Genomic DNA, 55,558 nt, shown 5'->3' with positions numbered 1-55,558 from the left:
CGGCGGCGGCATGGCGGGAATACCAAGTGCGACGGTCATCGGGTCCTCTGCAACCGGTCTGGAATGCGACAAGCCCACGATACCGGCGCCACTCGAGCCCCGCGGGTGGTCCGAGCGGAGGCCGCGACGCGGGTCACTCCATGATGCGGATGGGGTTGACGATGTCGGCGGTGATCGTGAGCAGCATGAACGTGCCGCCGATCACCACCAGCACCATCGTCACCGCGGACAGCTTGGCGTAGTCCACCGGGCCGGCGGCGGCCTTGCCGCGCAGCTTCCGGATCCAGTCGCGGACCCGCTCGTACCAGGTGATCGCGATATGCCCGCCGTCGAGGGGGAGCAGCGGCAGCAGGTTGAACACGCCGACGAAGAAGTTCAGGCTGGCCAGCAGGAACAGGAACAGCTGCCACAGGCCGTGCTCCACCGCCTCGCCGCCGATCCGGCTCGCCCCGACGACGCTCACCGGGGTGTTCGGGTCGCGCTCCGCACCGAAGATCGACTTCACCACCGCGGGGAGCCGCTCGGGGAGCTCGAGCAGCCGCTGCCAGGTCGCCGCGAACATGTCGCCCGAGTAGCCGAGCGTGCCGCCGATCGCGGCGAGCGGGCCGTACTCGAACTCCCGGGGGAAGCTGACCCCGATCGAGCCGACCTCCTCGATCCGCGGCGGCCCCTCGGGGTTCCTCGGGTCCGGGACGGGCCGGGTGACCTGGGTGACGTCCACCCGGAGCGGCACGACCTCACCGTCCCGGCGGACCTCGATCGTGGTCGGGCCGGACAAGCCCTGCACCTCGCGGATCACGTCGGTGAAGGTCGGGGTGCGCTGGCCGGCGACCGCGACGATCACGTCCCCGGGCTGGACCCCCGCGGCCGCCGCGGGTGCCGGCGAGTCGGGACGGCAGTCCGGGTTGCGGTACTCCTCCAAGGTGCGGGCGTCCTGCACGCACGGTGACAGCGCCGCCACGTGCGGTGTGCCGAGGAAGTTCGGCAGGCCCATCGAGATGGCCATCAGGTACAGCACGATGAAGCCGAGGACGAAGTGAGTCACCGAGCCGGCGGCCAGCACGACCGTGCGCTTCCAGACCTTGAACCGCCACATCGCCCGCGGAGCCTCGTCCGGGGTCACCTCGTCGAGCGCGGTCATCCCGGCGATGTCACAGAACCCGCCGAGCGGGATCCACTTCAGCCCGTACTCGGTCTCGCCGCGCCGGAAGGAGAACACCTTCGGCCCGAACCCGACGAAGTAGCGGCGGACCTTCATCCCGAAGGCCTTGGCGGTGAGCATGTGGCCCGCCTCGTGCAGCGCGACGGACACGCAGATGCCCAGCGCGAACAGCACGACTCCAAGAATGTAGGCGAGCACCCGCTACTTCCCCTCCCGGCCGAGCTCGGCCGCGGCGCGGGCCCTGGCCCACTGCTCCGCGGCGAGTACGTCGTCGATGTCGCGTGGTTCGCGGCGCCACTGGTCGGCGGCGTCCACCACCCTGGCAACAGTGTCCACGATGGAGGTGAAGCGGGTGTTCTGCGCCAGGAAGGCGGCCACCAGCTCCTCGTTGGCCGCGTTGAACACCGCCGGAAGGCAGCCGCCCTCCGTGCCGGCGTGCCGGGCGAGGTTCACCGCGGGGAACGCCTCGTCGTCCACCGGCTCGAACGTCCACGCCGCCGGCGTGTCCCACCGGCAGGCCGGCGCGGCGCCCGGCACCCGGTCCGGCCAGTTCAGCGCCAGCGCGATCGGCAGCCGCATGTCCGGCGGGCTGGCCTGGGCGATGGTCGAGCCGTCGATGAAGGTCACCATCGAGTGCACGACCGACTGCGGGTGCACGACCACGTCGATGCGCTCACCCGGGATGCCGAACAGCAGGCTCGCCTCGATCAGCTCGAGGCCCTTGTTCACCAGCGTCGCCGAGTTGACGGTCACCAGGGGGCCCATCACCCAGGTGGGGTGGGCGAGCGCCTCCTCGGCGGTCACGCCGGCCAGCTCGGCCCGGCTCCGGCCGCGGAACGGTCCGCCGGAGGCGGTGAGCACCAGCCTGTCGACCTCCTCGGCGCGCCCCCCGCGCAGCGCCTGCGCCAGCGCGGAGTGCTCGGAGTCCACCGGGACGATCTGCCCGGGCTTGGCGGCGGCGAGTACCAGCGGCCCGCCGGCGATCAACGACTCCTTGTTGGCCAGCGCGAGGCTGGCGCCGGTGCCGAGCGCGCGCAGGGTCGGCGCGAGGCCACGCGCGCCGGGCAGCCCGTTGAGCACCACGTCGACCGGCACGGCGTCGATCAGCTCGAGCACCGCGTCGGCGCCGGCGAGGATGCGCGGGAGGCGGAACTCCCCGCGGGCGTAGCCGCGTCGCTGCGCCTCCGCGTAGAGGGCGAGCTGCAGGTCCTCGACCGCGGTGGGCCGGGTCAGCGCCACGGCGTCGACACCGAAGGCCACGGCCTGCGCCGCGAGGGCCGCGGGGTCCGACCCGCCGGCGGCGATGCCGGCGATCCGGAAGAGGTCGGGGTTGCGCGCGGCCACGTCCAGTGCCTGGGTGCCGATCGAGCCCGTGGAGCCGAGCACCAGCACGCTTCGTTTCGCGTCCATCGCCGACCATTGTCGCCAGATTGTCGCCATCGCCACGGCCGGGGCGGCGCGGGCACTCCCTTGCGGTGTGGAATCATCCCGGTGAGCCCTCGGGCCCGGGCACGCGTCGGCGAGGCGGCCGAGTGGGCGCGGGGGGCGGATCAGGTCGGGCGAGTCGGTGTGGAGGGAACTCGTGGCGGGCAAGGCGGTCGAGAAGCGGCGGCAGGCGGGCGTGCGCACGGTGGACCCGCGGGACGAGCCGTCGGCCGAGTGGGGCTGGCACGGCGAGTTCCCCAAGGCGTCCCGGATCGCCGGTTGGTTCACCGTCTTCGGGCTGCTGGTCATGCTGATCGGCAACCACGAGAACAACACCGAGAACGTGTGGCTCATCGGCCTCGCCGTCGGCCTGGCCGGCCTGCTGTTGATGGACATCCGCAAGCAGCGGCTGTCCTGGCGGCGCTGACCGTTCAGGGGCGCCGCGCCTCGACCAGCCAGCACGCCGAGTCGTAGCGCACTCCCCGCTCGGTCCGGTGGTCGGCCAGGGTGGCCCGCAGATCGTCGAGCGCGCGGGCCCTGCCAGCGGCGTCGAGGCCCTCGAGCATCCCGGCGTGCTGCCCCGTGACGAACCGGGCGGCGTCGTCGACGTCGCGACCGAAGTACATCGGCGCGGTCAGGCCGCGCAGCCGCACCTCGGTGAGCCCCGCCGAGGTCAGCAGCCCACGGACCTGGTCGGGGTCGCTCAGCGAGAACGGGCTGGGCGCCTCGGTCGGCGGCGGGGGCAGCTCCCGGCCGGCGGCCAGCGCCGCGCGGAAGGCGCCGATCCACGGGTTGCGCTCCGGCGGTTGCCAGGTCAGCAGGACGAGCCGCCCACCACGGCGGGTGGCCCGCGCGAGGTTGGCGAAGGCGGTGCGCGGGTCGCCGAAGAACATCACCCCGTGCCGGCTGGCGATGAGGTCGAAGTGCTCGTCGGGGAAGGGGTGGACCTGGGCGTCGGCCTGCTGGAACGTGACGTTCGCCAGCCGCTCGCGCTCCGCCAGCCCGCGGGCGAGTTCGAGCATCGGCGCGGACAGGTCCATGCCGAGTGCCGATCCCGCGGTCGCACGGGTGGCCAGGTCGCGGGTGAGCCGGCCGCTGCCGCAGCCGACGTCGAGCACCCGCGCCGTGGTGTCGACGGCCGCCGCGTCGAGCAGTGGGCCCTGGTACTCGGCGACGCCCTCGTCGAACCGCTCGGCGCGCTCCGCCCAGTACGCGCCCGTGGCGCCGTCCCAGGCCCGCAACTGGTCACTGTTGGCGGGGTCGACCCGCACCCCGATGCTCTCGGTCATCGCCTCCCCCTTCGTCCGCGGGCGGGACCCTACCGAAGGCACCGGCGCGCTCGCACACCGATTCTCCGATCGTGGCCTTCCGGCGGCGCCGGGACACGTGCCGGCGCAGTCAGGCCTCGGCGGCGAGTTGGCCGCAGGCGGCGGCGATCTCCTGGCCGCGGGTGTCCCGTACGGTGCAGGCCACCCCGCCGGCGTTGACCCTGCGCACGAACTCCCGCTCGACCGGCTTCGGGCTGGCGTCCCACTTCGAGCCCGGCGTCGGGTTCAGCGGGATCACGTTCACGTGCACCAGGTGCCCGAGGTGCTCGCGCAGCACCTTCGCCAGCAGGTCCGCCCGCCATGGATGGTCGTTCATGTCCCGGATCAGCGCGTACTCGATCGACACCCGCCGGCCGGTGGTGTCCAGGTAGTATCGCGCCGCGCGGAGCACCTCGGCGACCGGCCAGCGGTTGTTCACCGGCACCAGCTCGTCGCGCAGCTCGTCGTCCGGGGCGTGCAGCGACACCGCGAGCCGGACCTGCATCCGCTCGTCGGCCAGCCGGCGGATGGCCGGCGCGAGGCCCACCGTCGACACGGTCACCGACCGTTGCGAGATGCCGAGGCCGTCCGGCGCCGGGTCGGTGATCCGCCGCACCGCGGCGACCACCCGGTTGTAGTTGGCCAGCGGCTCGCCCATCCCCATGAACACGATGTTCGACAGCCGGCCGGGACCGGGCTCGCCCGCGGGCCCGGGCATCAGGTTGTCGCGCATCACCGCGGCGGCCGCGCGGACCTGGTCGACGATCTCGGCGGTGGAGAGGTTGCGGTCGAGCCCGCCCTGCCCCGTCGCGCAGAACGGGCAGGCCATACCGCAGCCGGCCTGGCTGGAGATGCACAGGGTGGCCCGGTCGGGGTAACGCATCAGCACGCTCTCCAGCAGCGTGCCGTCGTGCGCCCGCCACAGCGTCTTGCGGGTGCTGCCGCCGTCGCAGGCCACCGCCCGCACCTCGGTGAGCAGCGGCGGCAGCAACGTGTCGGCCAGCCGGCGCCGGGCGGAGGCCGGGATGTCGGTCATCGCGTCCGGGTCGACGGTGAGGCGGGAGAAGTAGTGGTGGGACAGCTGCTTGGCCCGGAACGGCCGCTCCCCCAGTTCGGCGACCGCCGCCGCGCGCTCGGCGGAGGTGAGGTCGGCGAGGTGCCGCGGCGGCAGGCCACGGCGCGGTGCGTCGAAGACGAGGGGGAGGGCAGTCATAGCACCTCCCAGTGTCCCACGGGCGCCGGTCCGCGCCCCCGTGTCCCGACCGGACTTGCCATCCGACTGTTTCCGATATATCGTCGACGTGTCGTGATGCTACGAGAAAGGATGAACGACATGAGAAGGGCACGATTCGACCGGTCCCTCGTGGACCGTCACCCACGCCGGCAGGGCCACGGTCCACACGTTCCGCACCGGCACGGCGGGTTCCGCCCGTTCCCACCCGAGTGGGGCCACCCCGGCCACGAGCCCGGCGGGCGGCGCGGCCGTGGTGGCCGGCGCGGCCGGCGCGGCGACGTCCGCGCCGCCATCCTCACCCTGCTGGCCGAGCAACCCCGGCACGGCTACGAGATCATCGGCGAGATCGGCGAGCGCAGCCGCGGGCTGTGGCGGCCGAGCCCCGGCTCGATCTACCCCACGCTGCAGTTGCTCGCCGACGAGGGACTGGTGCGCAGCACCGAGGACGGCGGCAAGCGCCGGTTCGAGCTCACCGAGGCGGGACACACCGCCGCCGCGGAACTGGACAGCACGCCGCCGTGGGAGCACATCGCGCACGACGTCGACCCGCGGGAGGTCGAGCTGCGCAAGGCCGCGGGCGCGCTGATGGGCGCGCTGCACCAGGTGTCGGCCGTGGGCACCGCCGGCCAGAAGGCGAAGGCGGTCACCGTGGTCAACGAGGCTCGGCGGGCGCTGTACGGGATTCTCGGCGAGATCGACGACCCCATCGACGAGCCGGCCGCGGACGAGACCTGACCGGGCACGGGGCTCAGGGGCTCAGGGGTTCAGGGGCTCAGGAGGCCGGCGGGCCGGGACCGGACGAGGATCCGGTAGCCGACCGGGAGGGTCAGCTCGCGGCGGGCGCCCCCGTTGCGCCGAACGGTCTCGGCGATCGCCCGCTCGGCCACCGGCCCGCTGAACTCGATGCGCAGCACCGACTCCAGGGTCTCCCGGTCGGGAAACCGCCACCGGGTCTCCACCCTGCGACAGCGGAACCCCTGCTCGGTGAAGAACCGGTCGACGGCCGCGGCGTCGTACCGGGGCAGGTCGGCGCGCATCCAGTCGCCGTAGGGCCCGTGCCGCACGTCGAGGTCGACGATGGCCAGGTGGCCGCCCGGTCGGAGCACTCGGTCGGCCTCTCGCAGACCGGGCTCACACCCCGGACCGAAGAAGTAGGCGGTCCTGGCGTGCACGAGGTCGACGTGCGCCGACGGCAGCGGCAGCCGCTGGGCGGCGCCGCGGAGCACCTCGACGATGTCCAGCCCGGCGGCGCGGTCCCTGGCCCGCTCGACCAGCGGGGGGTGTGGCTCCACGCCGACCACCGATCGGGCCGTCTCGGCGAACCGGGCCAGGTGGAAGCCGTCGCCGCAGCCGAGGTCCAGCACGTCGCGGCCGGCCCAGTCGCACTCCTCGCGCAGCACCCGCCAGATCACCCCGTGCACGTCCTGTGCCCGGTTCTCCCGCTCGTAGTCCCGAGGGTGGTACCAGATGTTGGGACTGGGCAGCACGTCCACCTTGCGGCCGAACCTCATCACGTGACCAGCATATTCACGCAAACGGGCCCGTGAGACCGCCCGATTCGGGCGTTTTTCCCGCGGCGCCTGTTTCAGTACGTGACATTTGGCGTTCAGGTTTCACTACTTCGACGTAAAATTCTCCTTCTTCGAAGGGGATGATCATGTCGCTCGGTATGCCCGACCGCGGCCCGGTCCTGCGGCCCGGCACGCCCTGCTGGGTGGAGCTGGCGACGCCCGACGAGGCGCGGGCCCAGCACTTCTACGCCGCCCTCCTCGGCTGGCGGTACGACACCCGGCCGGACCCGGTCACCGGGCGGTACGCGATCGCGTCGCTCGGCGGGGAGCCGGCGGCCGGCCTGTACCTGGCGGGGGCGGGCCAGCCGTCTGGCTGGACCGTGCACCTGGCGGTCGGCAACATCGACGCCGTCGCCGAGTGGGTGCCGCGCCTGGGCGGGCGGCGGGTGCTCGGCCCCGCCGACATCCCGCATCGCGGCACCATCCTGCACGCCACCGACCGGAGCGGCGCGCCCGTGGTGTTCTGGCAGTTGATGGACACGTGGCGGTTCGCGGTCGGCGTGCCGGGAGCGTTCGCCGGCGCGGACCTCAACACCCACGACGGGGCGGCCGCCGACGTCTTCTACTGCCACCTGTTCGGCTACACGAGCATGCAGATCGGCGGGGACGGACTCGACTACGCGGAATGGCGGCTGGACCACCTGCCGGTGCTCTACCGCTACGTGATGGGCAGCGAGTACGAGCCGACCGCGCAGCCGCACTGGATGGTCTACTTCCTGATCGACCCCGCCCGCGGCACCGACTCGGTCGCCGCGCACGCGACGATGCTCGGTGGGCGGGTCGTGGCGCCACCGTTCGACACCCCCTACGGCCGCACCGCGGTGCTGGCCGACCCGGGCGGGGCCACGTTCTCGGTCATCGACCACACCACGGCGGTCGACGGCTGGGGCCGGGCCGAGGTCGACGACCCGTACGACGACTGAGCTACCCGGGAACGAAGGCGGTCAACAGTAGCCAGGACACGACCGCGGAGGGCAGCAACGAGTCCAGCCGGTCCATCAGACCGCCGTGGCCGGGCAGCAGCGAGCCCATGTCCTTGATCCCGAGATCCCGCTTGATCAGCGACTCCACGAGGTCACCGAGGGTCGCGGTGAGCACGATCGCCGCGCCGAAGAGCACGCCCTGCCACGCCTGCCCTTCGAGCAACAGCGCGAGGCTGAGCGCGCCGGCCACGATTCCCGCGGTGAGCGAGCCGGCGAAGCCCTCCCAGGTCTTCTTCGGGCTGATCGACGGCGCCATCGGGTGGCGGCCGCCCAGCACCCCGGCGACGTAGCCTCCGGTGTCCGACGCCACCACGACGATCATGAAGGTGAGCACCCTGCCCACCCCGTCCGCGGGTGGCACCAACATGGCCGCGAACGCCGCGAACAGCGGCAGGTACGCCACGGCGAAGACGGACGCGCCGACGTCCCGCAGGTAGCCCTGCGCGCCGCCGGGCAACCGCCAGAGCAGGCAGGCCAGCACGGTGAGCACGAACGCGGTGAGCACGCCCTGCTGGCCGAACGGCCAGGCCAGCCAGATCATCGCCTGGCCGCCGGCCAGCACCGGCACCAGCGTGACCCGGATCTCGGCCGCCCGGCGCAGCGCGCCGGCCAGCTCGACCGTGCCGACCACGATCGCGGCGGCGATGATCCCGATGAACAGGTACCGCACGGTGAGCAGCGACACCAGGATCGCCGCGCCGAGCACCACACCCACCGCGATCGCGGCCGGCAGGTTCCGGCCGGCGCGCGAGGACTTCCCCGGCGAGTCGGCGGCGCCCGGGCTCTCCTCGCTCACTCTCGCTCCCACCCTGCCCACGTGACCGTCACACCTCGAGCAGTTCGGCTTCTTTGTGCTTGACGAGCTCGTCGACCTGGTGGACGTACTTGTCGGTCAGGTTCTGCAGCTCCTTCTCCGCGCGCACCACGTCGTCCTCGCCGGCCTCGCCGTCCCTGGCGATCCGGTCGAGCTCCTCCTTCGCCTTGCGGCGCACGCTGCGGATGGAGACCCTGGCGTCCTCGCCCTTGCTCTTGGCGATCTTCACCATCTCCTTGCGCCGCTCCTCGGTGAGCTGCGGGATGACCACCCGGATGACCTGGCCGTCGTTGCCCGGGTTCACGCCGAGGTCGGAGTCCCGGATGGCCTTCTCGATCTCGCCGAGCTGGCTGACGTCGTAGGGCTTGATCACGGCCATCCGCGCCTCGGGGATGTTCACGCTCGCCAGCTGGTTCAGCGGGGTGGGCGCGCCGTAGTACTCGACGACGATGCGGGAGAACATCGCGGGCGTCGCCCTGCCGGTGCGCACCGTCGCCAGGTCCTCCTTGGCGACGGACACCGCCTTTTCCATCTTCTCCTCGGCGTCGAGAAGGGTCTCGTCGATCACGGCTACTCCTTGCTCTGTGGCGGCTGTGGCGACCGGCGCCGCAGCGGGTCTATACCGGCTCCGGGCACGGGGGTGTGCTGACCAGTGTGCCGATCCTCTCACCACGCACCGCGCGGGCGATGTTCCCCTCGGTGAGAAGGTTGAACACGATGATCGGCATCCGGTTGTCCATGCAGAGGCTGAACGCGGTGGCGTCGGCGACCTTGAGCCCGCGTTCCAGCACCTCGCGATGGGTGACCTCGTGGAACATCCTCGCGGTCGGGTCGCTCCTCGGGTCGGCGGTGTAGACACCGTCGACCGCCTTGGCCATCAGCACCGCCTCGCACCCAATTTCCAGCGCGCGCTGGGCGGCGGCGGTGTCGGTGGAGAAGTACGGCATCCCGGTGCCGGCGCCGAAGATCACGACGCGGCCCTTCTCGAGGTGGCGCTCGGCGCGGCGGGGGATGTAGGGCTCGGCGACCTGGCCCATGGTGATGGCCGTCTGCACGCGGGTGGGCACGCCCTCCTTCTCCAGGAAGTCCTGTAGCGCGAGCGAGTTCATCACGGTACCGAGCATCGCCATGTAGTCGGCCCTGTCGCGGTCCATGCCGCGCTGGGACAGCTCGGCACCGCGGAAATAGTTGCCGCCGCCGATGACCACCGCCATCTGCACTCCGGTGCGAACCACGTTCGCGATCTGCACGGCCACCGAGTGCACGACGTCGGGGTCGACCCCGACCGCGCCGCCGCCGAACATCTCGCCACCCAGCTTGATCAACACCCGCCGGTAGCCCCCGTCGGGCCGCTCTGCACTCATCTCGCCTCCTGTGTCCGGCGGGGTGGGGCGGTGCGTCCCTCGGCCCCGGCGTCCGCCTGCCTCGATCCGAACAGTGCTGGTAGATACCAATCCGACCGAAAGCGAGCTGTCGGCCAGGTCACGACGCTGCGGCGGTCTGCTTGCTTTCGGTCTCCTTGGTACCCCGTGGTCCCCCACAACCGTGCCCCGTCCCCGACGTGGCCGGAGACGGGGCACAGTTGGTCGTGCGGATGGTGCTACTGCTGGCCCACCTCGAACCGGACGAACCGGGTGACCGTGACGCCGGCCGCGTCGAGCAGGGCCTTGACCGTCTTCTTGTTGTCGGTCACCGACGGCTGCTCGAGCAGCACGGTGTCCTTGAAGAAGGCGTTGACCTTGCCCTCGACGATCTTGGGAAGGGCCTGCTCGGGCTTGCCCTCCTCGCGGGCGGTGCGCTCGGCGATGCTCCGCTCGTTCTCGACGATCTCGGCCGGAACCTCGTCGCGGTTGAGGTACTTCGGCTTGAGCGCCGCGACCTGCAGGGCGGCGCCCCGCGCGGCGTCGGCGTCGTCACCGGTGTACTCGACGAGCACCCCGACGGCCGGCGGCAGGCCGGCGCCGCGGCGGTGCAGGTAGGTGGCGACGGTGCCGTCAAAGGCCACGGCGCGGCGCAGCTCAATCTTCTCGCCGATCTTGGCGGAGAGCTCCTGGATCGCGTCGTTGACGGTCTTGCCGTCCAGCTCGGCGGACTTGAGCTGCTCGACGTCGTCGGTGCGGACCTCCTTCTGCACGCCGACGATCCGGTCGGCGAGCTGCTGGAACTCCTCGTTCTTGGCGACGAAGTCGGTCTCCGAGTTGAGCTCGATCAGCACGCCGCCGTCGCCGGCGACCAGGCCCTCGGCGGTGGCCCGCTCGGCCCGCTTGCCGACGTCCTTGGCGCCCTTGATGCGCAGGTACTCGACGGCCTTGTCGAAGTCTCCTTCGCTGTCCTCCAGCGCCTTCTTGCAGTTCATCATGCCGGCGCCGGTCAGCTCGCGGAGGCGCTTGACGTCCGCCGCGGTGTAGTTCGCCATCGTTTTCCTTCTCCCCTGGGGGCGTGTGGGTGGGTAGCTGGGCCGTGGATCAGGAGGTGGTCTGCCGGGAGCCGGCCTCGACGTTCTCGCCGGCCTGCTCCGCGCCGGCCGCGGCCGGCTCGCCGCCGGCGAGCAGCTCCTTCTCCCACTCGGCGAGCGGCTCGTCGGAGGCCACACCGGGCTCCGGCTTGTCCTGGCCTTCCGCGGCGGCACCGTTGCGGCCCGAGCGCGCCATCAGCCCGGCGGCCGCCGCCTCGGCGACCACCTTGGTGAGCAGCGCGGCGGAGCGGATGGCGTCGTCGTTGCCGGGGATCGGGTAGTCGACCTCGTCCGGGTCGCAGTTGGTGTCCAGGATCGCCACGACCGGGATGTTGAGCTTGCGCGCCTCGCCGACGGCGATGTGCTCCTTCTTGGTGTCGACGATCCACACCGCGCTCGGCACCTTCGACATGTCGCGAATGCCGCCGAGGGTCTTCTCCAGCTTGTCCTTCTCGCGGGTGAGCGTGAGGATCTCGCGCTTGGTCAGGCCCTGGAAGCCGCCGGTCTGCTCCTGCGCCTCGAGCTCCTTGAGGCGCTGCAGCCGCTTGTGCACGGTCTGGAAGTTGGTGAGCATGCCGCCGAGCCAGCGCTGGTTGACGTAGGGCATGCCCACGCGCTGCGCCTCCTTGGCGATGGCTTCCTGCGCCTGCTTCTTGGTGCCGACGAACAGGATGGTGCCGCCATGGGCGACCGTCTCCTTGATGAACTCGAAGGCGCGGTCGATGTAGCTCAGCGTCTGCTGCAGATCGATGATGTAGATGCCGTTGCGCTCGGTGAAGATGTAGCGCTTCATCTTCGGGTTCCAGCGGCGGGTCTGGTGCCCGAAGTGCACGCCGGAGTCGAGCAGCTGCTTCATGGTGACGACGGCCATGGCCGGGTTCGCACCTCTTCGTGTCTGGCGCGCCGGGGCGTAGGCTCCGGCACGCGTGGTCGGTTTTGTCGCGGCTGGCCGGGTGGACAGCCGCCCTGGTGCCCGTGCCGGTGCCCGGACCCTTCGGTCGCCTGGTCGTCCCTGTCGTGCCGGCCTGGTGGTGGGGCTTCCGCCCGCTGTCACCCGTGCCGGTCACCGATCGTGGACGTCCGGCAGCCGCTGGGACCGCCGGGCGCCGTGCTCCACTGGATTGCTCCCATTGGTGTGGAGCGCGCACGTGCACGCGGAGTCAGCCCGTGTGAACACAGACTGCGGAGGACAGTGTACGCCGCCCCACCGACCTCCTCCGCACCGGCAACCCCCTCCGACGCCGGTTATCCACATCGACCCCCGTTGTCCACAGATTCCTACGACGGCCCCCACACCGCGCCCCGCCCCCCGACCCTGGAGCCATGAGCTCGATCCCCCGCCCGCTGCTGGCGCTGGTCCTGGTCCTGGTCCTGCCATTGGTGTCCGTCCCGCCATGGCCGCCGGAGGGCGCGGCACACGCCCAACCCCCGCCGGAGACCCACACCCCGGCGCTCCCCCGGCCGGCGGCGACCGTGCTGCCGCCGCTCCCCACGCCGGGCACGCACGAGTCGGGCACCCTTGCGGTGACGTCCCGGTACGAGCCGGTGCGAGCTCACTCGGCGGCGCTGGATCCCCGCTTCGGCTGGCCGCTGTCGCCGGACCCGCCGGTGACCCGGAACTTCGACCCGCCGGCCACTTCCTACGGCTCGGGGCACCGCGGGGTCGACCTCGGGGCCGCGCCCGGGCAACCGGTGCTCGCCGCCGGGGAGGGCGTGGTCGTGTTCTCGGGGACGCTCGCCGGGCGCGGTGTGGTGTCCATCGACCACGACGGGGGTCTGCGCACCACGTACGAGCCACTGGTCCCCGGGGTGGTGGTGGGTGACCAGGTGTTTCGCGGCCAGGTGATCGGCGAGGTCGTCACCGGCCACCCGGGATGCCCGGCGGCGGCCTGCCTGCACTGGGGTGTCCGGCGGGGTGCCGAGTACCTGAACCCGCTGCGCCTGGTGGGACCGGAAACCCGCTTCCGGCTGAAACCGTGGTCGGGATGAGCCCGAGCCCCGACCCGGGGTTCGGCTGGCGAGCGCGTGGGCGGCGTGCCTCGACCAGGCGACCCACCGCCAGCCGTACCCGACAGCCCGGCCGGCCACCGCTTTACCTGGTCGACCGATGCCTGGCCGGCCACCGCTGCCTCACCGGCCGCGCTGCCTGGCCGCGCGCCGCCGCCGGCCGGCCGACGTCGCCTGCTTCCGTGCCGCCGGCCAGTTGACCGTTGCCTGCTCCAGCACCGCCGGCCGGCCGTTGCCTGGCCCAGTTCCGCCGGCTGGCCGACCACCACTAACCGAGCCGAGCGGGAGGAGGGAGGGGCCGGGGGTGAAGAAGGCAGGGCGGCCCGAGGCGGGACGGGAGGAGGTGCCGTCAGACGGTGGCCTGTTCCATCAGCTTCGCCCGCAGCCGCAGCACCGCGCGGGTGTGCAGCTGGCTGACCCGGGACTCGGTCACCCCGAGCACCTTCCCGATCTCGGCGAGCGTGAGGTTCTCGAAGTAGTAGAGGCTCACCACGACCCGGTCCCGCTCGGTGAGGTGGGCGATCGCCTCGGCCAGCTGCCGGCGGTTGTCCTGGTCCACCAGGATGGCGACGGGATCCACCGCGTCGTCGTCGGCCAGGGTGTCGACCAGCGAGCCGCAGTCCTTCCCGGCCGTGACCAGGTCCTCGAGGGCGACCACGCTGGTGAGCTGCAGTTGGCCGTAGAGGTCGCGCAGCTCGTCGAGCGAGATACCGAGCTCGTCGGCGAGCTCGGCGTCCGTCGGGGTGCGGTGCAGGCGGGCACCGAGACGCTCCAGGGCACGCTCGGCCTCCCGGGCGCGGCTGCGCACCACGCGGGGCACCCAGTCCTGCGAGCGAAGGTCGTCAAGGATGGCGCCGCGGATGCGCTGCATGGCATAGGTCTCGAAGCGCAGGCCGCGTTCCGGGTCGAACTTCTCGATGGCGTCGACGAGACCGAAGATGCCCGACTGCACGAGATCACCCACGTCGATGTGGGTGGGCAGGCCGGTACCCACCCTGCCGGCGACGTACTTCACCAGCGGGGCGTAGTGGAGCACCAGGCGGTCGCGGATGCGTTGCTGGGGTGACCGGATGAACTGTTCCCACAGGGCCTGGATGCCCGCCTCGACATCGTTGACATGACCGTCGCCCTGTCCCGCCGCCTGCCCGCACGTCCGGTCGGCGGACCGGCCGCCGTCGCGCTGCGCGGTGCCCGCCCCCGTGCTCGCCGCCCGCCGGAGGAGGCCGCCGGGACGGTCGGCCTGCTCGGTGGTCACTCGCATGTAGGACGCCAACGCGGGGTCTGCCAAATCTCCCCCGAAATCATCGGGCACGGGGGTGGGTTCGGTCATGAATCGCCTTCAGCCGCTCGACGGTCACGTGAGTGTAGAGCTGCGTCGTGGCAAGCGTAGCGTGACCGAGCAGTTCCTGAACGCTTCGAAGGTCGGCTCCGCCCTCCAGGAGATGGGTCGCCGCGGAGTGCCGCAGCCCGTGTGGGCCCATCTCGGCGGCCCCGGGCACCGCCTCGACCGCGTCGTGCACGGTGCGGCGGACCGCGCGCGGATCGAGCCGACCACCGCGAACGCCCAGGAACAGCGCCGGTCCCACGGACCGGGTCACGGCGGCGGCGAGGTGGGGTCGGCCCTGGTCGAGCCAGTCGCGCAGCGCGTCGGCCGCGGGCACCCCGAACGGCACCGTGCGCTCCTTCGCGCCCTTGCCCAGCACCCGGACCACCCTGCGGGTGAAGTCCACGTCGTCGACGTCGAGGCCGCACAGCTCGGAGACGCGAATCCCGCTCGCGTACAGCAGCTCCAGCACGGCCCGATCACGCAGGGCGACCGGATCCCCTTCGGCGGCGCCGGACGCGGCGGCCTTCATCAGCTCACCGGCCTGATCGGGACGCAGGACACCGGGCAGCTTCCGGCGCGCGCGGGGAGCGACCAGGCGAGCCCCCGGGTCGGCGGGGAGCATGCCCGCGCGGTGGGCCCAGGCCGTGAAGGTGCGGATGGCCGCGGCCCGCCGGGAGAGCGTCGTGCGGCTGAGCCCCGTGGTCCGTTGGCCGGCCAACCAAGCCCGGAGCACGTCGATGCCGAGCCCGTCCAGGATGACCGCATGCTCCCGCCCGGGTCGGCCATCGGCCTCGCCCCGCTCGCTGCCGCCGCGCACTGGGGCACCAGGTTCCGCGCCGACGCCTCCTGGTTCCGTGCCGCTGCCCTCGGTGTTCGCACCGCTCGGGCTGTCGCCGGTCGCCGCGCCGCCAGGGCCGCCGGAATCGTCGCCGGCCTGGTTCGCGGCGCGACCGCGGGAGGGGTCGGTCACGCCGTGCAGGAAGCCCAGGAGGGACAGCACGTCACCCACGTAGGCACGCACCGTGTGCGGCGAGAGGTTGCGCTCCAGCCGTAGGTGCCTGGCGAAGTCGTCCACCAGCTCGGTGGCGGCGGGTGGCAGGCGGGCGCGCACCTCCGCGAGGTCCGGCCGGCGGCCGGAGGTGCCCGAACCCGACCGGTGTTCTCCGGGGGACGCCATGACACAGGACGCTGCGCGAAGCCGCATCGCTGGTCAAGCATCGCCACGCCGTTTCGATCCGAGTACCGGTTCGGGAGGAGCGAGATGGGGCGGGCGAGAGCATCGGTCGGGCGGGATGGCCCGCGGATCGGCGGGCCCGGCACCGGGTCGACGTGCCGGGATCGCCCGATTCGCCGAAGCCGTCTCCGGCCGCTCCGGGCAACGCTTCCCCGGCCATCGGGCGGAGGCCATCGGGCGGAGGCCATCGGGCTCGGGCATCGGACTCGGGCATCGGACTCGGGCATCGGGCTCGGGCATCGGGCAACGGGCCCGGCAAGCCGGCCGATGGCACCGCCACAGCTCGGATGCGCGCAGACGAGCACACCTCGCACCCAGCAGGAAGAACCTCCCGTCAGCGGTGGATCGGCTGCCGCGGCCCGGAGCCGATCCTCACTCACGGGTCGGCCCACTCCAGCACGGTGGCCGTCTGGCCGGAGGCATGCCACCAGCCGCTGGAACATCGCTCGGCGAAGCCGTCCAACTCCAGAGCGGGCAGGAGCCCACCCACCTCGACCAACGGCACACCGAACTCGGCCACCACCTCCCGGTCCGAACCACCCATCCGGCGGGAGCGTGCCTCGTGCACGTGAACAGCCCGCGAGCACAGCCGGCCGCTGGGCACGCACCGCTCGGAGGTGGGCGGTCGCTTCGGAATCAGCAGCGGGACATCCCCCCAGCATCGAGTCGGCTGGCGCCACCGCGAGCCGGCCGCCACTCATGGGCCCGCCCCCTGCGGGACTGGCCGCCCGACGGGCGGCGCGCCCGGCCAACCACCGGAGCCCGCTCCGCGAACACCCGCTGGAGCACCGCTCGGCGAAACCGTCCAACCCCAGAGCGGGCAGGAGCCCACCCACCTCGACCAACGGCACACCGAACTCGGCCACCACCTCCTCCCCGAACCACCCGCCCGATGGGTGGGGCCCACGGTGGCCTCGATACGTACGCGGTACCCGAGGCCACCGTCGGCTCGTGTCCTGCCGAGGCCCGCCCCGATATGAGCACGAGGCTGCTCCAGGAAACGCACCACCGGCGGGGCGCGCCTCATCACTGGTGCGCCTCGTGCACGCGGACAGCATGCGGGCCCAGGCGACCGACGGGTGCGCGCCGGTCGGAGGTGGGCGGTCAGTTCGGGCCCAGCAGCGGGATATCCCGTCAGCGGTGGGTCGGCTGGCGGGGCCGGGAGCCGTTCGTCACGCATGCCCGGTTCGCTCCGGTGGTGTGGCCGTCTGGCCGGAGGCACGCCGCCAGCCGCTGGAACACCGCTCGGCGAAGCCGTCCAACTCGAGAGCGGGCAGGACCGCGCGCACCTTGGCCAACGGCACGCCTGACTCGGCGGCGAGTTCCTCGGCGGAGCTGCCTCGCCTGCTGCGGAGTGCCTCGTGTACGCGGAGGGCCTGCGGGCCCAGCCGGTCGGTGGGCCGTCGCTGCTCGACGGACTCCGGCACCTCCCGACCCAGCCGCCCGACCGTGTCCAGGACGTCGGCAACCGAGGCGACCAGCGTCGCCGCGCAGGAACGGATCAACTGGTGGCAGCCGACCGACATGGCGGAGCTGACCGGCCCGGGCACCGCCATCACGACCTTGCCGAGCGCACCGGCCGTGGCCGCCGTGTTGCGGGCCCCGCTGCGGGCACCCGCCTCCACCACGACCGTGCCCGCACTGAGCGCGGCGATCAGCCGGTTGCGGACGAGGAACCGGTGCCGGGCCGGCGGGGTGCCCACCGGATACTCGCTGACCACCAGGCCGCGCTCGCTGATGCGGTTGAGCAGGCCCACGTGGCCGGCCGGGTAGCCCACGTCCAGGCCGCACCCGAGGACCGCCACGGTGGTGCCGCCGGCGGCCAGCGCGCCGCGGTGCGCGCAGCCGTCGATCCCGTAGGCCGCCCCGGAGAACACCACCACCGCGGACTCGGCGATTCCGTGGCCGAGCTCCGCCGCGGTGTGCTCCCCGTAGGCCGTGGCCGCCCGGGATCCAACCACCGCCACCGCCTCCTCGCTGACCCCGTCCAGCCGTCCGCCGCCCTGCACCCACAGGCCGAGTGGTGGCGCCACGCCCCTGACACCCCGACCGGTGGCCACGTCGAGGGACAGCAGCGGCCACGCCGGCCACTCGTCGTCCTCCGGGATGACCAGGCGGGCACCGATCTCGTCGGCCGCTCGCAGGTCGTGTTCCTCGAGGGCCAGGGCGCGGCGAGCCATGGTCTCCTGAGCCACGGCGTCGGGCACGTGCCCCGAGCGCACGCGCTCGGCGGCGCGAACCGGACCGTGCTCGGCGACGAAGGCCACGAGTGCCGGCGCGGGCGGCTCGGCGGCGCGCAGGAGGTAGGCCCGGGCCAGTCGGGTTTCGTCCCACGACCGCGCCCCGCCGGCGACGGCACGGGCCTCGTTGCCGCGTTCCGTCGGCACGGCACGGTCGGTCGACGCCGGGGCCGGATGGCGGCACCCTCCCTCGTCGGCGGGGATCGGATCGGACGGCTGCGCGACCGCCCGATCCGGGGTGGTGTGATCCGGCGGGGTGTGGAATGTCCGATGGTCGCTCATACCGCCCGCCGATCGCGGAACTCGAGTGCGGCGGCCACGTGCTCGTCCTCGGGACGGTCGACACCGGCGAGGTCGGACAGCGTCCACGCGATCCGCAGGCACCGGTCCGCGCCACGGGCGGTGACCGCACCGCACCGCAGACCACGGTCGAGCAACGCGGTGACACCGGGCGAGAGCCGGTACTCCCGCCGCAGCGCCGGTCCGGGAACCTCGGCGTTGCTCCGCCAGCCATGGCCGGCCCATCGCCGCTCCGCCCGCTCACGGGCCCGCAGCACCCGCGTCCGCACGACCTCGGTCGGCTCGGGAGTGCCGCCGCCGGCCACGTTCATCGCCGTGACCGGACGCATGCGCACGCGAAGGTCGACCCGGTCCAGCAGTGGGCCGGACAGGCGACCGAGGTAGCGCCGGCGGGCGGCCGGCGGGCAGGAGCAGTCGGCCTCCCGTGCCGGCGCGCACGGACACGGGTTGGTCGCGAGGACGAGCTGGAACCGCGCCGGGTAGCAGACGGTGCCGCGTTGCCGGGCGATGCGGATCTCGCCCTCCTCGAGCGCCGTCCGCAGCGACTCCAGCCGCTCCGGTCCGAACTCGCAGGCCTCGTCGAGGAACAGCACCCCGCGATGGGCCTGGGTGACCGCGCCGGGCACGGCGAGGCCCGTGCCGCCGCCGACGAGCGCGGCAACGGAGACCGAGTGGTGGGGTGCCACGAACGGCGGGGTCCGGATCAGCGGCTCCGACGGCGACAGCAGACCCCGCACCGAGTGGACCGCGGTGACCTCCAGCGACTCCTCCGGGGACAGCGGGGGCAGCAGCCCGGGCAGCCTTCTGGCCAGCATCGTCTTGCCGACCCCAGGCGGGCCGATGAACAGCAGGTGGTGGCCGCCGGCCGCGGCGACCTCCAACGCCCACCGCGCCTCGGGCTGCCCGACCACGTCGGCGAGGTCGGGCACCACGGGGTCGGCCGCCGGAGACCGCGGCTCCGGCCGGCTCAGTGCCAGCTCGTCGCGCAGCCAGCCGACGACGTCACCGAGTTGGGCGGCGCCGCCGATCTCCAACCCGTCCACGAGTCCCGCCTCGACCAGCGACTCGACCGGCACCACGGCGTGGGTCATGCCGGCCTTGCGTGCCGCGAGCAGCGCCGGGAGCACGCCGCGCACCGGCCGCACCCGACCGTCCAACGCGAGCTCGCCGAGCAACACCGCACCGCGGAGCTTCGTCGCGGGGACCGCGCCGACGGCCGCGAGGACCGCGACGGCGATCCCGAGGTCGTAGCCGGAGCCCATCTTGGGCAGGTTGGCCGGGGAGAGGCCGATGGTGATCTGCCGGTCGGGCCAGGGCTGCCGGCTGTTCCGCACCGCGGCGCGTACCCGGTCCTTGGCCTCGCGAAGGCCCGCGTCGGGGAGGCCGAGCAGCTTGGTCCCGGGCAGTCCCGCTCCCAGATCGGCTTCGATCTCCACGAGCCGACCCTCGATGCCGAGCAGCGCCACCGACCAGGCACGCGCGAGCCCGCTCACCGTTCCGCCCCCACGGCCGGGAAGTGCCGCAGTGTCCAGGGGGCGCCGGGTGGTGCCGAGACGGCGATGACGTCGAAGCGAAGGGGACACCAGCAACGGAGGTTGTGGTGGCGTTTCCACTCGTGCGCCAGCCGCCAGAGCCGGTGGACCTTCTCCTGGGTGACGGCCTCCTCCGGGGCGCCGAACCCGTCGCCGGAGCGGGTCTTGACCTCGCAGACGATCAGCCCCCGGTAGTCGGTGGCGACCAGGTCGAGCTCGCCGGCGCGGCACCGCCAGTTCCGGGAGAGGACCCGCATCCCCTGCCCGGCGAGGTACCTCGCCGCCAACTCCTCGCCCGCACGGCCGAGGGCCAGCGGTCCTCGCCGTTCCGTTCCGCGTGCTCGACACGCTGCGCCACCCATGTCCGCCACCCCCGTGGTTCGTCGCTGGCCGGTCGGTTCGTCCTCGACGGTGGCAGGGGTCGGGCGGGTGGGGCGAGGGGAAGTTGGCGGGCCTGTGGACAAGATGGGTGTTGTGGACAACTCCACTGGTCCGGGACCGGGAGACGCTCCGACTGTCAGTGGAGGGTGCTAACGGATCAGCGGTCCCAGGGGTAGCGAGCCGGACCTCACGACGGAACGGGCGACCGCGGCGTGCTCGACGGTCGCTACGGGAGTCCGGGCGAGTGCGGACGGGCGGGCCCGGGGACGCGGCCCGACCAGGGCGGGCCCCGTGTCGGCGGCGAGCGTCAGCCGGAGAAGGGGCCGTCCTCCGGCAGGCGCAGGTCGGGCTTGTCCAACTCCTCGACGTTGACGTCCTTGAACGTGATCACCCGGACGTGTTTCACGAACCGGGCCGGCCGGTACATGTCCCACACCCAGGCGTCGGACATCCGCACCTCGAAGTACACGTCGCCGCCGTTGTCCCGCACCTGGACGTCCACCGCGTTGGCCAGGTAGAACCGCCGCTCGGTCTCCACGACGTACGAGAACTGGCTCACGATGTCGCGGTACTCGCGGTACAGCGACAACTCCATCTCGGTCTCGTACTTCTCGAGATCCTCTGCGCTCATGAAACGCGCGCCCCTCCTCGCGAACTGGTCTGCCGGTCCTCGGCGGAAAGTCCATTCTCTCCCACGGACCCGCCGTCGGCACCCACCGCCGCGCCCGGCATCTGCAGCAGTGCCGCCGCACTCAGCATCACCCGCCGCGGCGGTCGCCGACCGTGCACGGCCGCGGCCTGGGCCACGTTGACGAACGACCACCGGTGTACCTCGCTGGGCCCGTGCTCGGTGAGTGCCGCGCCGTGCTCGGCCGTGCAGTAACCCTTGTGGATGTCGAAGCCGTACACCGGATGATCCCGGTGCAGCCCGGCCATGATCCGGTCCCTGGTCACCTTCGCCAGCACCGACGCCGCGGCCACACACGCCACCGCCCGGTCGCCCTTCACCACCGCCACGCTCGGCGCCGGCAACCCCGGCACCCGGAACCCGTCGGTGAGCACGTACCCGGGCCGCTGTCGCAGCCGGGCGACGGCCCTGCGCATCCCCTCCACGTTCGTCACGTGGACACCGAGCGCATCCACCTCGTCCGGTGGGATGACCACGATCGAGTAATCGAGCGCCCGGACGGTCACTCGCTCGTACACCCGTTCCCGGGTCTGCGGCGTGAGCAGCTTCGAGTCGGTCAACTCGGCCAACCGCGTGCCGTCGCCCGGCCGCAGCACGCACGCGGCCACCACCAGCGGCCCCGCGCAGGCGCCCCGGCCGGCCTCGTCGACCCCAGCCACCGGGCCGAGGCCACGCCGATCCAGCGCCGCCTGCAGGCCCCACACGGTGTCCCCCCGTACCACCGCCCGGGGTGGGCGGATCGCGGTCGCGAGCGGTCGTGCGACGGCCACGCGCCTACCGCCTCCGGTCGTCCGTTCCGCGTCCCGACCCGAGCGGCCCGGCCCCCAGGAAACGCCGCCCGATCCGGACCGCCGGCCACGCCAGCACCGCGCCGACCCCGAGCGGGACGCCCTGCTGCCAGGCGGGAGCGCCCAGCGCGTTCGCCTGGCTCGCCTGCGGGTTGTGGTCGCTGATCGTGCCCCAGCGGCTCGGCGGGAGCACGATGAACCGGGCCTTGCCGATGATGTTGTCCACCGGAACCGCGCCGTTCTCGCCGCCACCGCCCTGCAGGCGGGAGTCCGTCGAGTTGTTCCGGTTGTCCCCCATCACCCACACGGTGCCCTGTGGCACGGTGATCGGGCCGAACTCCATCTGGCGGGGCTCCTGACCGGGCGCCCAGTGGATGTACGGCTCGTCCAGCGGCCTGCCGTCGACCACGACCCGGTTCCGCGCGTCGCAGCACTCCACGGTCTGCCCGCCGGTGGCGATGATCCGCTTGACGAAGTCCCGCTCGTCGGGCGGCGCCAGGCCGAACATCGAGCCGATGTCCCGGAAGAACCCGGCCACCGGGTTGCTCGACCCCTCCTGCGGCAGGTCCTCGACCCAGGGCTCGGGCCCCTTGAAGACCACGACCTCGCCCGGTTCCGGCTCGGTGAAGTCGTAGACGAGCTTGTCCACGAGGATGCGGTCCGGCGTGCAGCCGGGACAGCCGTGCAGCGTCGTCTCCATGGACCCCGACGGGATCATGTAGACGCGCGCGATGAAGAACTGGATGAGGAAGGCGAACACCAGCGCCACGGCGATCAGAATCGGCAGTTCTTTCCAGAACGACCGTTGCTTCTTCTCCTTGCGGCGCCGGCCCGCCCCGTTCGGCTCGTCGGGGCGCTCCGGCTCGTCCTCGGCGGCGTTCGAAGGCACAGGCTCGACCACGTGGCCAGGCTACGGTAAGCGACCGGTGGCTCAGGAACCCGAGGGGGTCTTCTCGCGGCGCTCCTTGATCTTGGCGGCCTTGCCCCGCAGCTCGCGGAGGTAGTAGAGCTTGGCCCGCCGCACGTCGCCGCGCTTGTGCACCTCGATCTTGGCGATGTTCGGCGAGTGCACCGGGAAGGTCCGCTCGACGCCGACGCCGAACGACACCTTGCGCACGGTGAACGTCTCGCGGATGCCACCGCCCTGCCGGCGGATCACGACACCCTGGAACACCTGCAGGCGCTCCCGGTTGCCCTCGATAACGCGGACGTGCACCTTCAGCGTGTCGCCCGGGCGGAAGGCCGGGATGTCGGAACGCAGCGACTGAGCGTCCAGGGCGTCCAGGGTGTTCATCGAGAGTCCGTCCTCGTCCGTTGTGGCTTACCTACGTCAGGGCGCGCGCCGGTCCCGGCGGCCGGCCCAGGGGGTTTGGCAGGCGCATGACCTCGTGCGCCAACCGGTCAAGTATGGCAGACGGCCTAGCCGTCGCTGTGTCCGGCCCGCTCCTGGTCGGCGCGCAGCCGGTCGAGCAGGCGGCGGTCGTGCTCGTCCAGGCTACCGTCCGGCAGGGCGGCCAGCAGGTCGGGGCGGCGACGGAAGGTCCGCATCAGCGCCTGGTCCCGGCGCCAGCGGTCGATCGCCGCGTGGTGGCCGGACCGCAGCACCTCCGGGACGGCCAGGCCGCGCCACACCTCGGGCCGGGTGTAGCTGGGTCCCTCCAACAGACCGTCGGAGAACGAGTCCTGCTCGGCGGACACCGGGTTGCCGAGCACGCCGGGCAGCAGCCGGACCACGGCCTCGGCCATCACCAGCACGGCGGCCTCCCCGCCGACCAGCACGTAGTCGCCGATCGACACCTCATCCACCGGCATCCGCCGGGCGGCGTCGTCGATCACCCGCTGGTCGATGCCCTCGTACCGGCCGCAGGCGAACACCAGGTGCTCCGCCGCGGCGTAGCGGCGGGCGGTGGCCTGGGTGAACGGCCGGCCGGCGGGGGTCGGCACGACCAGCCGGGACCGCGGCCCGCAGACGTCGTCCAGCGCGTCACCCCACACCTGGGGCTTCATCACCATGCCCGGCCCACCGCCGTAGGGCGCGTCGTCCACCGCGCGATGGACGTCGTGCGTCCACTCGCGCAGGTCGTGCACGCCGACCTCGATCAGGCCGCGGTCGATCGCCCTGCCGAGCAGCGCGGCCCGCAGCGGGGCCAGATACTCGGGGAAGATCGTGACGACGTCGATCCGCACGGTCAGCAGCTCCAAAAGGGCCTGGTTCGACCAGCTCTAGTCCAGCAGGCCCTCGGGTGGGTCGAGCACCACGCGGCCGCCGGGGAGGTCCACCACCGGGACGATCGCCCGGACGAAGGGCACCAGCGCCTCCCCGCCGTCGCGGTCGAGGGCGAGCAGCTCACCGCCGGGTGTGTGGACCACCTCGCGCACGCGGCCGACCACGGTGCCGTCGGCCAGCTCGGCGCGCAGGCCCTCCAGCTCGTGGTCGTAGAACTCGTCGGGGTCGTCGGTCGGTGGGAGGTCGGCGGTGTCGGCCAGCAGCAGCACCCCGCGCAGCGACTCCGCGCCTGCGCGGTCGGTCACCTCGGCGAACCGCACCAGCAGCCGCCCGCCGTGCGGGCGGGCGGCCGCCACGGTGAGCCGGCAGGTGTCGCCGTCCCGCGCCCGGCCGGTCAGGACCGCGCCGGCGGCGAACCGCTCCTCCGGCACGTCGGTGCGCACGTCGACGGCGAGCTCACCGCCGATCCCGTGCGCCTTCGCCACCCGGCCGACCGCGACCTCCACGACCCCGCCGGTCCTCCTCAGCGGTCGGTGTCGACGACGTCGACCCGCACGCCACGACCACCGATGCCACCCATGACGGTGCGCAGCGCGGTGGCGGTGCGCCCGCCCCGGCCGATCACCTTGCCCAGGTCGTCCGGGTGGACGTGCACCTCGAGCGTGCGGCCACGACGCGTGGTGAGCAGCTCGACGCGGACGTCGTCGGGGTGGTCGACGATGCCGCGCACCAGGTGTTCGAGCGAGTCGGCCAGGAAGCTCACGCCCCCTCCTCGCTGACGCTCGTGCGTGGCGTTCGCCGGGCTGCTGTGTTCAACGGTTCGCTCGCACGCTCGCTCACGCCTCGTCGGCCTTCTTCTCGGCCTTCTCGGGCTTCTCGGCCTTCTCGGGCTTCTCGGCCTCGCCGGCCTTGGCCTCGGCCTTCTCGGCGTCGGCCTTCTTGCCGCCCTTCTTCCTGGGCGTGGTGGCCTCGGTGGCCGGCTGCTCACCGGCCTCCTCGAGCGCCTTGTTGAACAGCTCCTGCTTCGACGGCTTCGGCTCGGCGACCTTCAGCCGCCCCTCCGCGCCCGGCAGACCCTTGAACTTCTGCCAGTCGCCGGTGATCTCCAGGATGCGCTGCACCGGCTCGGTGGGCTGCGCGCCGACCTTCAGCCAGTGCTGCGCCCGCTCGGAGTCGACCTCGATGAAGCTCGGCTCCTGCTTCGGGTGGTACTTGCCGATCGTCTCGATGGCCTTGCCATCCCGGCGGGTCCGCGCGTCGGCGACGATGATCCGGTAGTAGGGCGCACGGATCTTGCCGAGGCGCTGCAGCTTGATCTTGACGGCCACGGGTGTGGGTACTCCTTGCGTTCTCTTCGTGCTCGAGTCGGGACACGATCCGCGTGGGGAGTCGGATGCGAGCGCCCGCAGGTCGGTGGCCCCGGGCACGGTGAGAGGGACCGCGGCCGGAGCAGACAGTCCGATATTCTGCCAGATCGCCGGCGGGGGCCGGCCGCCGGGCGGGCCGAACATCCGTGAACCGGCTACAGGTGCACCACACCGAGCGCGGTGAGCAGGATCGCCAGCGCCGGCAGGAAGTTGTTCATCTGGTGCGCCACGATGCTGCCCAGCAGCCGCCCGGTGACCAGCCGGGCCAGCCCGATCGGGATCGCGATGACCAGCAGCAGGCTGGTCCGCAGCGGCTCGAGGTGGCTGACCGCGAACACGGCCGTCGACAGCAGGAAGGCCGCCAGCCGCCCCCACTTCTCCTTGCCCCAGTGCATCCGCTCCACCGCGCCCCACAGCAGGCCGCGGTAGATGACCTCCTCGCAGATCGGTCCGAGCAGCCACAGGTAGAGGAACATCGCGACCGCGGCGGAGACCGCCATCGGCTGGTCCTCCACCAGCGCGCCGATCGCCGAGCTGGCGTTCTCCTCGCCCACCACCCGGGTCCACACGAACGCCCCGATCGTCGTGCAGACCAGCCCGAGCAGGCCGAACCGCAGCCCCATCCGCACGTCGTCCCAGCGCCACGACAGCCGCAGGTCGGCCAGTGGCCCGTTCCCGCGGACCACGGTGATCAGCACGGCCACCAGCGCGGCGGTGACCGTCGGCGCCATGGTGCCGATCAACACGTCGCGCATCGGAATCGAGCCCTCCCGGGGTGCCCGCCGGAGCAGTGCCGAGACGAACGCGGCCGAGGCCAGCAGCACGGCCTCCACGAGCAGGAACGCGCCGAAGCCCCAGCGGTGCGGAGGGGCGGGGCGCGGTGCCGCGAGCTCCTGGCCCTGGTACGCCGGCGTGAGGTTCTCGACCGGCTCCCTGGACTGGTGTGCGGTCACGCCGTTCCTCCTGGTCAGCGGCAGGGACTCTGTCGAGCCTAGTCGTTGCCGCGCTCAGGGCGCGGCGAACAACAGCAGGGCGGGTGGCAGGTTGTTGGCGGCGTGCGCGACGACGCTCGCGCCGGTGCGCCCGGTGATCAGCCGCGCGGCACCGATGGCCACCCCCTGGCCGAGCAACGCGATCGTGCGGGCCGGCTGGTCGTGCAGGTGCGCGAAGACCAGCGCGGTGAACAGCAGGATCGCCCACGGCGGCACCCGGTGGTGGTCGAGCGCGTTCCACAGCGCGCCGCGGAACAGCAGTTCCTCGGTGACCGGCGCGACCAGCACGACGATCACCGCGGCGACGACCAGCCAGCCGAGCGAGTCGCCGAGGCCGGAGGAGAGGTCCGCCAGCGGTCCCTCGAACATCCGCTCGGGGCCGTAGGTGCCGAGCAGCAGCAGGTTGAGCAGGTAACCGGCGAGCAGGGCGAAGCCGCCGCAGGCGAGCCCGACCTTGACGTCGCGGGCGGTCGGCACGAGGCCGAAGTCGGCGCGCGGGCCGCGTCCGCGCAGCCGGGAGCCGACCACCGGGCCGAGCCCGAGCAGCAGGTTCGGCAGGAACGCCAGCAGGATCACCGGGCCGAGCTCGCGCGGTTGCAGTGGGTCGCCCACGTCGACGTGCCCGGCCAGCACGACGGCCATGACCAGGGTGAGCAGGTAGTAGCCGCCGATCCCGGCGAAGAACGCCAGGAGGCCCCAGTGCGCGCCGAGGACCGTCGCGGCGCGGACCGAGGGTGGTGGGTCCTCCCGGTCGTCGACCACCGAACCTCCCTCCACCATGCCGTCGCCATCACCGTATGTGGCAGCGTGCGATCGGCCGACATGGGGCCGTGAGCACCCGGAGGGACGGCGGCGATCAGCGCACGACGGTGCCGCGCAGGATGATGTGCCGCGGGTGGCGCAGCACGCCGAGATCCTCGCGCGGGTCGGTGTCCAAGACCAGCAGGTCGGCCGGGGCGCCGGTGGTGATCCCGGGGTGGCCGAGCCAGGCACGGGCGGCCCACGACGCGGCGCCGAGCGCCTGCTCGACGGTCATCCCGGCGCGGTGCAGGGCCTCGACCTCGTCCACCAGCCGCCCGTGCTCGACCATGCCGCCGGCGTCGCTGCCCGCGTACACCGGCACCCCGGCCGCGATCGCCGCCCCGACGGTCTCGTCCACCCTGTCGTGCAGGGCCCGCATGTGCGCGGCGTAGGTGGGGTACCTGCCCGCACGGTCGGCGATGCCCGGGAAGTTCGCGATGTTGATCAGAGTGGGCACCAGCGCGGTGCCCCGGCGAGCCAGCTCGGCGATCTGCGACTCGTCCAGGCCGGTACCGTGCTCGAGGCAGTCGATGCCGGCGGCGAGCAGGCCGGGCAGCGCGTCCTCACCGAACACGTGCGCGGTGACCCTGGCCCCGGCGGCGTGCGCCACCGCCACCGCCTCGGCCAGCACGTCCTCCGGCCACAGCGGCGCCAGGTCGCCCACCGACCGGTCGATCCAGTCGCCGACCAGCTTGACCCAGCCGTCGCCGGCCGCGGCCTGCTCGGCCACCGCGGCCGGCAGCTGGTCGGGAGAGTCGAGCTCGATCCCGAGGCCGGGGATGTACCGCTTGGGCAGGGCGAGGTGCCGCCCGGCCGAGATGATCCTGGGCAAGTCGGGCCTGGCGTGCAGCGGCCGGATGTCGATCGGCACGCCGCAGTCGCGGATCAGCAGCGTGCCGGCGTCCCGGTCGGTCCGGGCCTGCTCGGCCGCCTCGTCCAGGGACACCGGTCCGCCGGGGCCGATACCGGGGTGGCAGTGCGCGTCGACCAGTCCCGGCACGAGGAACCCGTCCTCGACCAGCGTCGGCGCGTCCGGCACCGGCTCGACACCGATCCGCCCATCCGTGATCCACAGCTCCCGGTGCTCGCCCTCGGGCAGCACCACACCGCGCAGCCGCACGGCGGGCTACTTGTTCTTCGGCAGCTTGAGCTTGCTCGGGTCGAAGCCGGGTGGCAGGTCGTTCAGCCCGCCACCGCCGAGTTGCGGCAGGCCGGGCGCGCCGCCGGCGGGCGGGAAGCCGCCGGGCAGGCCCCCGGGGAAGCCGCCGCGCACCTTCGGCTGGGTGGGGCCGCGCCCCTTGCCCTTCTTCCCCTTCTTGCCCTTGCGGTTCTTCTTGCCGCCACCGACCCCGCCGCCGAGACCGAACCGGCCGGCCATCTGCTGCATCATCTTCTTGGCCTCGAAGAACCGGTTGACCAGGTCGTTCACCTCGCGCACCGCGACGCCGGAGCCCCTGGCGATGCGCTGCCGGCGGGAGGCGTTGATCATCTTCGGGTCGGCCCGCTCCGCCGGGGTCATCCCGCGGATGATCGCCTGCACCCGGTCGAGCTGCTTGTCGTCGACCTGCGCGAGTTGGTCCTTCATCTGCCCCGCGCCGGGCAGCATGCCGAGCAGGTTGCCGATCGGGCCCATCTTGCGCACCGCGAGCATCTGCTCGAGGAAGTCCTCCAGGGTCAGCTCGCCGGCGCCCAGCTTGGCGGCGGCCTTCTCCGCCTTCTCCTGGTCGAACGCCCGCTCGGCCTGCTCGATCAGGGTCAGCACGTCGCCCATCCCGAGGATCCGGCTGGCCATCCGGTCGGGGTGGAAGGTGTCGAAGTCCTCGAGCTTCTCACCGTTGGAGGCGAACAGGATCGGCCGCCCGGTGACGTGCCGCACCGACAGCGCCGCACCGCCGCGGGCGTCGCCGTCCAACTTGGTGAGCACCACGCCGGAGAAGCCCACGCCGTCGCGGAACGCCTCCGCCGTGGTCACCGCGTCCTGACCGATCATCGCGTCGACCACGAACAGCGTCTCGTCCGGCTGGACGGCGTCGCGGATGTCGGCGGCCTGCCGCATCAACTCCTCGTCGACGCCCAACCGGCCGGCGGTGTCGACGATCACCACGTCGTGCTGGGCCCGCCTGGCCTCCTCGACGCCGCGACGGGCCACGTCCACCGGGTCGCCGACGCCGTTGCCCGGCTCCGGGGCGAACGTCGGCACCCCGGCGCGCTCGCCGACCACCTGGAGCTGGGTCACCGCGTTGGGCCGCTGCAGGTCGCAGGCCACCAGCAGCGGCGCGTGGCCCTGCTCCTTGAGCCAGCGGGCCAGCTTGCCGGCCAGCGTGGTCTTACCGGAGCCCTGCAGACCGGCCAGCATGATGACGGTCGGCGGGGTCTTGGCGAGGGTCAGCCGGCGGGTCTCGCCGCCGAGAATGGCGACGAGCTCCTCGTTGACGATCTTCACGACCTGCTGGGCCGGGTTGAGCGCGCCGGAGACCTCCGCGCCCTTCGCCCGCTGCTTGACCTGCGCGATGAACTCCCGCACCACGGGCAGCGCCACGTCGGCCTCCAGCAGCGCGATGCGGATCTCGCGCGCGGTGGCGTCGATGTCGGCCTCGGTCAGCTTCCCCTTGCCGCGCAGGTTCTGCAGTACGGAGGTGAGCCGGTCGGAAAGGGTGTCGAACACGGGTGGGCACTCCAGCGAGCTCGTGGTCAGGTGCCGGCACGCACGGCCGGCTCCCCCGAGGGTAGTCGTCCCCGGCGACCCGGGTGGCACGGCACGTCCCCGGTGGCGCGTCCGGCCGGCCCGCTCCCTCCTCGGGCCGGCCGGACGGCCGGTCCCGCGCGGGTGGTGCCGATCATCGGCCCCGCGCCGCCAGACCCCCAGTACCTGGCGGGGCGTTTCCTTCCGGCATCGCCGTCCGCGCGATGCCTTCAGCCTGCCGGTTGGCGGGGGAATGTCGGCAGCGTGAAGCTCCCCAAGTAGGGGTGGGTAGGACTACGCAATCCGGGCGTGGGGCGACCTACTCGGTGACCCTGCCCCAAACGCCATGAAGGCCACCTTCATGGCATGGGTCCACTAGCGGCGAGCGTCGGCGGCGTCCCGGGTGCGGCGGGCGGCCCTGGTCGCGGCCGCCTTGGCCTCGGCGGCCTCGCGGGCCGCGGCCCGCGCCCTGCGCACGGCAGCCCCGCTGTCCCCCAACGCGGAGAGCAGTTCGGTGACCGCCTCCTGTTGGGCGGGGCCGGCGGGGTGCGCCACCTCGCCGCCCTCGGCCTTGGCCTCGACGAGCGCGGTGAGCGCCTCCTGGTACCGGTCGGTGTAGCGGCCCGGCTCGAAGTCGCCGGCCAGCCGGTCGATCATTTCGGCGGCCCTGCGCACGTCCGGCAGCCGCACGTCGACGTCCTCGTGCAGGAACGGGAAGTCGGGGGTGCGGACCTCCTCCGGCCAGTGCATGGTCGCCAGCACGATCACCTGGTCCCGCACCCGCAGCACGCCCAGCGTCTCGCGCTGCCGCAGCGCGACCTTGACCACCGCGACCTTGCCGGTCTGCTGCAGCGCCTCGCTGAGCAGGACGTAGGCGCGGGTCCCGGAGACCTCGGGCTCGAGGTGATAGCTGCGGGCGAAGTAGATCGGGTCGATCTGCTCCATCGGGGCGAATCCGCAGATCTCGATACCGCTGGCGGTGGGTAACGGCAGTCGATCGACATCGTCGTCGGTGAGCACCACCACCGAGCCGCCGGGCAGCACCGCGCCCTTGCCGACCTCCGCGGCGGGCACCTCGGCACCGTCGATTTCGCAGACCCGCCGGTGCCGGATCCGCCCGCCGTCCGCGGTGTGCACCAGGTTCAGCCCGGTGCCCTGCTCGGAGACCGCGCCGTAGGCGCGCACCGGAACCGCGAAGTCGCCGTAGCCGATCGTGCCCTTCCACACCGCGCGCATCAATTTCCTCCCCGCCGCAGCTCACGAATACCACGAGCCTAATTAACGGAACGGGTGCGGCGAAAGCTACAAATGGGTGTTCTCGTCGTCCGTTCGCACTAGTGTTCGTAACACGGGCGCGCTTTCGGCGAGGGCGTCGGCGGCGCAGCCGGACGCGGTGGCCGCGGCATGCAGGACCTCGGTGAGTGCCTCCAGGTCCGGCGCCGGCGCGGTGGCCAGCCCCTCGGCGTCGCCGTCGCGCACCAGGCCGGCCAGGTGCGTCAGCGCCGCGGCGAGGTGCCGCTGGCTCGCGGTGAGCCGGCGGAGCACCTCGGCCAGGTCGGCGACCGTGCCCACCCCGGTCACGGCCAGCTCGGCGGCGCAGGCCTCCAGGTGGGTGGCGGCCACGGTGGCCGACACTCCCGCGCCGATCTCGGGACCTGTCTCGGGCATGCGGACATCCTGCCACCCCGTGCGCGATCCACCCGCCCGACACCCCGAGCCCGGCGGTTACTCGGTGGCGGCGAGCACGGCCTTCTCCACGCGGTCCCGCCACGCCTGGTCGAGCCCGCCCGAGGAGGGTGAGACGGCGAAGGAGTCGACCACGGCGCCGCCCAGCGTGGCCACCCTGGCCCAGCGCACCTCGGCGCCGCACCCGCGCAGCGCGCCGGCCACCCGGTACAGCAGGCCGATCCGGTCGGGGGCGCGTAACTCGAGGACGACGGTATCGTGGCCGGCCGCCTCGTCGTCGAACCACAGCACCTTCGGCCGCGCCGGCGCGGCCGGCGCCGGGTAGTCGCGCTCCTTGCCGGCCAACCGCCCGGCCAGCGCGAGCCCGCCGGCGACCGCCCTGGTGAGCTGCTCGCGCAGCAGGGTGCCGTCCGGGAGCGAGCCGAACTTCGGCGACGCGGTGAACACGCCGACCCTGCCGCCGTCGTGGGCGCGCAGCGCGGCCGAGTGCACCTCCAGCGAGTGCAGCGCGAGCACCCCGGCGGCGGGCGCGAGCAGCTCGGCCGGGGCCGGCACGGCGAGGGTGATGGTGGCGACGTTGCCGGCGGTGTCGATGCGCACCTGGCCCTGGCCGGTGCGCACCGCGGCGGCGACCAGCGCGCGCCGGTCCGGGTCTGCCGGCTCTGGCGCGACCGGCCCGGTGCCGTGCATCGCCTCGCGGCACCGGGCGACCAGCTCGCCGACCAGCCCGGCCTTCCAGTCCGTCCACACGCCGGGTCCGGTGGCCCGCGAGTCGGCCGTGGTGAGCGCGTGCAGCAGCTCGAGCAGCACGGGGTCGTCGCCGAGCGCGGCGGCCACCCGGTGCACGGTCTCCGGCTCGCCGATGTCCCTGCGGGTGGCGGTGTGCACCAGCAGCAGGTGGTGGCGCACCATCGCGGCGACCAGCGCGACGTCCGGTTCGGGCAGTCCTGTCCGGCCGGCGACCTGGCCGGCGATCTTCGCGCCCAACTCGGAGTGGTCGGTGTCCCTGCCCTTGCCGATGTCGTGCAGCAGCGCGCCGAGCAGGAGCAGGTCGGGGCGGGACACCGTGGTAGCGAGGCTGGCCGCCTCGACGCAGGTCTGCACCAGGTGGCGATCGACGGTCCAGGAGTGCACCGGCTCGCGCGGCGGCAGGTCGCGCACCGCGCCCCACTCCGGGAACAGCCGAGCCCACAACCCGGTGCGGTCCAACGCCTCCACCGCGCCGACCAGCCCCTCCCCCGCGCCGAGCAGCTCGGTCAGCGCCTGCCGCGCGGCCGCTGGCCACGGGGCGCGCAGCTCGGGCGCGGTGTCGGCCAGGGTGCGCAGTGTGCCGTGCGCGATCGGCCGGCCGGACCGGGCCGACGCGGCCGCCACCCGCAGCAGCAAACCGGGGTCTCGGGCCGGGACGGCGTCGCGGGCCAGTGCCACCTCGGCGCCGTGCAGCACCACGCCGTCGTCCAGCGGGGTGCGCACCGGGCGCCGGCCGAACCGGGTGCGCGGCGCGGGCTCGGCGGCGCGCAACGCGACGTCCACCGCGTAGGCCACCGCCCTTCCCGCCCCGGACAGCTCGCGGGCCAGCGCGAACCGGTCGCCGAAGCCCAGCTCGGCGGCCACCTGGTCGGCGTCGGCGGCGCCGAGCACGTCCCTGGCCCTGCGCAGCTCGCGGCGCAGCTCGGTGCGCACGTCGAGCAGCAGCCGACGGGCGTCGCGCAGCTCCTCACCCGGCCGGTCGGCCAGCTGTGCGGCGGCGAACGCGTCGAGCAGCCCGAGGTCGCGCAGCCCGCCCCTGCCGTGCTTGAGGTCGGGCTCGGCGACCTGCGCGATCTCGCCGCTGCGGTGCCAGCGCTGCCGCGCGGCCGCCGCCAGCTCCGGCAGCCGGGTGCGCGCCGTGCGCCGCCACTGGTCCCGAGCGGCGGTCGCCAGCCGCTCGGTGAGCCCGGCGTCGCCGGCGAGGTGCCGCAGGTCGAGCAGGCCCATCGCGGTGCGCAGGTCCTCGGCGGCCACCTGCAACGCCTGGCCCGGGGTGCGGACCGCGTGGTCGAGCCCGACCTTCGCGTCCCACAGCGGATACCACAGCGCGTCGGCGATCTCCCCGACCGCGTTGTTTCCATTGTGGAGCAACACGAGGTCGAGGTCGGCGAACGGCACCAGCTCCCGCCGGCCGAGGCCGCCGACGGCGGCCAGCGCGACACCGGGATCGGCGGTGTCGACGCCGGCCGCCGCGGCGGCCCTGCGCAACCAGAACTCGTAGAGGTCGACCAGCGCCACTCGCAGCGCACCGGCCCCGAGCCGGCCGTGCCGGCCGGCGAGCAGCCGCTCGGCCGCCTCGGCGAGTCCCCCCGCGATGGTCCCGGGGCTGTCCTGGGCACCCTCCCCCATGGCCACCGGTCCCGGCTAGAGCGCGTCCGTGCCGCGCTCGCCGGTGCGCACCCGGACCACGGTCTCCACGGGGGTCACCCACACCTTGCCGTCACCGATCTTGCCGGTGTGCGCGGCACCGGTGATCGCGTCGATGACCTTCTCCACGTTGGCGTCGTCGGTGATGACCTCGACCCGCAGCTTGGCCACGAAGTCCACGGCGTACTCGGCGCCCCGGTAGACCTCGGTGTGGCCCTTCTGCCGCCCGTAGCCCTGCACCTCGCTGACGGTCATCCCGAGCACGCCGAGTTGCTCGAGCGCGGACCGGATGTCGTCCAGGGTGAACGGTTTGACGATCGCGGTGATGAGCTTCATGCCTTGCTCCCCTCGAGCTTCTTGGCCGCGCCGGCCACGCCGGCCCCCGTGGCGACCCCGCGACCGCGGGCACCGCCGAACTCGTACGCGGTCTCGGCGTGCTCGGCCTCGTCGATGCCGGTGACCTCGTCCTCGTTCTGCACCCGCAGACCCAGCGTCACCTTGATGAGCAGGCCCAGGATCACCGCGACGACCAGCGAGTAGGCCAGCACCGCGAACGCGCCGACCGCCTGCTTGCCGAGCTGGCCGAGGCCACCGCCGTAGAGCAGGCCGTCCGCGCCGGCGTCGTTGACCGCGCTGGTGCCGAGGAACCCGATGAGCAGGGTCCCGATCAGGCCGCCGACGAGGTGCACGCCCACCACGTCGAGCGAGTCGTCGTAGCCGAGCCGGTACTTCAGGCCCACCGCCAGCGCACAGACGATGCCGGCGACCGCGCCGATGGCCAGCGCGCCCCAGGTGTCGACGAACGCGCACGCCGGGGTGATCGCGACCAGGCCGGCCACCACGCCGGACGCGGCGCCGAGACTGGTGGCGTGTCCGTCGCGGATCCGCTCCAGCAGCAGCCAACCGAGCATCGCCGCGCAGGTCGCGGTGAGGGTGTTGATGAAGGCCAGCCCGGCGATGTTGTCCGCGGCCAGCGCCGAGCCGGCGTTGAAGCCGAACCAGCCGAACCACAGCAGGCCCGCGCCGAGCATCACGAACGGCAGGTTGTGCGGCTTCATCGGCTCCTTCGGCCAGCCGGACCGCTTGCCGAGCACCAGCACCAGGCCGAGCGCCGCCGCGCCGGCGTTGATGTGCACGGCGGTGCCGCCGGCGAAGTCCTGCGCTCCCATCTCGAAGATCCAGCCGCCCTCGGCCCACACCCAGTGCGCGACCGGGAAGTACACCACGGTCGCCCACAGGCCGCCGAACAGCAGCCACGCGCTGAACTTCATCCGGTCGGCCACCGCGCCGGCGATCAGCGCGACCGTGATGATCGCGAACATTCCCTGGAAGGCGACGAACCCGGTGCCCTCCAGCGCGTCACCACCCATCAGCCCGCTCAGCCCGAGCGCGTCGAGCGGGTTGCCGAACAGCCCGCCGATGTCGCTGCCGAAGGCCGTGGAGTAGCCGTAGACCACCCAGAGCACGCCGATGAGGCCGATGGCGCCGAAGCACATCATGAGCATGTTGAGCACGCTCTTGGAGCGCACCATCCCACCGTAGAAAAACGCCAGCCCCGGAGTCATCAACAGCACCAGCGCGGCGCTGGTGAGCAACCAGGCCGTGTTCCCTTCCACGCTTCCTCCTTCGAGCCGATCACGGGTTCGAGTTGCCGGACAGCATGGGAAAGCCGTGTTGCGCGGGATGACGCCGCACGTTTCGGCACGGTGAACCAAGCGGCCGGGGATGTTACGGGTACGTTTCCGGCCACCCGTGGCGTTTCGTCCGATCCCGAAACGTCGCCGCCGCACGACGACCGGCGAGCATCGACCGAGCGCCAGCGAGGGAGGAGCGCAGCCGGAAGGAGCGCGGCCCACAGACACCGCCGCACGACGACCGGCGAGCATCGACCGAGCGCCAGCGAGGGAGGAGCGCAGCCGGGAGGAGCGCGGCCCACAGACACCGCCGCACGACGACCGGCGAGCATCGACCGAGCGCCAGCGAGGGAGGAGCGCAGCCGGCCGGGACCCATGGTCGAATAGGCCCCATGGGTTCGGCGAGGGCTGGGGCGGCGCGGTTACCCGCCGTCGTCGTCCCCGCGTTGCGATGCTCGGTCTGCGCGGACGGGCTGGCGGTCTCCGGTGGCGCGCTGCGCTGCCCGCGGCGGCACACGTTCGACATCGCCCGGCAGGGCTACGTGAACCTGCTGCACGCGAAGGTGCCCGCCGGCACCGCGGACACCGCGGAGATGGTGGCCGCGCGGGCGGCGTTCCTGGCGGCGGGGCACTACGCGCCGCTGGCCGAGCTGCTCGCCGCCCGCGCGGCGGAGCTCGCCGACTCCGGTCTCGTGGTGGACGCCGGGGCGGGCACCGGCTACCACCTCGCCCGGGTGCTGGACGCGCTGCCGGCGGCGGCCGGGATCGCACTGGACGTGTCGGCGGTCGCGCTGCGCCGCGCGGCCGGGGCGCACCCGCGGATCGGGGCCGCGGTGTGGAACCTCTGGCGGGAGTGGCCGATCGGCACCGGCGTCGCCGATCTCGTGCTCAACGTCTTCGCGCCGCGCAACGCCACCGAGTTCCACCGAGTGCTGCGGCCGGGCGGGGCGCTGCTGGTGGTGTCGCCCGGCCCGGGGCACCTGGCCGAGCTGGCCGGGACGCTGGGGCTGCTGGCCGTGGAGCGGGACAAGGAGGAGCGGCTGGACGCCGGCCTCGCCGGGTCCTTCACCCTGGTCGACCGCGCGAACAGGGAGCTGGCGCTGACGCTGACCGTCGACGAGGCCCGCGCACTGGTACGGATGGGACCGAACGCGCACCACCTGGACCGCGACGGCCTCGCCGACCGGTTGGCCGCGCTGGCCGGACCGGTCGCGGTGACCGCCTCGTTCGTGCTGTCCACGTACCGACCCCGGAAGGCTCGCGCATGACCCTGTCGGTGGAGCAGGCGTACCGGGCGATCGCGGCGCGGATGCCGCAGCACACCGGCGCCGCGGCCGCACCGCGGGCGGTGCCGGCGACCGTGCTGGCCGACCCCGAGTGGCTGCGCGCGGACCTCGACACGGCGGCCCGGCTGTACGGCGGGGCCGACGGCAGGGTGCTCGGCACGATCCGCTGGTACTCGGCGTCGTCGGTGCTGGTGGCGCCGGCGATCGAGGGGTTGGTGCTGGCCGGCCACGCGCTCGACCCGGCGCTGGCGGCCACGACGTTCGCCATGCACCCCGACGGCCGGTTCGCCGGCGCCAGGTCGGCCCGCGTGCTCGGTCCCGACCCGGCCGAGCTCGGCGCCGCGCTGGCGGAGAGCCTCGGCGCGGCGGTGGCGGCGATCGCCGGGGTGAGCGGCGCGGCCGAGCGGGCGCTGTGGGCCATCGCCGGGGACTCGATCGGCAACCGGTTGCTGTGGGCGGGCACCGCGCGGGGCGACGTGGAGCGGGTGCTCGCGTTGGCCGAGCCGCTGGCCGCGCGGATCGACCCGCGGCTGCCGCGGCCCCGGTTCCTCCGGGTCGGCGACACCCCGGTGCTGCGCCGGTCGTCCTGCTGCCTGATCTACCTCGCGCCGGGCGGCGGGGACAAGTGCGTGAGCTGCCCGCGGCAACGCCCCGACGAGCGGGACCGCCGGCTGCGCGAGCTCATGGGGTGAGGTGCCCAGGTCAACGCTGGGTGCTTACCGTGACGCGGGGCAGGTCCTTGACGTACCGGTGGCACGGCACCGGGATGTCGCCGTGCGCACCGGCCGCGAGGTAGGTGAAGGGGCCGGCGTCGCGCCACCCCCGGCGCTCGTAGAACCGCCGCGCCCGCGTGTTGCCCGGCGCGACCGCCAGCCACGCCACCGCGTGGCCGCCGTCCCCGACCTGTCGCTCGGCTTCGTCGAGGAGCACGCCGGCCACACCCACACCGCGGTGCCGGCGCGTGACATAGACCTGCTCCACCTCGTCGCCGACCACCATGACGAAACCCGCGACCGCACCCCGGGTGACCGCGACCGTGGTGTCGCCGACGCGTTGGGCGGCCCGGGTGCCCGGGTGTGGAACGACCCCTCGGACCGGGCGGCGACCAGCTCCGCGGGCACGTGCCCGAAGTGGCCGTCGTGCCAACCCGAGTGCCAGATCTGCGCGATCGCCGGCGCGTCGGCAGGCCGTGCTCGGCGCAGCTGGATCCGCTGGTCGGCCATGATCGCTCCCGGAACCTCGACAGGTGGCCAGCGTACCGTGGTGAAGGCCGGGGAACTGCTCACCGAGAGCTTCCGCGTGGGGCGGCCGGACCGGCTGGCCGAGCGCCCGAGCGGGAGCTCGCGGGATCAGCCGAGGCTGCGGAGGACGGCGGCGAAGTTGGCCGCGTACTGGTCGTGGATCGGGTTGGAGTAGATCCGCACCATGGCCTCGTCGTTGCGGTGCAGCGCGGCGTTGCTGTAGTTGTGGCTACCGGTGAAGACGACCTTGCGGTTGGCCACCTCCGCGTAGGTGCCCTCGATGAGCATGTACTTCGAGTGGATGATGTAGCCGTCCCTGTCCACCCTGCGCAACGTCACGTTCGGCACGCCGCGCAGCTCGGCGGCCGGCCCGTCGAGCATCTCGGTGTAGGCGATGTCGATCCGGCAACCGGCGCGGCCCAGCGCGGCGAGCCGGTCGGCGATCGCGTCGCGGCCGAAGTACCACATGCCGATCCGGATGATCGTCCGCCCGTCCGAGGTGCCGACCTGGGTGTTGCCGGTGCACCTCACGTTGCCGAGGGTGTTGTACACGGTGTCGGAGGAGGCGCCGCTGCCGCCGCGGGGGAAGAAGTACGCCTTGACGTTGCCGGCGCCGACCGTGCGGTAGTAGTCGTCGTCGCGGCGGTCGCGGGCCAGGTCGCCGAAGTAGCCCAGGTAGCCCTGGTACAGCTCGGGGTTCTCGACGAAGGTGACGGCGTTGTTCCAGTACTTCCGCGCGTTGGAGATCGTCAGGTTCGCCGACGACTGCACCACGACGTTCCTCTTCCCGCCGACCTCCGAGAACAGGTAGAACTTGTTGTGGTTGATCTTGGTGCCGTGGCAGCCGCTGGCGCAGACCACCGCCCAGGACGGCTTGCTCCGGTCCCTGCCCAACCCGCTCACGATGGCCTGCGCGCTGCCGGTGCCCGCCTTCTCCGACTCCAGCACCACCCGCACCCTGACGCCGCGCCGGGCCGCCGCCACCAGCGCGTCGGCGACACCCCGCTCGTGGTCGGTGATGTTGTAGATCGACGTGCTGATCGTGGCGCCGGGCTCGGTGGCCCGCACCAGGTTCACCACGTGGTCGCGGATGGCGTACTGCTCGGCCGCCGAGCCGTACGGGTTGTTGAACACCGCGCCGGTGGTCGGCGTGACCGCGGTGGCCGTCGCCGGCGCGGCCACGCCGAGCAGGCCCGCGGCCAACGCCACGACCACCGCCGCGCCGAAGCCACGTCGAGTTCGTATCGCCATGTCACCATCGCCTTCGGGGAGAGTGCCGGAAAGGGAACCGACGGCGACGCTAGCGGCGGGAACGGGCAACCAGAAAGAACTTCAACAATGCCAACAAAAAGCCGGTGAACCGCGCCGAACGGGGTAGGCGGTCACGCCCATCCGGCATGCGCACCCGCGGCACGAAAACCTGTCCATCCACAACCCAACGATCCCGCTCCCGCCCGGAGAGCGAGCAGCTCACTCATGGGCGGAAGCGGGACCGTGCCCGGGTAGGGGTTCGTCACGCCCCGCGGCCGCGCGGCCAGATCTTCGCCCCGATCAGGCCGCCGAGCGTGGCCGCGACGAACGACAGGCCGAGGCTGAGCACACCCCAGCCGGCCGCCTCGCGTGCGGTCTGCATGGCCTGGGCGGGGTCGACGTCCATCGCCCGGGTCTCCTGCGCCACGTTGGCGACCTGCGTCGCCACGCTCGCCACGCTGCCGAGGAGCGCACCGCCGCCCAGCACCGTGAGGGTGAGGATCGCGACCACGCTCAGCGCCCACACGAGGGCGCCGTGCACCAGCCCGTCGTTCGCGGCGCGCCAGAACGCGGTCGCCGCCGCCGCGAGTCCACCGAGGAAGAACGCGACGAGTGCCAGGACGCCGCTGACGACACTGGCCACGGTGGTGCTGACGTCGCCTTCGAAGCCCAGATCGAGGATGCCCAGCGCGAAGAAGAGCAACTGGAGCACGACGTAGGTGGAGAGAACGACGAGGACGCCGGCCCAGATCGGACCCCACCGGGTGCGGTCCCGCCGATCGTCCTCGCCCAGCGCAACGGGAGCCGCGGCGGTGGGGCCCCCTGGAACACCGGCTGCGTCGTTCGTGGTCATATGCTTCTTCTCCCTTTCTCCGTGAATGCCAGCGGTGGTGACCAGCGACGCGCGGGGCGCTCGCCCGTCGGGCACCGGCTGCCCACCGAGCCGGTGCCGAACCCTCGAGCCGAAGAACGTGACCGGGCTGTAACACACCACCGGAGAAAGGGCTGTGACCTGCGGGAACGGATCGCGCGGACTATCACCCGAGAGAGTGACACCCGCCGCCGCTACCCCGTCGGGCCCGCGGAGGACTCGCGGAACCGCCGGGTGAGCTCCGCGCGGCCACGCTCGGTCAGCCCACCGAACAGCCGCAGCCGGGCCATCCCGCCGTCCGGGAAGATGTCCAGCCGAACGTGGGTGACCTCGCGCCGCTCCGGCAGCACGAACCGGTGCCGGGTGTCCGGCTGCAACCGGGTCCGCGGCAGCAGGTCGAACCACGAGCCCGGCTCGGCCGGGTCGGCCGAGCCGGTGTCACACCCGCGCAGGGCGGCCCAGCCGGGGGCGTTGCCGCGCAGGTTGCTGGTGTCGAGGTCGGCGAACCGGACGACGCCGGCGCCGGCGAGGCGCACCACCGCCCAGTCGTTGCCGTCGTCCCGCCGCCGCGCGGTCTCCCACCCCTCCGCCTGGTGGGCGGCCAGACCGGGGGCGAGCATGTTGTCCGGAGCGGAGTAGAACATGTCGCTGCACCCGACGATTCGCCCGCCGTTCTCCAGCGCGGCCAGGTCGAGCGCGTCCGTGTCGAGCAGCCGCGGGTCGGGCACCGGGCTGCCGTGCACGTGCAGCCGGGCCACCCCGCCGTCGGGGTGCATGGTCAGCCGCACGTGGGTGAACCGGCGGTCGGCGGCCGCGCCCTCGATGGGGAAGAGGGCGCGGGTGTGCCCGGCAACCGGTGCGCGGGTGACCAGCGGCACCCAGTCGGCCGCGGCCACCTCCTCCGGCCCGGGGTAGCCGTCGAGCGCGCAGGCGTCGACCGAGACGGCCGGCGGATAGTTGCCCTTGAAGAACGCGGTGTCCACCACCACGCCGGACACGATCCCCGGCAGGCCGAGCCGGACGACGGCGGCGTCGTCGCCGGGCTCGCGGCGTCGCCGGGTCTCCCAGCCGTCGTAGACCTGGCCCTTCGGCCCGAACGTCTCCGGCTGGTGCCGCGGCGGCCAAGGATTGACGAGGTTCTCCTTCTCGGCGAACAGCTCGTCGGTCGCCCACATCACCGTCCCGCCGAACCGGCGGGAGGCCAGGTCGGGGTCGTTCGTCCACTCCGGACCGTTACTACCGTCAGGCGGATTCTCCGGCACTGTCACCTCTCTCGCTCGTCACCTCAGCACTCCCCGCGCCGCAGCAGCTCCCCGCGGGGCCGCTCGCCGTCGACCTCCCGGCCGCGCAACCAGGTCGACCGCACCACCCCGGCCAGCGGCCGGCCGTGGTAGGCGCTCACCGGGTTGCGGTGCCGCAACGTCGTCACGTCCACCACGAACGCCTCGTCCGGGGCGAACACACAGAAGTCGGCGTCGCACCCCGGCGCGATCCGCCCCTTGCGCCGCATCCCCGTCTGCTCGGCCGGCCCACGCGCCATCCATCGCGCGACGTCGACCAGCCCGAACCCGCGCTGCCGGGCCTGCGTCCACACCGCGGGCAGGCCGAGCTGCAGGCCGGCGATCCCGCCCCACGCGGCACCGAAGTCGCCGGTGTCGAACCGCTTGAGCTCGACGGTGCACGGCGAGTGGTCGGTCACCACGCAGTCGATCAGCCCGTCGGCCAGGCCCCGCCAGAGCCCCTCCCGGTGGGCCGCCTCGCGGATCGGCGGGCAGCACTTGAACTGCGTCGCGCCGGCGGGAACCTCCTCGGCGGCGAAGCTCAGGTAGTGCGGGCAGGTCTCCACGGTCACCGGGAGGCCGTCCCGCCGGGCCGCGGCGATCTCCGCCAGCGCGCCGGCGCTGGCCAGGTGCAGCACGTGCACCCTGGCGCCGGTGCGCCGGGCCAGCTCCAGCACCCGTGCGATCGCGCGGTGCTCGGCCTCGGCGGGCCGGGACCGCAGGAACCCCGCGTAGTCCGGTCCGGACGGCGCCGGCGCGCAGCCGATCGTGCCGGCGTCCTCGGCGTGCACGATCAGCAGCGCGTCGAGCTCCCGCACCACACCGGCCACCTCGGCGAGCTCGGCATCGCCCAGCGGAGGGAACTCGTCCACCCCGGAGTGCAGCAGGAAGCACTTGAACCCGAACACCCCGGCCTCGTGCAGGCCGGGCAGCTCACCGCTGTTGCCGGGCACCGCGCCGCCCCAGAACCCGACGTCGACGTGCACCCGGCCGGCCGCCGCCGCGCGCTTGACCTCCAGCGCGGCCACGTCGACGGTCGGCGGCAGGCTGTTGAGCGGCATGTCGACGATCGTGGTGACCCCGCCGGCCGCGGCGGCCAGTGTCGCGGTGTCGAACCCCTCCCACTCGGCCCGGCCCGGGTCATTGACGTGCACGTGGCTGTCCACCAGGCCGGGCAGCAGCACCTCGTCGTCGGCGAGCTCGACCGTCCGCGCGGCGGGCAGGTCCGCGTCGTGGGGCGCCACGGTGGCGATCCGGCCGCCGGCGACGCCGACGCTGCGCGGCAGCTCGGCGTCGTCGGCGACCACCCTGCGACCCCTGACCACCAGGTCCAGTTCCTCGGTCATAGGGTCAACTCAATCACGGCACCGGCTCGGCTTCCCGCACGCTGTCCAGCGCGGTGCCCATCGCGGCGTCGGCCTCGCGCTCGATCATGATCTCCACCAGCACCGGTCGGTTGATCCGCTCGGCCTCCTTGCGCGCCCACTCCAGCGCCGGCGCGATCTCCGCCGGCTCGACCACGCGGGTGCCCGCGCAGCCGTAGGCCTCCATGATCTTGACGTTGTCAGTGCCGTACCGGTCGTAGTGGATGTCCACCTCGTAGTTCATCCCGTACCCGGTCTCGGCCTGCCGGATCAGGCCCAGGTACTCGTTGTTCAACATGACCAGCACGAACGGGATGTCGTACTGCGCGGCCACCGCCAGCTCCTCGACCAGGAACTGGAACGAGTAGTCGCCCACCACGCCGACCACCTCGGCGCCGGGCCGGGCCTTCTTCACCCCGATCGCGGCGGGGATCTCCCAGCCGAGTGGGCCGGCCTGGCCGCACACCTGGTAGTGCCGGGGCCGGTGCGCGCGCTGGAACTGGCCCGACCAGATCTGGTAGAGCCCGATCGCGGTGACGAAGTACGTCTCCGGCCCGAAGCACCGGTTGATCTCGGCGAACACCCGCGGCGGCTTGATCGGCGTGTCCGCGAAGTCCTCCCTGCGGGTCAGTGTCCGCCGCAGCTCGCCGAGGTGGCGCACCCACTCCCGCCGGTCCGGTGGCGCGTCCCTGCGCTCGAGGGCCGCCAGCAGCGCGGTGAGGAACTCCCGGGTGTCGGACACGACGCCGAGGTCCGGCCCGAACACGCGGCCGAGTTGGGTCGGCTCGATGTCGACGTGGATGAACGTGCGCTCGCCGCGGTAGACGTCGAGCGCCCCGGTGTGCCGGTCGCCGAACCGGGCGCCCAGCGCCAGCACGAGGTCGGCGTCGAGGAAGGCCGCGTTGGCCCAGCGCTGGGACGTCTGGATGCCGGCCATCCCGGCGTACAGCTCGTGGTCCTCCGGGAAGCTGCCCTTGCCCATCAGCGTGACGCCGACCGGGACGCCGAGCCGCTCGGCGACCGCGCGCAGTTGCTCGCCGGCCTCGCCCAGCACCACGCCGCCCCCGGCGAGGATGAGCGGCCGCTCGGCGGCGAGCAGCAGGTCCAGCGCGCGCTCCACCCTGGCCGGCTGCGGCAGCACGGTCGGCACCGGCAGCGGCGCGTCGATGGCGGAGTCCCACTCGATCTCCTGCCGCTGCACGTCCAGCGGCAGGTCGATCAGCACCGGGCCGGGACGGCCGGAGCGGGCCAGCCGGAACGCCTCGCGGAAGATCCACGGCGCCTGGGCGGCCTCCTTGACCTGCACCGCCCACTTGGTGACCGGCTTGGCGATCTCGACGATGTCCACCGCCTGGAAGGCCTCCTGATGGAGCTTGCGGGAGTCGGCCTGCCCGGTAATGCACAGGATCGGGATCGAGTCGGCCTGCGCGGTGTAGAGGCCGGTGATCATGTTCGTGCCGGCGGGCCCGGACGTGCCGATCGCGACGCCGACGTTGCCGGTGGTGCGCGCCCAGCCGTCGGCCATGTGGGTGGCGCCCTCCTCGTGGCGGACCACGAGGTGCTCGATGTCGCTGTCGCGCATGGCGGCGTACAGCGGCAGGATGGCCGCGCCGGGGCAGCCGAACACGGTGGTGACGCCCTCGCTGGTGAGCACGTCGACGACCGCCTGCATGACGGGGATCTTCGGCATGGTCAGCCCTCTCTCGATGAACCCTGCGATCGGCCGGACAGCTGCTCGGTGACCTTGAGCAGCGCCGAGTGGTCGAGCGAGCCGTAGCCCATCGCCCTGCCCGCGGCGACGAGCTGGGCGACCAGCCCGGTCAGCGGGAGGGCCACGTCGGCCTGCCGGGCGGCGGCCAGCGCGATGCCCATGTCCTTGTGGTGCAGGTCGATGCGGAAGCCGGGCTGGAACTGCCTGGCCACCATCGACTCCCGCTTCAGGTCCAGGATCCGGTTGGCGGCCAGCCCGCCGGCCAGGACGTCGAGCCCGGTCTTGGCGTCCACGCCGGAGGCCTCCATCAGCACGATGGCCTCGCCGACCAGCCCGTAGATGCCGCCGACCAGCAGCTGGTTCGCGGCCTTGACCACCTGCCCGGCGCCGTGCGGTCCGACGTGGACGATCGTCTTGCCCAGCGCGTCGAGCAGCGGCCTCGCGTCGGCGAAGTCGCGCTCCTCGCCACCAACCATGACGGACAGCGTGGCCTGCTTGGCGCCGGCCTCGCCGCCGGAGACCGGCGCGTCGAGCACCCGGACCTCCTTCGCCGTGGCGGCCTCGGCGACCGCGATCGAGGTCTCCGGCCGAATGGTGCTCATGTCGATCAGCAGCGTGCCCGGCCGCGCGCTGTCCAGCACCCCGCCGGGGCCCAGCACCACCTCCTCGACCTGGGGGTGGTTGGGCAGCATGGTGATCACCACGTCGGCCCCGGCGACGGCGCCGGCCACGTCCCGCGCGGCCGTCCCGCCGGCGTCGACCAGCCGCGCCACGGCGTCGGCGTGCACGTCGTAGCCGCGCACGTCGTGCCCCGCGGCGACCAGGTGGGCCGACATCGGCCCGCCCATGATCCCCAGTCCGATGAAACCGACAGTCGTCATCAACTTCCCCTTTCCTCCCGCGGCAGCCAGCCGAACGCGGCGTGACTGTCGCCGTCCGGTCGATACTCGAGTCCGATGTGGCCGGTGTAGCCCGCGGCCCGGAGCTTGCCCAGGTATCCCGCGATGTCCAGCTCGCCGGTACCCGGCGCCCCGCGCCCCGGCGCGTCCGCGATCTGCACGTGCCCGATCCGCGGGGTGTGCTCGGCGACCACCGCGTCCAGGTCGTCGCCGTTGACCGCGAGGTGGTAGAGGTCGCAGAGCAGCCGCACGTCGTCCCGGCCCAGCTCGTCGAGCACGGCGAGCGCGTCGGCCGCGGTGCGCAGCGGGTAGTCGGGCGCGCCGGACAGCGGTTCGAGGACGAGCTGGGCCCCGATTCTCGCGGCCCTGCCGGCGGCGAAGTCCAGGTTGGTCAGTGCGATCTCGTCCTGCGCCGCGGGCTCGGCGCCGGCGATCCGGTTGCCGTACAGCGCGTTGAAGCTGCGGCAGCCGAGCCGCTCGGCGGCGCCGACCGCGACGTCGACGTTGTCGGCGAACTCCGCCTCCCGGCCCACCCAGGACACCAGGCCGCGGTCGCCGCCGGCCATGTCGCCCGCGTAGAAGTTCAGGCCCACCAGCGCGACTCCCGCGTCCGTGACGGCCCGCACGAAGGCGTCGACCTCGCGGTCGCCGGGCACGGCGGTGTCGAACGGCCACCAGAACTCGACCGCGGCGAACCCGGCCGCGGCGGCCGCGGCCGGCCGGTCGAGCACGGGCAACTCGGTGAACAGGATCGACAGGTTGACGGCGTAGCGCGGGGGGCGCTCCGGCGCCGGCCCGGCGTTCGTCGACTCACTCATCGGCCACCTGATTTCGTATGACGGAAGTTCGATTTCGTATACCGACACTAGCTCCGTGACGTGGGGCACGTCAACGGGATGCCGGGTGGAGGCGGCGGCGGGTACGGTGCGCGCGTGGAACTGGAGGCCGAGTTCACCAGCGAGCCCTTCCGTGGCGAGGGAACCCCGCCCGAACACGCCGTGCGGGCGAAGGACGCGGCGGAGCGAGCCGGGCTGGCCGTCGACTTCGGACCGCTGGGCACGACCGTCCAGGGCGAGGCCGACGCGGTGCTCGACGCGCTTCCGGCCATCGCCCGCGCCGCGCTCGCCGGCGGCGCCACCCGGTTCACCCTCCGGCTCGGCGCGCCGGACGGCGAGCCGCCGGTGACACCCGTCGGCGCCAGGCGGGGCAGCGTGCTCGACCGGCTGATCCGCCAGGTCGAGGCCGAACTGGGCGCGCCACTGGCCGAGCTGGACCGGCCGGGCAAGCAGCGAGCGGTGCGGCTGCTGGACGAGCGCGGCGCGTTCCAGCTCCGGAAGTCGGTCGCCGCGGTGGCCGAGGCGCTCGGCGTCACCCGGTTCACCGTCTACAACTACCTGAACCGCGGCGCGGCCGGCTGAACCGGCCCATGATCGACTTCAACAAAGTGTTGACGGTCGGATGTGACGGCCGTAACGTCTTTAGATCAGAATTTCTTTTCCACCATGCAGAAGCCATGCGGAAGAGTCAGTGACTGCCGACGACTGACCGACAGCCTGGAGCGTCCATGTCGCCGCCCACCTCGAACGCGCAGGCCGAGCTGAGCCTCGCCGAGTTCAACAGCGCCGCCACGGACCGGGTCCGTGGCCTGCTCACCGAGTGCCTCGCCGTCCCGCGCTGGGTGGACACGGTGCTCGCCGGGCGCCCCTACCCCGACCTGGACGCGCTGCTGGCCGCCGCCGAGGCGGCCGGGCCGCTGCGGCCGGCCGAGGTCCGCGGCGCCCTGGACTCCCACCCGCGGATCGGCGAGCGCGTCACCGGCGGGTGGTCCAGGACGGAGCAGTCCGGAGTGGACGACGCGGCGGCCGAGTCGTTCCGGGCCGCCAACGCGGAGTACGAGCGGCGGTTCGGGCACATCTACCTGGTCTGCGCCAGCGGCCGGGACGGCGCCGAGCTGCTCGCCGACCTGCGCCGGCGGCTGGCCAACGACCCAGACGCCGAGCTCGCCGTCGCCGGAAGGGAACTGATGCGAATCGCGAGCCTGCGACTGCGGAAGGCGGTACGGCCATGAGCCTGGTGACCACGCACGTCCTCGACACCGCGGCAGGGCGACCGGCGCGCGGGGTGCCGGTGCGGCTGGAGGAGCCGGTCGATCACGGCTGGCGCCTCGTCGCCAGGGCCCGCACCGACGACGACGGCCGGATCCGCGAGCTCGGTCCGGACACCCTCCAGCCGGGTGTCTACCGGCTGGTCTTCGACATCGAGACCTACCAGGGGCCGGACGCGTTCTTCCCGGAGGCCGTCGTCTGCTTCCGGATCGCCGACGGCACCGCGCACCACCACGTCCCCCTGCTACTCAGCCCGTTCGCCTACTCCACCTATCGAGGGAGCTGATCCACCGTGGCCATCACCCTGGGTGCCAACCAGTACGGAAAGGCCGAGGTCCGCCTGGTCACCGTGCGCCGGGAGGGACCGGTGCACCACCTGAAGGACCTCACCGTGTCCACCTCGCTGCGCGGCCGGCTGACCGCCACCCATCTGACCGGCGACAATGCCGACGTGGTGGCCACCGACACGCAGAAGAACACCGTGTACGCGTTCGCCAAGGAGCACCCGGTCGGCGAGATCGAGGACTTCGCGCTGCGGCTGGGCCGGCACTTCGTCGACGGGTTCGACGCCATCACCGGCGCGCGGGTCCTGGTCGACGAGCACGCCTGGGACCGGATCGCCGTCGACGGCGCGCCGCACGAGCACTCGTTCTCCCGGGCCGGCGACGAGCGGCGCACCACCGCGGTCACCGTGTACGGCGACCGCGCGTGGGTGGTGTCCGGGCTGACCGGGCTGACCGTGCTCAAGTCCACCGGCTCGGAGTTCCACGGCTTCCCCCGCGACCGGTACACCACCCTCGCCGAGACCACCGACCGGATCCTCGCCACCGCGGTGACCGCGCGCTGGCGGTACGTCTCGGGGCGGCACGACTGGCACAAGTGCTTCACCGAGGTGCGCAGGGTGCTGCTGGAGACCTTCGCCACCAAACACAGCCTGTCGCTGCAGCAGACGCTGTACGCCATGGGCGAGGCGGTGCTGCGGGCGCGCGAGGAGATCGCCGAGATTCGGCTCTCGCTGCCGAACAAGCACCACTTCCTGGTGGACCTGAGCCCGTTCGGGCTGACCAACGACAACGAGGTGTTCTACGCCGCCGACCGGCCCTACGGGCTCATCGAGGGCACGGTCCTGCGCGACGACGCCGAGGACGCCGGGCAGGCCTGGCACACCCTGCCCGCGTTCTAGACCACGCCGCTTCCTGCTCCTTCCAACGCCCTCCGTTGCGACCCGCCGGCGCTCCGGCCGGCTCGCCGTCCCGCGTCACCGGTGTCCCCGATCCCTGGAGTTGGCATGCCGTCCCTCCCCCTGCCATCGGAGTCCAGCGCCTCGTCCAGCACCACGGCCCGCCACCCGGTCGACCAGCGGCCACCCGCCCTGCAGCTGATCGCCGGCGGTGTCCAGCACGTCGCCGCCATGTACGCCGGGGTGGTCGCCCCACCGCTGATCATCGGCGCGGCCGTCGGGCTGGGTCCCGGGCAGCTCAGCCTGCTGATCAGTGCGAGCCTGTTCACCGCGGGTCTGGCCACGCTGCTGCAGACGCTCGGCTGCTGGCGCTTCGGCGCCCGGCTGCCGCTGGTGAACGGGGTGACGTTCGCGACCGTCGCGCCCGTGCTGGCGATCGTCAGCCAGCACGGGCCGCAGGACGCGCTCGGGGTGGTGTACGGCGCGACGCTGCTCGGCGGGGCACTGGTCGTGCTGGCGGCGCCGTTCTTCGCCCGGTTGACCCGGTTCTTCCCGCCGCTGGTCACCGGCACGGTGATCACGCTGATCGGGGTGTCGCTGCTGCCGGTGGCGGTGCGGTGGATCTCCGAGCAGCGGGACGGCGTGTCCCCGCGGGGCCTGCTGCTGGCGTCGGTGACGTTGCTGGCGGTGCTGGCGTTCAACCGGTTCCTCTCCGGGTTCTGGAGCCGGATCGCGCTGCTGCTCGGCCTGGTGGTCGGGACGCTGGTGGCGTGGCCGCTGGGCGCGGTCGACACCTCGACGCTGGCCGAGGCGCCGGCGTTCGGCATCGCGACACCGTTCCACTTCGGTGTGCCGACGTTCGAGGTCGCGGCGGTGGTGTCGATGGCGATCGTGATGCTCGTGGTGATGGCCGAGAGCACGGCCGACATGCTCGCCCTCGGCGAGATCGTCGGGCGGCCGACCACGGGCCGCGTCCTCGGGGACGGGTTGCGCGCGGACGGGCTGGCGACCGCGGTGAGCACGGTGTTCGGCGGGTTCGCGTGCACGGCGTTCGCCCAGAACGTCGGGCTGGTGGCGCTGACCAGGATGGTGAGCCGGTACGTGGTGGCCGCATCCGGCGCGATCATGGTGCTGCTCGGGATGTTCCCGGTGACCGGTGGGATCGTGGCGCTGGTGCCGCAGCCGGTGCTCGGCGGCGCGGGGCTGGTGCTGTTCGGCAGCGTGGCGGTGAGCGGGGTGCGGACGCTGGCGAGGGCGTCGTTCGCCCGGCCGGCGAACACCGCGATCGTCGCGGCGGCGCTGGGCATCGGCCTCGTCCCGATCGCCGCACCCGAGTTCTACGAGCACTTCCCGTCCGCGGTGCAGACCGTGATGGACTCCGGCATCAGCGCCGGCTGCATCGCGGCGGTGCTGCTCAACCTGATCTTCGGCGAGCGCACCCGAAAGGGCGTCACCGGCCCGGAGGAGGTCGCCAAGGAGCCGGCCGTCGCCGGCTGAGCGGCCATTCCGTACCGGCCAGTCACGGGACTCCGTCGCCGGCCGGTACCGGTGGCCGGTCCAACCGGGCGCGGACGTCGTTCGCGGCGGGGTCGCCGAGCTCGGTAAGGATGGCGAGGGCCTGACCCGAACAGTCGTGGGCCGCCCGGTGGCGGCCGGCGGCCTCGTGCGGCGCGGCGATCCGGAGCAGCAGCCGCGCGACCCGCTGACGGTCGCCGACCTCCCGGCTGAGGGACCAGCGCGCTCTCGTAGCGCGAGATGGGCCTGCTCGTCCGCCCCCGATGTCCCGGTGCGGATCGCCCAGCATCCGTGCGGGGTGTAGCCGCGGGGTGTTCACGGTCCCCGGCACCGGCCTGGACGCGCAGGGCCTGGCGCAGGCAGGACGTGGCCTCCGCGAAGGCCCCCAGCTGCCGGTGCGCGTCGCCCAGGTTGTTCAGGCTGAGCCCCTCGCCCCGCACGTCACCGATCTCGAGGAGACGTGGCGCGTCACACTGTGCTTGGTCGACCGCCGCGTCCCCGGCGGGCGGCTCGTCGGTGCCCACGCGGTCCCTGGCGTGCCGACCCCACCCGCCCATCCCGTGCACGGACGCAGATCCTCGGCGCCATGCCGGACGGCCGGCGGACCAGGGGATGAGGATCGACGGGATTAACCTGGCCAGGTCGAACTCGCCGGGGTGGACGTCGAAGGCCCGCCCGAAGGGCGAGAAGGAGGAACGCACCAAGACCGGCCCGGGCACCAGCGCCGAGGTCTACCCGCGGGTCTTCTGAGCACGTGCGTCGGCCGGCGGGGCCAGGATGTTCCCGGCCCCGCCGGCCTTCCACGCCGATCGTGGTCGGCGCGGTCGGGTCACCGGCCGCGCAGGCCGCGGCTCTCGCAGTAGGTTCGCCAGTCGCCGTACTCGGTGATGTCCACCAGGTCGGGACCGTCCACGGCGGACCTTCGCAGCACGGTGGCCAGGCAGGCCGCGCCGTCGGCGAGCTCGACCACGCCGAGCTCCAGCTCCGGCGGCTCGGCCGGCACGAGATGGTCGCGCAGCACGGCCAGCGGCACGTCGTAGACCTCCCCGACCACGCTGCCCCCACCGCGCTCCACCCCGTGCATCGCCGGGAAGCGGTCGCCGACCGAGAAGTAGCGGTACCTCGGCGCGGTCCGCGCCACCGCCACCAGTGGCGCACCGCGCAGCTCGTCGTGCAGCGGCCCGCCGCGCATCGCGCCCCCGTTGAGGAACATCAGTGCCATCCCGTCTCCTCCGCTCGCCGATCCCGACTATTCGACAGCCCCCGAGAGCTCAGCCCAGCGCGCCGGTCACCCCCTCCACCGCGAAGTACGCGAAGAACACCACCGCCAGCGACCCGAGCAGCCAGCCCACCTCGCCCAGCTTCCGCTTGCCCAGCTTGATCACCACGTACGACACCAGCCCGGCGCCGATGCCGTTGGTGATCGAGTAGGTGAACGGGATCAGGGCGACGGTCAGGAACACCGGGATGGCGAAGTCGAGGTCGTTCCACGGCACCCGCGCGCACTGCGCCATCATCATCCCGCCGATCACCACCAGCGCGGGCGCCGCGGCCTGCGCCGGCACCACCGCGGCGATCGGGGTGAGGAACAACGTCGCGGTGAACAGCCCGCCGGTCACGACGCTGGCCAGCCCGGTCCGCGCCCCCTCGCCGACCCCTGCCGCCGACTCCAGGAACACCGTGTTCGGCGCCGACCCGGTCACCCCGCCAGCCAGCGCTCCCACGCCGTCGACGAACAGGATCCGGCCCATGCCGACCACCTTGCCGTCGCGCACGAGACCGGCCTCCTGGGAGACGCTGGTGATCGTGCCCATGGCGTCGAAGAACCCGGACAGCACCAGGGTGAACAGGAACACCGTCGCCGCGATCACCCCGGCCGAGCCGAACCCGCCGAACAGGTCCACCCTGCCGAGCAGGCCGAAGTCGGGATGGGCGACGAGGTTCTCCGGCACGGTCGGCTCGACCAGTCCCCAGCCGCGCACGTCGAACACCTCGTTGACCACGACCGCGAGCACGGTGGCCACCGCGATGCTGATCAGCACCGCGCCGGGGACCCGCCGGCTGACCAGCACGACCATCAACAGCAGCCCGACACAGAAGACCACGATGGGCCAGCCCATGAGGTGCCCGTCGAGCCCCATCCGCACCGGCACGGTGGAGTTCGCCGCGTCCGGTGTCCTGGTCACGAACCCGGCGCTGACCAGCCCGACCAGCGCGATGTACAGCCCGATCCCCACGGTGATCGCGGTCTTCAGCGGCATCGGGATGGCGTTGATGATCCGCTCCCGGATCCCGGACACCGCCATCAGCACGATGCACACGCCTTCCAGCACCACCAACCCGAACGCCTGCGCCCAGGTCATCTCCGGTGCCATCTGAAAGGCCACGATGCCGTTGACACCGAGCCCGGCGGCCAGCGCCAGCGGCGCGTTGCCGACCACGCCCATCAGGATCGTCACGACGCCGGCCGCCAGCGCGGTCGCCGTGGTGACCTGCTCCGTCGTGAGGCGCGCGCCGGTGATGTCCGCCGACGCGCCGAGGATCAGCGGGTTGAGCAGCACGATGTAGCACATCGCGACGAACGTGGTGATGCCGCCGCGGACCTCGCGGCCGATGGTGCTCCCCCTGGCGGTGACCTTGAAGAACCGGTCGAGCGGGCGCGGGCCCGGCGCCGGTTGTGCGGGTTGGGTACGGAGCTGGGTCATGCCGACCTCCACGTCATCGTGGGCAGGGTGATCCGCCCCTGGCACCCTGGCCAGGGCGGGAACAGGTCGTCGGAGTCGGTCCGGGAGTGGCCGGAGGTCAGCCCGGCATCAGTACCGGGCCGGCGCGGGGATCAGTACGCGAGCCGGTCCGGCTTGGCCCGCCACGCGTCGAACGGCGCGACGTGGTCCACACCGGACAGTTGGCCGACCGCCATCGGCCAGGTCTCCCGTGGCGTGCCGAACAGCGTGTAGAACTCACGGTCGTCGAAGCCGGCCGCCGCGGCGTCGTCCCGGTCGGCGGCGTAGCACACCCGGTCCACCCGCGCCCACAGCGCGGCGGACAGGCACAGCGGGCACGGCTCGCACGACGAGACCAGCACGCAGCCGGTCAGCCGGAAGTCGCCAACCGCCTGGCAGGCGGCCCGGATGGCGACCACCTCGGCGTGCGCGGTCGGGTCGAGCGTCGGGGTCACCTGGTTGGTGCCGGTGGCGATCACCGCGCCGTCCCGAACCACCACCGCACCGAACGGCCCGCCGCCGGCGGTGACGTTGGCGGTGGCCAGCCGGACGGCCTCCCCCAGCCACTTCCGGTCCTCTTCCTCCACTGTGGACAGAATGGTGTCCATGCCTCTCCTAGGTCGCTCGGTCCGGCTCAGCAGCCGGTGATGTGCTCGGGGCGGACGGGGACCCGCTCCAGCGCCTTGCCGGTGGCGGCGCGGATCGCCGCGACGATCGCCGGGGTCGAGGAGATCGTCGGGGGTTCGCCGACCCCGCGCAGCCCGTACGGCGCGTGCGGGTCGGCCAGCTCGAGCACGTCGATGTCCATCGGCGGCATGTCGAGCACGGTCGGGATGAGATAGTCGGTGAACGAGGGGTTGCCGATCCGGCCGTCGCGGGTCTGGATCTCCTCCATCACCGCGAGGCCGAGGCCCTGCGCGGAACCGCCGTGGATCTGGCCCAGCACCGCCTGCGGGTTGATCGCCTTGCCGACGTCCTGGGCGCAGTCCAGCGCCACGACCTTCACCAGGCCCAGCTCGACGTCGACGTCGACCACCGCGCGGTGCGCGGCCAAGCCGTACTGCACGTGCGCGTTGCCGGCGCCGGTCTCCGGGTCCAGCGCCTCGGTCGGCCGGTGCCGCCACTCGACCGTCTCGTCCAGCGGCTCCGCGCCGAGCACGTCGACCAGGTCGGCCAGCACCGCGCCACCGGCGGACAGCTTGCCCCCCGCGACCGACAGCGTGCCCTCCACCGGGCCGAGCGCCTCCCTGGCCCTGGCGAACAGCGCGGACCGCACGGCGAGGCACGCGGCCCGCACCGCACCGCCGGTCACGTAGGTCTGCCGGGAGGCGGAGGTGGAGCCGGCGTTGCCGATCGAGGTGTCCATCGGCTCGAGGGTCACCCGCTCCACGCCCAGCTCGGTGCGCACGATCTGCTGGATCACCGTCACCAGCCCCTGGCCGACCTCGCAGGCCGCGGTCTGCACGGTCGCCGCCGGCTCGCCGCCCACGGCCTCCAGCCGCACCCTCGCGGTGGAGTAGTCGTCGAAGCCCTCGGAGAAGCAGATGTTCTTGATCCCCACGCCGTAGCCGACCCCGCGCACGACCCCCTCGCCGTGGGTGGTGTTGGACACCCCGCCGGGCAGCCGCCGCAGGTCCACCGCACCGGACTCGCCGAAGAGCGCGGGCGGCATCGGCTTGCGTCGCACCCGGCGCAGCAGCTCGGCCACCGGCGCCGGCGAGTCGACCACCTGCCCGGTGGGCATCACCGTGCCCTCGCGCATCGCGTTGCGCACCCGCACCTCGACCGGGTCCAGCCCGCACGCCTCGGCCAGCCGGTCCATCTGCGACTCGTAGGCGAACGCCGCCTGCACCGCGCCGAACCCGCGCATCGCCCCGCACGGTGGGTTGTTGGTGTAGACGCCCCAGCAGTCGATGGACACGTCGTCGACCTCGTAGGGGCCGACGCCGAGGGTCGCGGCGTTGGCCACCACGGCCGGGGTGGACGAGGCGTAGGCGCCGCCGTCGAGGTAGATCCGGGCCCGGACGTAGACGAGCCGGCCGTCGGCGTCGGCGCCGTGCTCGTAGTACAGCGTCGCCGGGTGCCGGTGCACGTGCCCGTAGAACGACTCCTCGCGGTTGTACACCATCTTCACCGGTCGCCCGGTGTGCAGCGCGAGCAGGCAGGCGTGCACCTGGATGGACAGGTCCTCCCGGCCGCCGAACGCGCCGCCGACCCCGCCGAGGCTGAGACGCACCTTGTCCTCGGGAAGGCCCAGTGCCGCCACCACCTGCCGCTGGTCGACGTGCAGCCACTGGGTCGCCACGTACAGGTCGATGCCGCCGTCCTCGGCGGGCACCGCCAGCCCGGACTCCGGGCCGAGGAACGCCTGGTCCTGCATGCCGACCTCGTAGCGGCCGGTCACCACCACGTCGGCCTCCGGTGGCTCGACCGGGTCGGCACCGGACGAGACGAACACGCCGCGGCGAATCGGGACGTGCCGCACGACGTTGCCGCCGGGATGCAGCTCCGGCTCCTCGCCGGCCGCGGCGCGCTCGGCGTCGACGACCGGGGAGAGCACGGTGTAGTCCACCCGGATCCGCTCCATCGCGCGGCGCGCGGTCTCCGGGTGGTCGGCGGCGACCAGCGCGACCGGCTCGCCCTGGTAGCGCACCACGTCCTCGGCGAGCACCGGCTGGTCCGGCCGCTCGAGGCCGTAGCGGTTCACCCCGGGCACGTCCTCGGAGGTCAGCACCGCGTACACCCCGGGCACGGCCAGCGCCTCGGCGATGTCGATGCGGTCGATCCGGGCGTGCGGGTGCGGGCTGCGCAGCGTGGCGCCCCACAGCATGTCCTCGTGCCAGAGGTCGGAGGAGTAGGCGAACTCGCCGCGGACCTTGATCACGCCGTCCGGGCGC

The 55,558-nt window shown here is 73.0% G+C and carries 58 protein-coding genes (2 of these 58 cut by a window edge); 12 read left to right on the top strand and 46 right to left on the bottom strand.

The window, feature by feature from the left end; genetic code table 11:
* The 3 genes from ispG to dxr form a co-directional block, all read right to left on the bottom strand.
* On the bottom strand, positions 1-39 hold the 5' portion of the coding sequence (gene ispG / locus BM051_RS00865) for a flavodoxin-dependent (E)-4-hydroxy-3-methylbut-2-enyl-diphosphate synthase (RefSeq protein WP_092526422.1). It extends 1,113 nt beyond the left edge of the window; only the first 39 of its 1,152 coding nucleotides appear in the window; it begins with the start codon at positions 37-39; its stop codon lies off the left edge, out of view.
* 94 nt (positions 40-133) lie between these two features.
* The gene (locus tag BM051_RS00860; protein WP_092526419.1) at positions 134-1,360 is read right to left on the bottom strand and encodes a M50 family metallopeptidase; all 1,227 of its coding nucleotides are present in this window, start codon (positions 1,358-1,360) and stop codon (positions 134-136) included.
* A gap of 3 nt (positions 1,361-1,363) precedes the next feature.
* A complete protein-coding gene (dxr, locus tag BM051_RS00855; protein WP_092526416.1) occupies positions 1,364-2,572 on the bottom strand; it encodes a 1-deoxy-D-xylulose-5-phosphate reductoisomerase in 1,209 nt (402 codons plus the stop codon).
* 172 nt (positions 2,573-2,744) lie between these two features.
* On the opposite strand from dxr, the gene BM051_RS00850 reads away from it, so the two are divergent.
* The gene (locus BM051_RS00850) at positions 2,745-3,014 is read left to right on the top strand and encodes a DUF2631 domain-containing protein (protein ID WP_092526413.1); all 270 of its coding nucleotides are present in this window, start codon (positions 2,745-2,747) and stop codon (positions 3,012-3,014) included.
* Positions 3,015-3,018: 4 nt separating this feature from the next.
* On the opposite strand, the gene BM051_RS00845 is transcribed toward BM051_RS00850, so the two are convergent.
* Positions 3,019-3,876, bottom strand: coding sequence for a class I SAM-dependent methyltransferase (locus BM051_RS00845; RefSeq protein ID WP_092526410.1), 858 nt, complete (start codon positions 3,874-3,876; stop codon positions 3,019-3,021).
* Positions 3,877-3,985: 109 nt separating this feature from the next.
* Positions 3,986-5,107 (bottom strand): dual-specificity RNA methyltransferase RlmN, encoded by a 1,122-nt coding sequence (gene rlmN, locus BM051_RS00840; RefSeq protein ID WP_092526407.1) that lies wholly within the window; start codon positions 5,105-5,107, stop codon positions 3,986-3,988.
* 120 nt (positions 5,108-5,227) lie between these two features.
* Between rlmN and BM051_RS00835 the strand changes: the two genes are divergently transcribed.
* A complete protein-coding gene (locus BM051_RS00835; protein WP_092526404.1) occupies positions 5,228-5,863 on the top strand; it encodes a PadR family transcriptional regulator in 636 nt (211 codons plus the stop codon).
* A gap of 29 nt (positions 5,864-5,892) precedes the next feature.
* On the opposite strand, the gene BM051_RS00830 is transcribed toward BM051_RS00835, so the two are convergent.
* The gene (locus tag BM051_RS00830; protein WP_092526401.1) at positions 5,893-6,639 is read right to left on the bottom strand and encodes a class I SAM-dependent methyltransferase; all 747 of its coding nucleotides are present in this window, start codon (positions 6,637-6,639) and stop codon (positions 5,893-5,895) included.
* A gap of 146 nt (positions 6,640-6,785) precedes the next feature.
* Between BM051_RS00830 and BM051_RS00825 the strand changes: the two genes are divergently transcribed.
* Positions 6,786-7,622, top strand: a complete 837-nt coding sequence (locus tag BM051_RS00825) for a VOC family protein (protein ID WP_092528329.1) — start codon at positions 6,786-6,788, stop codon at positions 7,620-7,622.
* A gap of 1 nt (position 7,623) precedes the next feature.
* Here the strand turns inward: BM051_RS00825 and BM051_RS00820 are convergent, their stop codons facing one another.
* The 5 genes from BM051_RS00820 to rpsB all read right to left on the bottom strand — a co-directional run bounded on the left by BM051_RS00820 (position 7,624) and on the right by rpsB (position 11,822).
* Positions 7,624-8,478 carry a phosphatidate cytidylyltransferase gene (locus BM051_RS00820; RefSeq protein ID WP_243859276.1) on the bottom strand — a complete coding sequence of 285 codons (855 nt, stop codon included), beginning with the start codon at positions 8,476-8,478 and terminating at the stop codon, positions 7,624-7,626.
* 28 nt (positions 8,479-8,506) lie between these two features.
* Positions 8,507-9,064 carry a ribosome recycling factor gene (frr, locus tag BM051_RS00815; protein ID WP_092526395.1) on the bottom strand — a complete coding sequence of 186 codons (558 nt, stop codon included), beginning with the start codon at positions 9,062-9,064 and terminating at the stop codon, positions 8,507-8,509.
* A 49-nt stretch (positions 9,065-9,113) separates the two neighbouring features.
* A complete protein-coding gene (gene pyrH / locus BM051_RS00810) occupies positions 9,114-9,860 on the bottom strand; it encodes a UMP kinase (protein ID WP_092526392.1) in 747 nt (248 codons plus the stop codon).
* 236 nt (positions 9,861-10,096) lie between these two features.
* Positions 10,097-10,912, bottom strand: a complete 816-nt coding sequence (gene tsf / locus BM051_RS00805; protein ID WP_092526387.1) for a translation elongation factor Ts — start codon at positions 10,910-10,912, stop codon at positions 10,097-10,099.
* A 49-nt stretch (positions 10,913-10,961) separates the two neighbouring features.
* Positions 10,962-11,822, bottom strand: coding sequence for a 30S ribosomal protein S2 (gene rpsB / locus BM051_RS00800; protein ID WP_092526385.1), 861 nt, complete (start codon positions 11,820-11,822; stop codon positions 10,962-10,964).
* 452 nt (positions 11,823-12,274) lie between these two features.
* Here rpsB and BM051_RS00795 point away from each other — a divergent pair, with 452 nt between their 5' ends.
* Entirely contained in the window at positions 12,275-12,940 is a 666-nt protein-coding gene (locus BM051_RS00795) for a M23 family metallopeptidase (protein WP_092526382.1), read from the top strand.
* A 367-nt stretch (positions 12,941-13,307) separates the two neighbouring features.
* Here the strand turns inward: BM051_RS00795 and BM051_RS00790 are convergent, their stop codons facing one another.
* From BM051_RS00790 to BM051_RS00685, 23 genes are all read right to left on the bottom strand, one after another.
* Positions 13,308-14,288: a FliA/WhiG family RNA polymerase sigma factor gene (locus BM051_RS00790; protein ID WP_092526379.1), complete on the bottom strand. Its 981-nt coding sequence runs from the start codon at positions 14,286-14,288 to the stop codon at positions 13,308-13,310.
* Positions 14,260-15,462 carry a tyrosine recombinase XerC gene (locus BM051_RS00785; protein ID WP_092526376.1) on the bottom strand — a complete coding sequence of 401 codons (1,203 nt, stop codon included), beginning with the start codon at positions 15,460-15,462 and terminating at the stop codon, positions 14,260-14,262. Before BM051_RS00785 ends, BM051_RS00790 begins: the two co-directional genes overlap by 29 nt.
* Positions 15,463-15,895: 433 nt before the next feature.
* Positions 15,896-16,063, bottom strand: a complete 168-nt coding sequence (locus BM051_RS28870) for a hypothetical protein (RefSeq protein ID WP_166677603.1) — start codon at positions 16,061-16,063, stop codon at positions 15,896-15,898.
* A 628-nt stretch (positions 16,064-16,691) separates the two neighbouring features.
* Positions 16,692-17,906 carry a DNA-processing protein DprA gene (dprA, locus tag BM051_RS00780; protein WP_424923247.1) on the bottom strand — a complete coding sequence of 405 codons (1,215 nt, stop codon included), beginning with the start codon at positions 17,904-17,906 and terminating at the stop codon, positions 16,692-16,694.
* A gap of 131 nt (positions 17,907-18,037) precedes the next feature.
* Positions 18,038-19,552, bottom strand: a complete 1,515-nt coding sequence (locus BM051_RS00775) for a YifB family Mg chelatase-like AAA ATPase (RefSeq protein ID WP_092526370.1) — start codon at positions 19,550-19,552, stop codon at positions 18,038-18,040.
* Positions 19,549-19,953 (bottom strand): YraN family protein, encoded by a 405-nt coding sequence (locus BM051_RS00770; protein ID WP_092528327.1) that lies wholly within the window; start codon positions 19,951-19,953, stop codon positions 19,549-19,551. Before BM051_RS00770 ends, BM051_RS00775 begins: the two co-directional genes overlap by 4 nt.
* 326 nt (positions 19,954-20,279) lie before the next feature.
* Positions 20,280-20,603 carry a DUF2469 domain-containing protein gene (locus BM051_RS00765; protein ID WP_092526367.1) on the bottom strand — a complete coding sequence of 108 codons (324 nt, stop codon included), beginning with the start codon at positions 20,601-20,603 and terminating at the stop codon, positions 20,280-20,282.
* Positions 20,600-21,382, bottom strand: a complete 783-nt coding sequence (locus tag BM051_RS00760; RefSeq protein ID WP_092528325.1) for a ribonuclease HII — start codon at positions 21,380-21,382, stop codon at positions 20,600-20,602. The genes BM051_RS00765 and BM051_RS00760 overlap by 4 nt, the downstream gene beginning before the upstream one ends.
* A 52-nt stretch (positions 21,383-21,434) precedes the next feature.
* Positions 21,435-22,337 (bottom strand): signal peptidase I, encoded by a 903-nt coding sequence (lepB, locus tag BM051_RS00755; protein WP_092526364.1) that lies wholly within the window; start codon positions 22,335-22,337, stop codon positions 21,435-21,437.
* Positions 22,338-22,379: 42 nt separating this feature from the next.
* Positions 22,380-22,742 (bottom strand): 50S ribosomal protein L19, encoded by a 363-nt coding sequence (gene rplS, locus BM051_RS00750; protein ID WP_092526361.1) that lies wholly within the window; start codon positions 22,740-22,742, stop codon positions 22,380-22,382.
* 125 nt (positions 22,743-22,867) lie between these two features.
* Positions 22,868-23,635, bottom strand: a complete 768-nt coding sequence (gene trmD, locus BM051_RS00745) for a tRNA (guanosine(37)-N1)-methyltransferase TrmD (RefSeq protein WP_092528323.1) — start codon at positions 23,633-23,635, stop codon at positions 22,868-22,870.
* A 36-nt stretch (positions 23,636-23,671) separates the two neighbouring features.
* Positions 23,672-24,181 carry a ribosome maturation factor RimM gene (gene rimM / locus BM051_RS00740; protein WP_092526358.1) on the bottom strand — a complete coding sequence of 170 codons (510 nt, stop codon included), beginning with the start codon at positions 24,179-24,181 and terminating at the stop codon, positions 23,672-23,674.
* 17 nt (positions 24,182-24,198) lie between these two features.
* Positions 24,199-24,438 (bottom strand): RNA-binding protein, encoded by a 240-nt coding sequence (locus BM051_RS00735; protein WP_092526355.1) that lies wholly within the window; start codon positions 24,436-24,438, stop codon positions 24,199-24,201.
* Between the two features lie 73 nt (positions 24,439-24,511).
* Positions 24,512-25,003 carry a 30S ribosomal protein S16 gene (rpsP, locus tag BM051_RS00730; RefSeq protein ID WP_092526352.1) on the bottom strand — a complete coding sequence of 164 codons (492 nt, stop codon included), beginning with the start codon at positions 25,001-25,003 and terminating at the stop codon, positions 24,512-24,514.
* Between the two features lie 194 nt (positions 25,004-25,197).
* On the bottom strand, positions 25,198-25,995 hold the full coding sequence (locus tag BM051_RS00725; RefSeq protein ID WP_092526349.1) for a CPBP family intramembrane glutamic endopeptidase: 798 nt from the start codon (positions 25,993-25,995) through the stop codon (positions 25,198-25,200).
* Positions 25,996-26,049: 54 nt separating this feature from the next.
* Complete coding sequence (locus tag BM051_RS00720; RefSeq protein WP_243859275.1) at positions 26,050-26,796, bottom strand: CPBP family intramembrane glutamic endopeptidase; 747 nt, start codon at positions 26,794-26,796, stop codon at positions 26,050-26,052.
* Positions 26,797-26,890: 94 nt separating this feature from the next.
* On the bottom strand, positions 26,891-27,955 hold the full coding sequence (locus BM051_RS00715; protein WP_092526343.1) for an amidohydrolase family protein: 1,065 nt from the start codon (positions 27,953-27,955) through the stop codon (positions 26,891-26,893).
* A 6-nt stretch (positions 27,956-27,961) separates the two neighbouring features.
* The gene (gene ffh / locus BM051_RS00710; protein WP_092526340.1) at positions 27,962-29,500 is read right to left on the bottom strand and encodes a signal recognition particle protein; all 1,539 of its coding nucleotides are present in this window, start codon (positions 29,498-29,500) and stop codon (positions 27,962-27,964) included.
* A 393-nt stretch (positions 29,501-29,893) separates the two neighbouring features.
* Positions 29,894-30,754 (bottom strand): non-homologous end joining protein Ku, encoded by an 861-nt coding sequence (ku, locus tag BM051_RS00705; protein ID WP_092526337.1) that lies wholly within the window; start codon positions 30,752-30,754, stop codon positions 29,894-29,896.
* 66 nt (positions 30,755-30,820) lie between these two features.
* Positions 30,821-31,186, bottom strand: coding sequence for a hypothetical protein (locus BM051_RS00700; RefSeq protein ID WP_092526334.1), 366 nt, complete (start codon positions 31,184-31,186; stop codon positions 30,821-30,823).
* A 57-nt stretch (positions 31,187-31,243) separates the two neighbouring features.
* The gene (locus BM051_RS00695) at positions 31,244-33,583 is read right to left on the bottom strand and encodes a [protein-PII] uridylyltransferase (protein ID WP_092526331.1); all 2,340 of its coding nucleotides are present in this window, start codon (positions 33,581-33,583) and stop codon (positions 31,244-31,246) included.
* Positions 33,584-33,598: 15 nt separating this feature from the next.
* A complete protein-coding gene (locus BM051_RS00690; RefSeq protein WP_092526328.1) occupies positions 33,599-33,937 on the bottom strand; it encodes a P-II family nitrogen regulator in 339 nt (112 codons plus the stop codon).
* On the bottom strand, positions 33,934-35,217 hold the full coding sequence (locus BM051_RS00685; RefSeq protein ID WP_092526325.1) for an ammonium transporter: 1,284 nt from the start codon (positions 35,215-35,217) through the stop codon (positions 33,934-33,936). Before BM051_RS00685 ends, BM051_RS00690 begins: the two co-directional genes overlap by 4 nt.
* A 410-nt stretch (positions 35,218-35,627) precedes the next feature.
* On the opposite strand from BM051_RS00685, the gene BM051_RS00680 reads away from it, so the two are divergent.
* Both BM051_RS00680 and BM051_RS00675 read left to right on the top strand, forming a co-directional pair.
* Complete coding sequence (locus tag BM051_RS00680) at positions 35,628-36,503, top strand: putative RNA methyltransferase (protein ID WP_092526322.1); 876 nt, start codon at positions 35,628-35,630, stop codon at positions 36,501-36,503.
* Between the two features lie 41 nt (positions 36,504-36,544).
* Positions 36,545-37,213: a (2Fe-2S)-binding protein gene (locus BM051_RS00675; RefSeq protein ID WP_092528321.1), complete on the top strand. Its 669-nt coding sequence runs from the start codon at positions 36,545-36,547 to the stop codon at positions 37,211-37,213.
* A gap of 10 nt (positions 37,214-37,223) precedes the next feature.
* Here the strand turns inward: BM051_RS00675 and BM051_RS29530 are convergent, their stop codons facing one another.
* From BM051_RS29530 to BM051_RS00635, 8 genes are all read right to left on the bottom strand, one after another.
* Positions 37,224-37,520, bottom strand: a complete 297-nt coding sequence (locus BM051_RS29530) for a GNAT family N-acetyltransferase (protein WP_243859274.1) — start codon at positions 37,518-37,520, stop codon at positions 37,224-37,226.
* Positions 37,521-37,870: 350 nt separating this feature from the next.
* Complete coding sequence (locus BM051_RS00665; RefSeq protein WP_092526319.1) at positions 37,871-39,013, bottom strand: phospholipase D-like domain-containing protein; 1,143 nt, start codon at positions 39,011-39,013, stop codon at positions 37,871-37,873.
* A gap of 262 nt (positions 39,014-39,275) precedes the next feature.
* Positions 39,276-39,866, bottom strand: a complete 591-nt coding sequence (locus BM051_RS00660; RefSeq protein ID WP_092526316.1) for a hypothetical protein — start codon at positions 39,864-39,866, stop codon at positions 39,276-39,278.
* A gap of 212 nt (positions 39,867-40,078) precedes the next feature.
* Positions 40,079-41,146, bottom strand: coding sequence for an allantoicase (gene alc / locus BM051_RS00655; RefSeq protein WP_092526313.1), 1,068 nt, complete (start codon positions 41,144-41,146; stop codon positions 40,079-40,081).
* Positions 41,147-41,169: 23 nt separating this feature from the next.
* Entirely contained in the window at positions 41,170-42,498 is a 1,329-nt protein-coding gene (allB, locus tag BM051_RS00650; protein WP_424923261.1) for an allantoinase AllB, read from the bottom strand.
* A gap of 25 nt (positions 42,499-42,523) precedes the next feature.
* Positions 42,524-44,218, bottom strand: coding sequence for a glyoxylate carboligase (gcl, locus tag BM051_RS00645; protein ID WP_092526307.1), 1,695 nt, complete (start codon positions 44,216-44,218; stop codon positions 42,524-42,526).
* 2 nt (positions 44,219-44,220) lie between these two features.
* Positions 44,221-45,120 carry a 2-hydroxy-3-oxopropionate reductase gene (locus tag BM051_RS00640; RefSeq protein ID WP_092526304.1) on the bottom strand — a complete coding sequence of 300 codons (900 nt, stop codon included), beginning with the start codon at positions 45,118-45,120 and terminating at the stop codon, positions 44,221-44,223.
* Positions 45,120-45,956, bottom strand: a complete 837-nt coding sequence (locus BM051_RS00635) for a hydroxypyruvate isomerase family protein (protein ID WP_092526301.1) — start codon at positions 45,954-45,956, stop codon at positions 45,120-45,122. The genes BM051_RS00640 and BM051_RS00635 overlap by 1 nt, the downstream gene beginning before the upstream one ends.
* Before the next feature lie 114 nt (positions 45,957-46,070).
* Between BM051_RS00635 and BM051_RS00630 the strand changes: the two genes are divergently transcribed.
* The 6 genes from BM051_RS00630 (at position 46,071) to BM051_RS28865 (ending at position 50,688) form a co-directional block, all read left to right on the top strand.
* Entirely contained in the window at positions 46,071-46,556 is a 486-nt protein-coding gene (locus tag BM051_RS00630; RefSeq protein ID WP_166677602.1) for a helix-turn-helix domain-containing protein, read from the top strand.
* A 146-nt stretch (positions 46,557-46,702) separates the two neighbouring features.
* Positions 46,703-47,206, top strand: a complete 504-nt coding sequence (locus tag BM051_RS00625) for a 2-oxo-4-hydroxy-4-carboxy-5-ureidoimidazoline decarboxylase (protein ID WP_092526298.1) — start codon at positions 46,703-46,705, stop codon at positions 47,204-47,206.
* Positions 47,203-47,529 carry a hydroxyisourate hydrolase gene (gene uraH / locus BM051_RS00620; RefSeq protein WP_092526295.1) on the top strand — a complete coding sequence of 109 codons (327 nt, stop codon included), beginning with the start codon at positions 47,203-47,205 and terminating at the stop codon, positions 47,527-47,529. Before BM051_RS00625 ends, uraH begins: the two co-directional genes overlap by 4 nt.
* 6 nt (positions 47,530-47,535) lie before the next feature.
* Positions 47,536-48,426 (top strand): factor-independent urate hydroxylase, encoded by an 891-nt coding sequence (pucL, locus tag BM051_RS00615; RefSeq protein ID WP_092526292.1) that lies wholly within the window; start codon positions 47,536-47,538, stop codon positions 48,424-48,426.
* A gap of 105 nt (positions 48,427-48,531) precedes the next feature.
* Complete coding sequence (locus BM051_RS00610; RefSeq protein ID WP_092526289.1) at positions 48,532-49,920, top strand: nucleobase:cation symporter-2 family protein; 1,389 nt, start codon at positions 48,532-48,534, stop codon at positions 49,918-49,920.
* Positions 49,921-50,550: 630 nt separating this feature from the next.
* Positions 50,551-50,688: a hypothetical protein gene (locus BM051_RS28865; RefSeq protein ID WP_166677601.1), complete on the top strand. Its 138-nt coding sequence runs from the start codon at positions 50,551-50,553 to the stop codon at positions 50,686-50,688.
* 79 nt (positions 50,689-50,767) lie between these two features.
* Here BM051_RS28865 and BM051_RS00605 read toward each other — a convergent pair whose 3' ends face one another.
* From BM051_RS00605 to pucD, 4 genes are all read right to left on the bottom strand, one after another.
* Entirely contained in the window at positions 50,768-51,160 is a 393-nt protein-coding gene (locus tag BM051_RS00605; protein ID WP_092526286.1) for an allophanate hydrolase-related protein, read from the bottom strand.
* Between the two features lie 49 nt (positions 51,161-51,209).
* On the bottom strand, positions 51,210-52,643 hold the full coding sequence (locus BM051_RS00600; RefSeq protein WP_092528317.1) for an NCS2 family permease: 1,434 nt from the start codon (positions 52,641-52,643) through the stop codon (positions 51,210-51,212).
* A 131-nt stretch (positions 52,644-52,774) separates the two neighbouring features.
* Positions 52,775-53,269, bottom strand: coding sequence for a nucleoside deaminase (locus BM051_RS00595; protein ID WP_092526283.1), 495 nt, complete (start codon positions 53,267-53,269; stop codon positions 52,775-52,777).
* Between the two features lie 26 nt (positions 53,270-53,295).
* Positions 53,296-55,558, bottom strand: the 3' portion of a protein-coding gene (gene pucD, locus BM051_RS00590; RefSeq protein ID WP_092526280.1) for a xanthine dehydrogenase subunit D. It continues 68 nt past the right edge of the window; 2,263 of the gene's 2,331 nt are visible here — the last part of the coding sequence; its start codon lies beyond the right edge, outside the window; its stop codon occupies positions 53,296-53,298.

The sequence above is a fragment of the Amycolatopsis arida genome (assembly GCF_900115565.1).
GTDB classification, from domain to species: domain Bacteria; phylum Actinomycetota; class Actinomycetes; order Mycobacteriales; family Pseudonocardiaceae; genus Yuhushiella; species Yuhushiella arida.
This window is presented reverse-complemented; position numbering and strand designations above follow the sequence as displayed.

Excerpts from the sequence above, each read along its gene's own strand:
- BM051_RS00825 (WP_092528329.1), top strand. The coding sequence starts at position 6,786 with ATGTCGCTCGGTATGCCCGACCGCGGCCCGGTCCTGCGGCCCGGCACG.
- BM051_RS00700 (WP_092526334.1), bottom strand. The coding sequence starts at position 31,186 with ATGCCCGAGACAGGTCCCGAGATCGGCGCGGGAGTGTCGGCCACCGTG.
- BM051_RS00795 (WP_092526382.1), top strand. The coding sequence starts at position 12,275 with ATGAGCTCGATCCCCCGCCCGCTGCTGGCGCTGGTCCTGGTCCTGGTC.
- uraH (WP_092526295.1), top strand. The coding sequence starts at position 47,203 with ATGAGCCTGGTGACCACGCACGTCCTCGACACCGCGGCAGGGCGACCG.
- BM051_RS00660 (WP_092526316.1), bottom strand. The coding sequence starts at position 39,866 with ATGACCACGAACGACGCAGCCGGTGTTCCAGGGGGCCCCACCGCCGCG.
- BM051_RS28870 (WP_166677603.1), bottom strand. The coding sequence starts at position 16,063 with ATGGGTGGTTCGGACCGGGAGGTGGTGGCCGAGTTCGGTGTGCCGTTG.
- gcl (WP_092526307.1), bottom strand. The coding sequence starts at position 44,218 with ATGCCGAAGATCCCCGTCATGCAGGCGGTCGTCGACGTGCTCACCAGC.
- rlmN (WP_092526407.1), bottom strand. The coding sequence starts at position 5,107 with ATGACTGCCCTCCCCCTCGTCTTCGACGCACCGCGCCGTGGCCTGCCG.
- BM051_RS00595 (WP_092526283.1), bottom strand. The coding sequence starts at position 53,269 with ATGGACACCATTCTGTCCACAGTGGAGGAAGAGGACCGGAAGTGGCTG.
- BM051_RS00785 (WP_092526376.1), bottom strand. The coding sequence starts at position 15,462 with ATGGCGTCCCCCGGAGAACACCGGTCGGGTTCGGGCACCTCCGGCCGC.
- rplS (WP_092526361.1), bottom strand. The coding sequence starts at position 22,742 with ATGAACACCCTGGACGCCCTGGACGCTCAGTCGCTGCGTTCCGACATC.
- BM051_RS00625 (WP_092526298.1), top strand. The coding sequence starts at position 46,703 with ATGTCGCCGCCCACCTCGAACGCGCAGGCCGAGCTGAGCCTCGCCGAG.
- BM051_RS00695 (WP_092526331.1), bottom strand. The coding sequence starts at position 33,583 with ATGGGGGAGGGTGCCCAGGACAGCCCCGGGACCATCGCGGGGGGACTC.
- BM051_RS00845 (WP_092526410.1), bottom strand. The coding sequence starts at position 3,876 with ATGACCGAGAGCATCGGGGTGCGGGTCGACCCCGCCAACAGTGACCAG.
- BM051_RS28865 (WP_166677601.1), top strand. The coding sequence starts at position 50,551 with ATGAGGATCGACGGGATTAACCTGGCCAGGTCGAACTCGCCGGGGTGG.
- BM051_RS00790 (WP_092526379.1), bottom strand. The coding sequence starts at position 14,288 with ATGACCGAACCCACCCCCGTGCCCGATGATTTCGGGGGAGATTTGGCA.
- pyrH (WP_092526392.1), bottom strand. The coding sequence starts at position 9,860 with ATGAGTGCAGAGCGGCCCGACGGGGGCTACCGGCGGGTGTTGATCAAG.
- dxr (WP_092526416.1), bottom strand. The coding sequence starts at position 2,572 with ATGGACGCGAAACGAAGCGTGCTGGTGCTCGGCTCCACGGGCTCGATC.
- rpsB (WP_092526385.1), bottom strand. The coding sequence starts at position 11,822 with ATGGCCGTCGTCACCATGAAGCAGCTGCTCGACTCCGGCGTGCACTTC.
- BM051_RS00835 (WP_092526404.1), top strand. The coding sequence starts at position 5,228 with ATGAGAAGGGCACGATTCGACCGGTCCCTCGTGGACCGTCACCCACGC.
- BM051_RS00765 (WP_092526367.1), bottom strand. The coding sequence starts at position 20,603 with ATGAGCGCAGAGGATCTCGAGAAGTACGAGACCGAGATGGAGTTGTCG.
- tsf (WP_092526387.1), bottom strand. The coding sequence starts at position 10,912 with ATGGCGAACTACACCGCGGCGGACGTCAAGCGCCTCCGCGAGCTGACC.
- BM051_RS00675 (WP_092528321.1), top strand. The coding sequence starts at position 36,545 with ATGCCGCAGCACACCGGCGCCGCGGCCGCACCGCGGGCGGTGCCGGCG.
- BM051_RS00665 (WP_092526319.1), bottom strand. The coding sequence starts at position 39,013 with ATGGCGATACGAACTCGACGTGGCTTCGGCGCGGCGGTGGTCGTGGCG.
- BM051_RS00605 (WP_092526286.1), bottom strand. The coding sequence starts at position 51,160 with ATGGCACTGATGTTCCTCAACGGGGGCGCGATGCGCGGCGGGCCGCTG.
- BM051_RS00640 (WP_092526304.1), bottom strand. The coding sequence starts at position 45,120 with ATGACGACTGTCGGTTTCATCGGACTGGGGATCATGGGCGGGCCGATG.
- BM051_RS00635 (WP_092526301.1), bottom strand. The coding sequence starts at position 45,956 with ATGAGTGAGTCGACGAACGCCGGGCCGGCGCCGGAGCGCCCCCCGCGC.
- BM051_RS00770 (WP_092528327.1), bottom strand. The coding sequence starts at position 19,953 with ATGGGTGGCGCAGCGTGTCGAGCACGCGGAACGGAACGGCGAGGACCG.
- ku (WP_092526337.1), bottom strand. The coding sequence starts at position 30,754 with ATGCGCGCGGTGTGGAAGGGCACGATCGGCTACGGCGACTTCGCGGTT.
- BM051_RS00600 (WP_092528317.1), bottom strand. The coding sequence starts at position 52,643 with ATGACCCAGCTCCGTACCCAACCCGCACAACCGGCGCCGGGCCCGCGC.
- BM051_RS00830 (WP_092526401.1), bottom strand. The coding sequence starts at position 6,639 with ATGAGGTTCGGCCGCAAGGTGGACGTGCTGCCCAGTCCCAACATCTGG.
- BM051_RS00610 (WP_092526289.1), top strand. The coding sequence starts at position 48,532 with ATGCCGTCCCTCCCCCTGCCATCGGAGTCCAGCGCCTCGTCCAGCACC.
- BM051_RS00680 (WP_092526322.1), top strand. The coding sequence starts at position 35,628 with ATGGGTTCGGCGAGGGCTGGGGCGGCGCGGTTACCCGCCGTCGTCGTC.
- BM051_RS29530 (WP_243859274.1), bottom strand. The coding sequence starts at position 37,520 with ATGGTGGTCGGCGACGAGGTGGAGCAGGTCTATGTCACGCGCCGGCAC.
- BM051_RS00690 (WP_092526328.1), bottom strand. The coding sequence starts at position 33,937 with ATGAAGCTCATCACCGCGATCGTCAAACCGTTCACCCTGGACGACATC.